At 69.6% G+C, this 56,057-nt stretch carries 55 protein-coding genes (2 of these 55 running past the window's edge); 37 read left to right on the top strand and 18 right to left on the bottom strand.

The features are described from left to right. The 3 genes from HMPREF1529_RS00525 to HMPREF1529_RS00515 all read left to right on the top strand — a co-directional run. A protein-coding gene (locus tag HMPREF1529_RS00525; RefSeq protein WP_016463285.1) for a heavy metal translocating P-type ATPase crosses the window boundary here: on the top strand, positions 1-1,025 show its 3' end. 1,276 nt of this gene lie to the left of the window's left edge; the window shows 1,025 of its 2,301 coding nt (coding positions 1,277-2,301); its start codon lies beyond the left edge, outside the window; its stop codon occupies positions 1,023-1,025. 286 nt (positions 1,026-1,311) lie between these two features. After that, complete coding sequence (locus tag HMPREF1529_RS00520) at positions 1,312-3,489, top strand: DEAD/DEAH box helicase (RefSeq protein WP_016463284.1); 2,178 nt, start codon at positions 1,312-1,314, stop codon at positions 3,487-3,489. 112 nt (positions 3,490-3,601) lie between these two features. Beyond that, positions 3,602-4,630: a 6-phosphofructokinase gene (locus tag HMPREF1529_RS00515; RefSeq protein WP_005048745.1), complete on the top strand. Its 1,029-nt coding sequence runs from the start codon at positions 3,602-3,604 to the stop codon at positions 4,628-4,630. 142 nt (positions 4,631-4,772) lie between these two features. On the opposite strand, the gene HMPREF1529_RS00510 is transcribed toward HMPREF1529_RS00515, so the two are convergent. Next, the gene (locus HMPREF1529_RS00510) at positions 4,773-5,609 is read right to left on the bottom strand and encodes a DUF559 domain-containing protein (protein WP_016463283.1); all 837 of its coding nucleotides are present in this window, start codon (positions 5,607-5,609) and stop codon (positions 4,773-4,775) included. 166 nt (positions 5,610-5,775) lie between these two features. On the opposite strand from HMPREF1529_RS00510, the gene HMPREF1529_RS00505 reads away from it, so the two are divergent. Next, complete coding sequence (locus HMPREF1529_RS00505) at positions 5,776-7,077, top strand: ISL3 family transposase (protein WP_016463282.1); 1,302 nt, start codon at positions 5,776-5,778, stop codon at positions 7,075-7,077. Between the two features lie 232 nt (positions 7,078-7,309). Here HMPREF1529_RS00505 and HMPREF1529_RS00500 read toward each other — a convergent pair whose 3' ends face one another. Next, positions 7,310-9,433, bottom strand: a complete 2,124-nt coding sequence (locus tag HMPREF1529_RS00500; protein ID WP_016463281.1) for a S9 family peptidase — start codon at positions 9,431-9,433, stop codon at positions 7,310-7,312. Positions 9,434-9,609: 176 nt separating this feature from the next. On the opposite strand from HMPREF1529_RS00500, the gene HMPREF1529_RS00495 reads away from it, so the two are divergent. The 7 genes from HMPREF1529_RS00495 (at position 9,610) to HMPREF1529_RS00465 (ending at position 15,838) form a co-directional block, all read left to right on the top strand. Continuing rightward, the gene (locus HMPREF1529_RS00495; RefSeq protein WP_016463280.1) at positions 9,610-10,962 is read left to right on the top strand and encodes an inorganic phosphate transporter; all 1,353 of its coding nucleotides are present in this window, start codon (positions 9,610-9,612) and stop codon (positions 10,960-10,962) included. Next, positions 10,962-11,294, top strand: coding sequence for a hypothetical protein (locus HMPREF1529_RS00490; RefSeq protein WP_005048753.1), 333 nt, complete (start codon positions 10,962-10,964; stop codon positions 11,292-11,294). Before HMPREF1529_RS00495 ends, HMPREF1529_RS00490 begins: the two co-directional genes overlap by 1 nt. A gap of 74 nt (positions 11,295-11,368) precedes the next feature. Then, the gene (locus HMPREF1529_RS00485) at positions 11,369-12,274 is read left to right on the top strand and encodes a phosphodiesterase (protein ID WP_016463279.1); all 906 of its coding nucleotides are present in this window, start codon (positions 11,369-11,371) and stop codon (positions 12,272-12,274) included. A 61-nt stretch (positions 12,275-12,335) separates the two neighbouring features. Further along, a complete protein-coding gene (locus HMPREF1529_RS00480; RefSeq protein WP_005048759.1) occupies positions 12,336-12,719 on the top strand; it encodes a MerR family transcriptional regulator in 384 nt (127 codons plus the stop codon). Further along, positions 12,716-13,702 carry an aldo/keto reductase gene (locus HMPREF1529_RS00475; protein ID WP_005048760.1) on the top strand — a complete coding sequence of 329 codons (987 nt, stop codon included), beginning with the start codon at positions 12,716-12,718 and terminating at the stop codon, positions 13,700-13,702. Before HMPREF1529_RS00480 ends, HMPREF1529_RS00475 begins: the two co-directional genes overlap by 4 nt. A gap of 148 nt (positions 13,703-13,850) precedes the next feature. Continuing rightward, complete coding sequence (locus tag HMPREF1529_RS00470; protein ID WP_016463278.1) at positions 13,851-15,308, top strand: aspartate ammonia-lyase; 1,458 nt, start codon at positions 13,851-13,853, stop codon at positions 15,306-15,308. A gap of 86 nt (positions 15,309-15,394) precedes the next feature. Beyond that, positions 15,395-15,838: a DUF4190 domain-containing protein gene (locus HMPREF1529_RS00465; RefSeq protein WP_016463277.1), complete on the top strand. Its 444-nt coding sequence runs from the start codon at positions 15,395-15,397 to the stop codon at positions 15,836-15,838. Between the two features lie 58 nt (positions 15,839-15,896). Here HMPREF1529_RS00465 and HMPREF1529_RS00460 read toward each other — a convergent pair whose 3' ends face one another. Continuing rightward, positions 15,897-16,763: a fumarylacetoacetate hydrolase family protein gene (locus HMPREF1529_RS00460; RefSeq protein ID WP_016463276.1), complete on the bottom strand. Its 867-nt coding sequence runs from the start codon at positions 16,761-16,763 to the stop codon at positions 15,897-15,899. A gap of 222 nt (positions 16,764-16,985) precedes the next feature. On the opposite strand from HMPREF1529_RS00460, the gene HMPREF1529_RS00455 reads away from it, so the two are divergent. Continuing rightward, positions 16,986-17,354: an FKBP-type peptidyl-prolyl cis-trans isomerase gene (locus tag HMPREF1529_RS00455; protein ID WP_016463275.1), complete on the top strand. Its 369-nt coding sequence runs from the start codon at positions 16,986-16,988 to the stop codon at positions 17,352-17,354. Positions 17,355-17,511: 157 nt separating this feature from the next. Continuing rightward, the gene (locus HMPREF1529_RS00450) at positions 17,512-18,075 is read left to right on the top strand and encodes a YceI family protein (protein WP_016463274.1); all 564 of its coding nucleotides are present in this window, start codon (positions 17,512-17,514) and stop codon (positions 18,073-18,075) included. Here the strand turns inward: HMPREF1529_RS00450 and HMPREF1529_RS00445 are convergent. From HMPREF1529_RS00445 to HMPREF1529_RS00435, 3 genes are all read right to left on the bottom strand, one after another. Continuing rightward, a complete protein-coding gene (locus HMPREF1529_RS00445) occupies positions 18,041-19,060 on the bottom strand; it encodes a DMT family transporter (RefSeq protein WP_016463273.1) in 1,020 nt (339 codons plus the stop codon). The genes HMPREF1529_RS00450 and HMPREF1529_RS00445 overlap by 35 nt on opposite strands. Before the next feature lie 114 nt (positions 19,061-19,174). Then, positions 19,175-20,473: an MFS transporter gene (locus HMPREF1529_RS00440; protein WP_016463272.1), complete on the bottom strand. Its 1,299-nt coding sequence runs from the start codon at positions 20,471-20,473 to the stop codon at positions 19,175-19,177. Continuing rightward, positions 20,470-20,691, bottom strand: coding sequence for a DUF167 domain-containing protein (locus HMPREF1529_RS00435; protein WP_016463271.1), 222 nt, complete (start codon positions 20,689-20,691; stop codon positions 20,470-20,472). The genes HMPREF1529_RS00440 and HMPREF1529_RS00435 overlap by 4 nt, the downstream gene beginning before the upstream one ends. Positions 20,692-20,851: 160 nt before the next feature. Between HMPREF1529_RS00435 and rpsO the strand changes: the two genes are divergently transcribed. Next, the gene (gene rpsO, locus HMPREF1529_RS00430) at positions 20,852-21,121 is read left to right on the top strand and encodes a 30S ribosomal protein S15 (RefSeq protein WP_005048780.1); all 270 of its coding nucleotides are present in this window, start codon (positions 20,852-20,854) and stop codon (positions 21,119-21,121) included. Between the two features lie 113 nt (positions 21,122-21,234). On the opposite strand, the gene HMPREF1529_RS00425 is transcribed toward rpsO, so the two are convergent. Continuing rightward, on the bottom strand, positions 21,235-22,245 hold the full coding sequence (locus tag HMPREF1529_RS00425) for an isopenicillin N synthase family dioxygenase (protein WP_198013016.1): 1,011 nt from the start codon (positions 22,243-22,245) through the stop codon (positions 21,235-21,237). Between the two features lie 177 nt (positions 22,246-22,422). Between HMPREF1529_RS00425 and HMPREF1529_RS00420 the strand changes: the two genes are divergently transcribed. Further along, on the top strand, positions 22,423-23,619 hold the full coding sequence (locus HMPREF1529_RS00420) for an LLM class flavin-dependent oxidoreductase (protein ID WP_187289899.1): 1,197 nt from the start codon (positions 22,423-22,425) through the stop codon (positions 23,617-23,619). Continuing rightward, entirely contained in the window at positions 23,616-24,278 is a 663-nt protein-coding gene (locus HMPREF1529_RS00415; RefSeq protein WP_016463268.1) for a CE1759 family FMN reductase, read from the top strand. Before HMPREF1529_RS00420 ends, HMPREF1529_RS00415 begins: the two co-directional genes overlap by 4 nt. Positions 24,279-24,330: 52 nt before the next feature. Here the strand turns inward: HMPREF1529_RS00415 and HMPREF1529_RS00410 are convergent, their stop codons facing one another. Then, a complete protein-coding gene (locus tag HMPREF1529_RS00410; RefSeq protein WP_016463267.1) occupies positions 24,331-26,160 on the bottom strand; it encodes a glycoside hydrolase family 15 protein in 1,830 nt (609 codons plus the stop codon). A gap of 52 nt (positions 26,161-26,212) precedes the next feature. On the opposite strand from HMPREF1529_RS00410, the gene HMPREF1529_RS00405 reads away from it, so the two are divergent. After that, the gene (locus HMPREF1529_RS00405; RefSeq protein ID WP_016463266.1) at positions 26,213-27,580 is read left to right on the top strand and encodes a glucose-6-phosphate dehydrogenase; all 1,368 of its coding nucleotides are present in this window, start codon (positions 26,213-26,215) and stop codon (positions 27,578-27,580) included. 1 nt (position 27,581) lies between these two features. Here HMPREF1529_RS00405 and HMPREF1529_RS00400 read toward each other — a convergent pair whose 3' ends face one another. Next, entirely contained in the window at positions 27,582-28,262 is a 681-nt protein-coding gene (locus HMPREF1529_RS00400; RefSeq protein WP_005048793.1) for a response regulator, read from the bottom strand. Then, positions 28,259-29,524, bottom strand: a complete 1,266-nt coding sequence (locus tag HMPREF1529_RS00395; protein WP_016463265.1) for a sensor histidine kinase — start codon at positions 29,522-29,524, stop codon at positions 28,259-28,261. Before HMPREF1529_RS00395 ends, HMPREF1529_RS00400 begins: the two co-directional genes overlap by 4 nt. A 176-nt stretch (positions 29,525-29,700) precedes the next feature. On the opposite strand from HMPREF1529_RS00395, the gene HMPREF1529_RS00390 reads away from it, so the two are divergent. After that, the gene (locus HMPREF1529_RS00390; protein WP_016463264.1) at positions 29,701-31,143 is read left to right on the top strand and encodes a C4-dicarboxylate transporter DctA; all 1,443 of its coding nucleotides are present in this window, start codon (positions 29,701-29,703) and stop codon (positions 31,141-31,143) included. Positions 31,144-31,176: 33 nt separating this feature from the next. Here the strand turns inward: HMPREF1529_RS00390 and HMPREF1529_RS00385 are convergent, their stop codons facing one another. After that, positions 31,177-31,779 (bottom strand): DedA family protein, encoded by a 603-nt coding sequence (locus tag HMPREF1529_RS00385; protein ID WP_005048809.1) that lies wholly within the window; start codon positions 31,777-31,779, stop codon positions 31,177-31,179. A gap of 151 nt (positions 31,780-31,930) precedes the next feature. Here HMPREF1529_RS00385 and HMPREF1529_RS00380 point away from each other — a divergent pair, with 151 nt between their 5' ends. Beyond that, a complete protein-coding gene (locus HMPREF1529_RS00380) occupies positions 31,931-33,889 on the top strand; it encodes a GDSL-type esterase/lipase family protein (RefSeq protein WP_016463263.1) in 1,959 nt (652 codons plus the stop codon). Positions 33,890-33,913: 24 nt separating this feature from the next. Here the strand turns inward: HMPREF1529_RS00380 and HMPREF1529_RS16005 are convergent, their stop codons facing one another. After that, on the bottom strand, positions 33,914-34,087 hold the full coding sequence (locus tag HMPREF1529_RS16005) for a DUF5302 domain-containing protein (protein WP_100226788.1): 174 nt from the start codon (positions 34,085-34,087) through the stop codon (positions 33,914-33,916). A 286-nt stretch (positions 34,088-34,373) separates the two neighbouring features. Between HMPREF1529_RS16005 and HMPREF1529_RS00375 the strand changes: the two genes are divergently transcribed. From HMPREF1529_RS00375 to HMPREF1529_RS00365, 3 genes are all read left to right on the top strand, one after another. Beyond that, positions 34,374-36,653 carry a polyribonucleotide nucleotidyltransferase gene (locus tag HMPREF1529_RS00375; protein ID WP_036282566.1) on the top strand — a complete coding sequence of 760 codons (2,280 nt, stop codon included), beginning with the start codon at positions 34,374-34,376 and terminating at the stop codon, positions 36,651-36,653. A gap of 306 nt (positions 36,654-36,959) precedes the next feature. After that, the gene (locus HMPREF1529_RS00370) at positions 36,960-37,982 is read left to right on the top strand and encodes an aldo/keto reductase (RefSeq protein ID WP_016463261.1); all 1,023 of its coding nucleotides are present in this window, start codon (positions 36,960-36,962) and stop codon (positions 37,980-37,982) included. A gap of 95 nt (positions 37,983-38,077) precedes the next feature. Further along, complete coding sequence (locus HMPREF1529_RS00365; protein WP_005048819.1) at positions 38,078-38,677, top strand: histidine phosphatase family protein; 600 nt, start codon at positions 38,078-38,080, stop codon at positions 38,675-38,677. A 283-nt stretch (positions 38,678-38,960) separates the two neighbouring features. Here the strand turns inward: HMPREF1529_RS00365 and HMPREF1529_RS00360 are convergent, their stop codons facing one another. Further along, positions 38,961-39,431, bottom strand: coding sequence for a GNAT family N-acetyltransferase (locus tag HMPREF1529_RS00360; protein ID WP_016463260.1), 471 nt, complete (start codon positions 39,429-39,431; stop codon positions 38,961-38,963). A gap of 44 nt (positions 39,432-39,475) precedes the next feature. Between HMPREF1529_RS00360 and dapB the strand changes: the two genes are divergently transcribed. Both dapB and HMPREF1529_RS00350 read left to right on the top strand, forming a co-directional pair. Continuing rightward, positions 39,476-40,294, top strand: coding sequence for a 4-hydroxy-tetrahydrodipicolinate reductase (gene dapB, locus HMPREF1529_RS00355; protein WP_016463259.1), 819 nt, complete (start codon positions 39,476-39,478; stop codon positions 40,292-40,294). Beyond that, positions 40,291-40,740: a hypothetical protein gene (locus HMPREF1529_RS00350; RefSeq protein WP_016463258.1), complete on the top strand. Its 450-nt coding sequence runs from the start codon at positions 40,291-40,293 to the stop codon at positions 40,738-40,740. The genes dapB and HMPREF1529_RS00350 overlap by 4 nt, the downstream gene beginning before the upstream one ends. On the opposite strand, the gene HMPREF1529_RS00345 is transcribed toward HMPREF1529_RS00350, so the two are convergent. The 3 genes from HMPREF1529_RS00345 to HMPREF1529_RS00335 form a co-directional block, all read right to left on the bottom strand. Further along, positions 40,741-41,664: a TIGR01777 family oxidoreductase gene (locus HMPREF1529_RS00345; protein ID WP_016463257.1), complete on the bottom strand. Its 924-nt coding sequence runs from the start codon at positions 41,662-41,664 to the stop codon at positions 40,741-40,743. It abuts the gene before it with no gap. After that, positions 41,657-42,082 carry an OsmC family peroxiredoxin gene (locus HMPREF1529_RS00340; RefSeq protein ID WP_016463256.1) on the bottom strand — a complete coding sequence of 142 codons (426 nt, stop codon included), beginning with the start codon at positions 42,080-42,082 and terminating at the stop codon, positions 41,657-41,659. Before HMPREF1529_RS00340 ends, HMPREF1529_RS00345 begins: the two co-directional genes overlap by 8 nt. Positions 42,083-42,189: 107 nt before the next feature. Further along, positions 42,190-42,627: a TlpA family protein disulfide reductase gene (locus HMPREF1529_RS00335; RefSeq protein ID WP_005048831.1), complete on the bottom strand. Its 438-nt coding sequence runs from the start codon at positions 42,625-42,627 to the stop codon at positions 42,190-42,192. An 87-nt stretch (positions 42,628-42,714) separates the two neighbouring features. Between HMPREF1529_RS00335 and HMPREF1529_RS00330 the strand changes: the two genes are divergently transcribed. The 13 genes from HMPREF1529_RS00330 to HMPREF1529_RS00270 all read left to right on the top strand — a co-directional run bounded on the left by HMPREF1529_RS00330 (position 42,715) and on the right by HMPREF1529_RS00270 (position 54,869). Next, the gene (locus tag HMPREF1529_RS00330; RefSeq protein WP_016463255.1) at positions 42,715-43,536 is read left to right on the top strand and encodes a thymidylate synthase; all 822 of its coding nucleotides are present in this window, start codon (positions 42,715-42,717) and stop codon (positions 43,534-43,536) included. Next, entirely contained in the window at positions 43,533-44,030 is a 498-nt protein-coding gene (locus tag HMPREF1529_RS00325; protein WP_016463254.1) for a dihydrofolate reductase, read from the top strand. Before HMPREF1529_RS00330 ends, HMPREF1529_RS00325 begins: the two co-directional genes overlap by 4 nt. 55 nt (positions 44,031-44,085) lie before the next feature. Next, positions 44,086-44,850 (top strand): SDR family NAD(P)-dependent oxidoreductase, encoded by a 765-nt coding sequence (locus HMPREF1529_RS00320; RefSeq protein ID WP_016463253.1) that lies wholly within the window; start codon positions 44,086-44,088, stop codon positions 44,848-44,850. Between the two features lie 66 nt (positions 44,851-44,916). Further along, complete coding sequence (gene dapA / locus HMPREF1529_RS00315; RefSeq protein ID WP_016463252.1) at positions 44,917-45,894, top strand: 4-hydroxy-tetrahydrodipicolinate synthase; 978 nt, start codon at positions 44,917-44,919, stop codon at positions 45,892-45,894. A 47-nt stretch (positions 45,895-45,941) separates the two neighbouring features. After that, on the top strand, positions 45,942-47,618 hold the full coding sequence (locus tag HMPREF1529_RS00310; RefSeq protein WP_016463251.1) for a ribonuclease J: 1,677 nt from the start codon (positions 45,942-45,944) through the stop codon (positions 47,616-47,618). Between the two features lie 31 nt (positions 47,619-47,649). After that, positions 47,650-48,144 carry a GNAT family N-acetyltransferase gene (locus HMPREF1529_RS00305; RefSeq protein ID WP_016463250.1) on the top strand — a complete coding sequence of 165 codons (495 nt, stop codon included), beginning with the start codon at positions 47,650-47,652 and terminating at the stop codon, positions 48,142-48,144. Positions 48,145-48,226: 82 nt separating this feature from the next. Next, entirely contained in the window at positions 48,227-50,911 is a 2,685-nt protein-coding gene (locus HMPREF1529_RS00300) for an FtsK/SpoIIIE family DNA translocase (protein WP_016463249.1), read from the top strand. A 47-nt stretch (positions 50,912-50,958) separates the two neighbouring features. Next, a complete protein-coding gene (pgsA, locus tag HMPREF1529_RS00295) occupies positions 50,959-51,549 on the top strand; it encodes a CDP-diacylglycerol--glycerol-3-phosphate 3-phosphatidyltransferase (protein ID WP_005048848.1) in 591 nt (196 codons plus the stop codon). After that, positions 51,546-52,115 (top strand): CinA family protein, encoded by a 570-nt coding sequence (locus HMPREF1529_RS00290; protein WP_016463248.1) that lies wholly within the window; start codon positions 51,546-51,548, stop codon positions 52,113-52,115. The genes pgsA and HMPREF1529_RS00290 overlap by 4 nt, the downstream gene beginning before the upstream one ends. A gap of 168 nt (positions 52,116-52,283) precedes the next feature. Next, positions 52,284-52,604 carry a helix-turn-helix domain-containing protein gene (locus tag HMPREF1529_RS00285; protein ID WP_005048854.1) on the top strand — a complete coding sequence of 107 codons (321 nt, stop codon included), beginning with the start codon at positions 52,284-52,286 and terminating at the stop codon, positions 52,602-52,604. A gap of 1 nt (position 52,605) precedes the next feature. Then, positions 52,606-52,830 carry a DUF3046 domain-containing protein gene (locus HMPREF1529_RS00280; protein WP_036282560.1) on the top strand — a complete coding sequence of 75 codons (225 nt, stop codon included), beginning with the start codon at positions 52,606-52,608 and terminating at the stop codon, positions 52,828-52,830. A 267-nt stretch (positions 52,831-53,097) separates the two neighbouring features. Beyond that, positions 53,098-54,153, top strand: coding sequence for a recombinase RecA (recA, locus tag HMPREF1529_RS00275; protein ID WP_005048860.1), 1,056 nt, complete (start codon positions 53,098-53,100; stop codon positions 54,151-54,153). Then, entirely contained in the window at positions 54,153-54,869 is a 717-nt protein-coding gene (locus HMPREF1529_RS00270) for a regulatory protein RecX (protein WP_005048862.1), read from the top strand. Before recA ends, HMPREF1529_RS00270 begins: the two co-directional genes overlap by 1 nt. Before the next feature lie 5 nt (positions 54,870-54,874). On the opposite strand, the gene HMPREF1529_RS00265 is transcribed toward HMPREF1529_RS00270, so the two are convergent. Together HMPREF1529_RS00265 and HMPREF1529_RS00260 are read right to left on the bottom strand one after the other, a co-directional pair. Further along, complete coding sequence (locus tag HMPREF1529_RS00265; protein ID WP_016463247.1) at positions 54,875-55,654, bottom strand: ABC transporter ATP-binding protein; 780 nt, start codon at positions 55,652-55,654, stop codon at positions 54,875-54,877. Continuing rightward, positions 55,651-56,057: the 3' portion of a FecCD family ABC transporter permease gene (locus tag HMPREF1529_RS00260; RefSeq protein ID WP_016463246.1), read on the bottom strand. The gene runs 640 nt beyond the window's last position; the window shows 407 of its 1,047 coding nt (coding positions 641-1,047); its start codon lies off the right edge, out of view; it ends in the stop codon at positions 55,651-55,653. The genes HMPREF1529_RS00265 and HMPREF1529_RS00260 overlap by 4 nt, the downstream gene beginning before the upstream one ends.

Below are 56,057 nucleotides of genomic sequence, written 5' to 3'. Positions count from 1 at the left end.
TGGCGACGCCCATCGCGATCCTCGTCGGCACCGGACGCGGTGCACAACTGGGCGTCTTGATCACAGGCCCCGAAGCGCTCGAAGCCGCCGACAGGATCGACACCGTGATCCTCGACAAGACCGGTACCGTCACCGAGGGGGCGATGACGGTCGACGCCGTCACGCCGATCGGCGGAGCCGACATCACCATGGTGCGACTTCTTGTCGGCTCGCTGGAGGGGGCGTCCGAGCATCCCGTCGCGCGCGCCGTCGCAGCGCTCGCCGAGCACCCTCGGGAGGTCAGCGACTTCGCCGGGCGTGCCGGGCTCGGCGTGACCGGTGTCGTCGACGGTCACCGCGTGTTCGCGGGTCGACCGGCGTTCGCCCTCGATCAGGCCGCCGCGTCCGACCCGGAGCGGGCCGCTGCGGTGGAGGACGCCGTCGATCTCGCTCAGCGAGGCGGTGCGACCGCGATCGTCGCCGGGTGGGACGGCCGTATCAACGCTGTCATCGCCGTCGCCGACACCGTTCGTCACGACAGCGCTCAGACGGTCACGGCGCTGCGGGAGATGGGCCTCGAGGTCGTGCTGTTGACCGGTGACAACGCGGGCGCCGCGCGGGCGGTCGCGGGCGCCGTCGGCATCCAGGAGGTCATCGCCGGCGTGCTCCCGGAAGGCAAGGTCGCCGAGGTCGAGCGGCTGCGTGCCGCCGGACACCGGGTCGCCATGGTGGGCGACGGTGTCAACGACGCGGCCGCGCTGGCGACCGCCGATCTCGGCATCGCGATGGGGTCGGGGACGGATGCCGCGATGCATGCGAGCGACATCGCGGTCACCGGCAGCGGCTTGTCGCCGGTGCTCACCGCGATCAGCCTCAGCCGGCGCACCATGCGCATCATCCGCGGCAACCTGTTCTGGGCCTTCGCGTACAACGTCGCCGCCCTGCCGTTGGCAGCGCTCGGCGTGCTCAATCCGATGATCGCCGGCGCGGCCATGGCCTTCTCGAGCGTCTTCGTCGTCCTCAACAGTCTGCGGCTGCGCCGCTGACCCGCTCGTCATTCCCGCGAGCCGCCACGTTCTTCGCGAGCCGCCACCATTCGTGCGTCCGAATCGTGGCGGCTCGTCCGAAATGTGGCGGCTCGCGGCAGTGGGGGAGGGCGCGCTAGACTGAGCGGGAGGTCCGCGCCGTTCGTCGCCGCAGCTCGCAGAAGCGAGTACCCGCAGCCGAAGGATCCGCACCTCGCGCCACCCCGCGGCGACCGCTGCGGAACGACTGACCGGTCATCCGACCGGACCCACGCCGGTCTTCCGGCGCTTCACGCTCAGGAGGAGCATGCCGACCACGGCATCCACTGCCACCGCGTCACGCCGACGCGGCTCGTCCCATCGCGGCTCGTCCGCACGGCGCGACGACGACGCCCCGCTGATCCCGATCCTCGCCCGCAAAGTGCGCGAGGTCGAGGCGAAGGCCCAGAAGGGCAAGCTCGGCCCGACCAACCGTGTCAAGTTCCAGGTCATCGCCTTCCTCGTCCGCGAGGAGCGCGCGCGCGTCAAGGCCGACGAGACCGTGCCCACCGCTGCGCGTGCCGAGCTGCTCAAGCGCCTCGACGGCGTCGCGACGATCCTCGCCAAGACCGCGGCTCGCGACACCTCGCTGATCCAGCTGCTCGAGGTCGACCAGGCCACCTCGCCGGTCGCCAAGCGCATGCGCCGCGACTGGCTCCTCGAGTCGGGGGCGGAGCTGCCCGATGACGAGCTCATCATCACCGATGCCGCGCCCGCCGCTCAGGGCTGGGGACAGACTCCCGTCGTGCCCGCGGCGCTCGCCGAGCGCCAGGTCGTGCCGCCGCAGATCGAGGCGCGCCGTGAGGCGAACCCGTTCCTGGCTCCCGACGTGGCACTGCGCGCACCGGCATCCACCGCGCGCCGCCGCCTCGACGGCTGGGAGCTGATGGGGCCGCTGTACAAGGCGTTCGAGACGGGCGCCGGAGGCGCGAGCGCGTCGATGGAGCTTCCCCCCGTGCCCGAGTTCGACCGGCTCTCGCCCAAGGGGCTCGAGATCATGCCGCACCAGTCGCGGTTCCTCGAGGCGGTCCGGGCGGGTCACCGCTCCTTCCTGCTGGCCGACGAGCCGGGCCTGGGCAAGACCGCACAGTCGGTGCTCGCCGCCTCCGTCGCCGACGCGTACCCGCTTCTGGCGGTCGTTCCCAATGTCGTCAAGATGAACTGGGCGCGCGAGGTCGAGCGCTGGACCCCGCAGCGTCGCGCGACCGTCATCCACGGCGACGGCGACACCGTCGACGCCTTCGCCGACGTCTTCATCGTCAACTACGAGGTGCTCGACCGGCACCTGTCCTGGCTCGGCTCACTCGGTGTGAAGGGCATGGTCGTCGACGAGGCCCACTTCATCAAGAACCTCACGTCGCAGCGTTCCCAGAACGTGCTGGCGCTGGGTGGGCGCATCCGCGAGCAGGTGCGAAGCCCGCTGATGCTCGCGCTCACCGGAACGCCCCTGATCAACGACGTCGAAGACTTCGACGCGATCTGGCGCTTCCTCGGCTGGACCAACGGCGAGAAGCCGGGGCCCGAGCTCATGGAGAAGCTCGACGCGACGGGATTCACGCCGGCCGACAAGGCGTTCTACCCCGAGGCGCGCGACGCCGTGATCTCGATGGGCATCGTCCGTCGAAAGAAGAAGGACGTCGCGGCCGATCTTCCCGACAAGCTCGTCGCCGACCTGCCGGTGGAACTCGACGACGAGTTCGGACGCTCCATCCGCGAAGCGGAGCGTGAGCTCGGATCGCGCCTGGCGGCCAAGTACCGCCGCATCATCGAGGCGCGCGGCGACAAGGTGCTCATCGGCGAGGTCGACGACGACATCGTCCGCCTCGTCGCGCACGGTGAACTCGAAGACGCGAAGGCGTCGGCCGCCGGCGCGGACAACGTCTTCACGATGGTCCGCAAGATCGGTCAGGCCAAGGCCCATCTCGCCGCCGACTATGCCGTGCAGCTGCAGCGCTCGGTCGGCAAGGTGGTCTTCTTCGCGAAGCACATCGACGTCATGGATGCCGCAGAGGCGCACTTCGCGGCATCCGGCCTTCGGACGATCTCCATCCGCGGCGATCAGACGACCACCGCCCGCCAGCAGGCGATCGACGCCTTCAACACCGACCCCGGTGTGGCGATCGCCGTGTGCTCGCTGACGGCGGCCGGCGTCGGACTGAACATGCAGGCGGCATCCAACGTCGTGCTCGCCGAGCTCTCGTGGACCGCCGCCGAGCAGACGCAGGCCATCGATCGGGTGCACCGCATCGGCCAGGACGAGCCCGTCACCGCGTGGCGCATCATCGCCGCACACACGATCGACACGAAGATCGCGGAGCTCATCGACTCCAAGCAGGGTCTTGCCCAGCGTGCCCTGGACGGCGCCCAGCTCGACCCCACCTCGAGCGATTCCGTGCAGCTGTCGGCGCTCATGCACCTGCTGCGCCAGGCGCTCAGCGCGGTCTGAGGCGGGCCGGGATTATCGACGGCGGATGCGGTGGCATCCGCCGTCGATACGGCGGTAGTGTCAAGGAGGCAGCGTCGCCGAATCACATCCCGAATCACCAAAGGATCTCCACATGAAGATCGGTATCCTCACCAGCGGCGGAGACTGCCCCGGACTGAACGCGGTCATCCGCGGCGTCGTCCTCAAGGGCACCACGAACTACAACATCGAGTTCGTCGGCATCCGTGACGGCTGGCGTGGCGTCGTCGACGGCGACTTCTTCCCGCTCACCCGCCACGAGGTCAAGGGCCTCTCGAAGGTCGGCGGCACCATCCTCGGCACGAGCCGCACCAACCCCTACGAGGGCCCCCGCGGCGGCGCCGAGAACATCGCGAAGACGCTCTACGGCCACCACATCGACGGGATCATCGCGATCGGCGGCGAGGGCACGCTCGCCGCGGCCAACCGGCTGTGGAACGACGGCATCAACGTCATGGGTGTGCCCAAGACCATCGACAACGACCTCCGGGCCACCGACTACTCCTTCGGCTTCGATACCGCCGTCAACATCGCCACCGACGCCATGGATCGCCTCCGCACCACCGGAGACTCGCACCAGCGCTGCATGGTCGCCGAGGTCATGGGTCGGCACGTGGGGTGGATCGCCCTGCACTCCGGCATCGCGGCCGGCGCGCACGTGATCTGCATCCCCGAGGTGCCCATGTCCATCACTGAGATCGCCGCGCAGGTGCAGAAGGCGCATGACCGGGGGCGCGCGCCCCTCGTCGTCGTGTCCGAGGGCTTCACGCTCACGGGTATGGACGAGGCCTTCAGCGACAAGGGGCTCGACGCCTTCAACCGTCCTCGCCTGGGCGGCATCAGCGAGGTTCTGGCGCCCGAGATCGAGCGTCTGACCGGTATCGAGACGCGTGCGACCGTGCTCGGTCACATCCAGCGCGGCGGCTCGCCCTCCGGCTTCGACCGGGTGCTCGCGACGCGCCTGGGTCTGCACGCCGCCGATTCCGTCTACGAGCAGGCCTGGGGTCAGATGGTCTCGCTGAAGGGCACCGACATCGTGCGGGTGCCTTTCGCCGAGGCGCTCGGCGAGCTGAACACGGTGCCGATCTACCGCTACGAAGAGGCCGCCGCGCTCTTCGGTTGAGTCCCGGTGCGGCGCCGCGCCCTGCGCCGCGCCGCCCGAGAACAGGCAATCGGCCCAGAACAGGCATCCGCGCTCCGCGCGCGCCTGTTCTGGGCCGATCGCCTCTTCTCGAAGCCTGATCGGAGCCTGAGGCGCCGTCTTCTCAACGGGCACGGTGCAGCCCTTGGGCGATCGCCAGCAGGACCGTCTCTCGGACGTAGGCGGCATCGAAAAGCACCTGCTGGTAGTCGAACCTGAGCACCGTGTAGCCGCGCAGGACCAACCGCGCATCCGCGCGCAGGTCACGGCGGCGATCTCGCCCCTGGTGGTGGGCGAAGCCGTCGAGCTGCACCGCGAGGCGTGCGCCGATCAGTCCGTCGAGCGGATGGCCGTCGATCCACACCTGCTGGCGCACCGCGATACCGCTGGAGCGCATGAGAGCGGCGAATGCCGTCTCGATACCCGAGTCCGACAAGGAACCCGACACCTCCGCCAACTCGGCCGCTCGCGTCGAACGCCACTGCACGCGGGCGAGGACCTCGGCATCCACCGCGCCGGTGCGCAGCGCCGACTCCCACACCGCGAGCGCGTCGCCCCGCGGGAGGCAGCGGGCGACGTGGAACATCACGTTCAGAACGTGCTCGTGCGGGTCGGTCCGGTGCAACGGCACCGGCGCCCGCGCGCGGTGCAGGCGGATGCCGTCATCCGCGCGGGCTGACGAGGAATGCGCGACCGCGACGTGCGGCAGGGAGGGGGCACGTGGGACCCAGAGGCCGCGGCGAGCGGCCGCGCTGACGCAGGTGAGACGGCCGCCGACCTCGGCCGCGGCGATGACCGCGGCATCCGCCTCGGGGATGGTGAGCCACGAGCGCCGCACCCGGACGACGGAGCCGGCTGCGACCGCGCCCGCGATCCGGTGCGTGGAGAAGCCGGCGTCGTGGAGCGCACTGCTGTGGGCGACGCCGCCCCGCGCCCGCAGCCAGTCGTCGATCCCCGTCACCCTCGAACTCTCACCGAACTCCGGTGCAGGCGGGACGTCAGCACGGGCTTGTGTGGCTCTTCGCAGTTGAGGGTGTAGCCCGGGACCGCCGGCTGGTTCGCGGATGGGCGTCGAGGTCTTCCAGGATGGAAGTTCTCACGCTCACCATCCGCCGGAAGACCTCGACTTGCACCACCCTACGTTCGCGACCCCTGACCTGACCACGTTCTGCCGTCTTGACGAGCTCGGCCTTCAAGCCGTCGGGCAGCTGCTCGAGCCTGATCGGGCGGTGCTGGAGTGCCGCGTCGTCGAGGACGACCCGTGGTGTCGGAAGTGCGGCGCGGAGGGCGTGCCGCGTGACACGGTGACGCGGCCGCTGGCGCATGAGCCGTTCGGGCATCGGCCGACGACGCTGCTGGTCCGGGTGCGCCGCTACCGGTGCACGCACTGCCGCCGGACCTGGCGGCAGGACACGTCGAAGGCGGCGGCGCCGAGGGCGAAGATCTCCCGCGGCGGGATCGGGTGGGCACTCACGGCGATCGTGGTCGACCACCTCACCGTCTCCCGCGCCGCAGCAGGGCTCGGGGTGTCGTGGCATACCGCGAACACCGCGATCATCGCCGAAGGCAAGCGTCGCCTGATCGACGACCCGGCGAGGTTCGACGGGGTCACCACGATCGGTGTCGACGAGCACGTCTGGCGTCACACACGGTTTGGCGAGAAGTACGTGACCGTGATCATCGACCTCACCCCCGCGAGGAACAAGACGGGCCCGGCCAGGCTGCTGGACATGGTCGAGGGCCGCTCGAAGCAGGTGTTCAAGGAGTGGCTCGCCGCCCGGCCTGCGGAGTGGTCGAGCCGGATCGAGGTGGTCGCGATGGACGGGTTCTCCGGGTTCAAGACCGCCGCGGCCGAAGAGCTCCCCGACGCGGTCCCGGTGATGGACCCGTTCCATGTCGTCCGTCTCGCGGGCGACGCGCTGGACCGCTGCCGGCAGAGGGTTCAGCAGGACACTCTCGGGCACCGCGGTCACGCCGGCGACCCGCTCTACGGGGTCCGCCGCACCCTCCACACCGGCGCGAGCTTCCTCACCGAGAAGCAGACCGCGCGGCTCGACGCGGTGTTCGCCGCCGAGGAGCACGTCGAGGTCGAAGCGACCTGGGGCATCTACCAGCGCATCGTCGCCGCCTACCGCGAACCCGACAAGAACAAGGCGAAGGAGATGATGCGGGCGGTGATTGACTCTGTCAGCAACGGCGTTCCCGCGCTGCTCAAAGAGGTCCGTCGCCTCGGCCGCACGCTGAAGCAGCGCGCCGCGGACATCCTCGCGTTCTTCGACCGCCCCGGAACGAGCAACGGCCCAACGGAGGCCATCAACGGCCGGCTCGAGCACCTTCGCGGCTCCGCCCTCGGCTTCCGCAACCTCACCCACTACATCGCGAGATCACTGCTCGAAGCCGGAGGCTTCAGACCCGCGCTACACCCCTAATTCCGAAGAGCCGCTTTTGTGTACACGTGCCGGTTGCGCGCGACGGGGGAGGAGGAGTCGCGCCGCCCCGCCGCAGGCGATCGGCCGGGCAGAGGCAGATCCAGCCGATTTCCGCCTGTTTCCGGCGATTCGCCTGTTCTCGGCGAGCCGCGGCCCGCGGCGCGCGGCCCGCGGCGCGCGGCGCGCGGCGGGTGACCGCGGTGCGGTGCGCGTGCCCGGCCGGCCGGCCGAGTCAGTCCTCGGCGAGGCCCAGCACGTCCAGCAGCCAGGCGAGCTCGAAGGCGCGCTGCTGCCAGGAGTTGTAGCGCCCCGAGACGCCGCCGTGGCCGGCGACCATCTCGCACTTGAGCAGCGCGTCGGCGCCGACCTCGCGCAGTCGCGCCACCCACTTGGCGGGTTCGACGTAGTAGACGCGGGTGTCGTTGAGGGAGGTGGTCGCGAGGATCCGCGGATACGTCACGGCCTCGCGCACGTTCTCGTACGGTGTGTACGACTTCATGTAGGCGTAGACCTCGGCGTCGTGCAGCGGATCGCCCCACTCGTCCCACTCGATCACCGTCAGCGGGAGCGAGGGGTCGAGGATGGTCGTCAGGGCATCGACGAAGGGGACGTCCGCGAGGATGCCGGCGAACAGCTCGGGGGCGAGGTTCGCGACCGCGCCCATCAGTAGGCCGCCCGCCGAGCCGCCCTCCGCGACCAGGCGATCCGGTGCGGTGACGCCGGTGTCCACCAGGTGGCGCGCGACCGCGACGAAGTCGGTGAAGGTGTTGCGCTTGTGCTGCAGCTTGCCGTCCTCGTACCACTGGCGCCCGAGTTCGCCCCCGCCGCGCACGTGCGCGACGGCGAAGACGACGCCGCGATCGAGCATGGACAGACGCGCGACGGAGAATCCCGGTTCGATGGAGTGCTCGTACGACCCGTACCCGTACAGGTGCACCGGGCGCGGGCCATCCCCCGGCTCGCCGAAGGATCGCTTCCACACGATCGAGACGGGCACGCGGGTGCCGTCGGATGCCGTGACCCACTCGCGCCGCTGACCGTAGGCCGACGGATCGTAGCCGCCGAGCACCGGCTGGCGCTTGCGCAGGTGCAGCTGTCGCGCCGCCACGTCGTAGTCGTACACGGTTCCCGGCGTGAGGAACGAGCCGTAGCCGAGCCGCACCACCGGCGGGGCCCATTCCGGATTGCCGCCGGCTCCGGCGGTGTAGAGGTCCTCCTCGAAGCCGAGCTCGTCGACGCTGCCGGTGGCGTAGTCCAGGATTCCCATTCGCGACAGGCCGTCGCGGCGGTACGACACGACCCCCCAGTCGCGGAAGGCCGACACATCGAGCACGCGGCGCCCGGGAGTGTGGGCCAGCACGACGTCGCGTTCACCCTGCGGATCGGATGCCGCGACGCGCACCAGCTCGAAATCGAGCGCGCCGTCGTTGTGCACGATGTAGAGCACGTCCTCGCCGCCGACGACGGCATGCGTGGCGGAGTACTCGACTCCCTCCCGACGCGGCCAGATCGATCGCGGCTCTGAGCGAAGATCGGTCGCCTCGACGAGGTACTCCTCGGTCGTGATCGAGGATCCCACCTCGATCACCAGGTACTTCTCGCTGCGGGTGAAGCCGGCGCCCACCCAGTACCGTTCGTCCGGCTCGTGGAACAGGCGCGCGTCGGCAGCGGCGTCGGTGCCGACCTCGTGCAGCCACACGGTGTCGGGTCGCCACGCGTCGTCGACCGTCGTATAGATCACGTACCGCCCGTCGGGGGAGAACGACGCCCCCGCGGAGGTGTTCTCGATGACGTCGGAGAGATCCTCTCCGGTGGTGAGGTCGCGCACACGCAGCGTGTAGCGCTCGTCGCCCTCCACATCGACGCCGTAGAGCAGTCGAGAGCCGTCCGTGGAGACGTCGAAGCTGCCCAGGGAGAAGAACTCATGACCGTCGGCTTCGACGTTGCTGTCGAGCAGCACGCTCTCGCCCTCCACGTCGACCCCCGGGGTCAGGACGGGCGGCGTCCAATCATCCGGGCCGGCCAGGGGCGCACGGCACTGGATGCCGTACTGCTTACCCTCGACGGTGCGCCCGTAGTACCACCACGCGCCCTGGCGCGTCGGCACGGACAGATCGGTCTCGAGGGTGCGGGCCTTGATCTCGTCGAAGATCCGCTGGCGCAGGCCTGCCAGGTGCGCCGTCCTCTGCTCGGTGAACGCGTTCTCGGCCTCGAGGTGCGCGATGACCTCGGCATCCTCCTTCGCCCGGAGCCACTCGTAATCGTCGCGCACCTCGTCGCCATGATGACGACGCAGCGTCGGACGCGCGGGGGCGACGGGGGCGGACAGCGGCGTGGAGGACGGCTCTCGGGTCACCGTTCCACGCTAATCCACGCTCGGCGTGTCGGGGTGGGCTCCCCGTTCTGTGCGGGGTCGCGGATGTGGGAGTATTTCTGTGGTCCGGTTGCCGGAGTATGAAACCACGGTGAACTCTTCGTTCGCATCGCCGATTCCGTCGGCTCCCTTCCTGTGAATCCCGACGAAAGCGAACTGTGGAAACCGCTGCCCTCATCGTCGTGCTGGTGATCGCGCTGGCGCTGTTCTTCGACTTCACGAACGGCTTCCACGACACCGCGAACGCGATGGCCACCCCGATCGCGACCGGGGCGCTCAAGCCCAAGGTCGCCGTCCTGCTCGCCGCGAGTCTCAATCTCGTCGGCGCCTTCCTGTCCACGGAGGTGTCGAAGACGATCTCGCACGGCATCATCCGCGAGGACCAGATCGAACCGCTCGCGTTCCTGCCGATCATCTTCGCCGGCCTGATCGGTGCGATCACCTGGAACATGCTGACGTGGCTGCTGGGCCTGCCCTCGAGCTCCTCGCATGCCCTGTTCGGCGGCCTCATTGGAGCGACGCTCGTCGGTGCCACCGCGTCCGCCATCGATTTCGGCATGGTGTTGAGCAAGGTCGTCCTGCCGGCCCTGATCGCTCCGTTCACGGCCGGCGTCATCGCCTTCCTGGCGACGCGGCTCGCCTACGCGATGACACGTCGCTACGACAACAAGCCCGATGGCCGCGACGGATTCCGCTGGGGTCAGATCTTCACGTCCTCCCTCGTCGCCCTCGCTCACGGCACGAACGATGCGCAGAAGACGATGGGCGTCATCACCCTCGCGCTGATCATGGCGGGCTGGCAGAGCGGTGCCCACGCCGATCCGCAGCTGTGGGTGATCCTCGCCTGTGCGCTCACGATCGCGCTCGGCACCTACATGGGCGGCTGGCGCATCATCCGTACGCTCGGCAAGGGCCTGACCGACGTGAAGCCCGCGCAGGGTTTCTCCGCAGAGACCTCCACGGCGGCGACCATTCTCGCCTCCAGCGCCCTCGGCTTCGCGCTGTCGACGACGCAGGTCGCCTCGGGGTCGGTCATCGGCTCCGGACTCGGCCGTCGCGGCTCGAAAGTGCGCTGGCGCACCGTCGGGCGCATCGCCGTGGGATGGGTGCTGACGCTGCCCGCCTCGGCCGCCGTCGGTGCCTTCGCCGCACTGCTGGTCGTCTGGTTCGGAGGCGCCGGCATCGTCATCGACGCGGTGCTCGCCGTCGCGATCATCGTGGCTCTGTTCCTGCGCTCGCGCCGCACGCACGTCGACTCGTCGAATGCGATGAGCGAGGTCGCGGACTCGGGGCTCGCGGTCAAGGTCAAGCGCAACCCGCCGCCCACGCGTCGTCAGCGGGCGCTCCTGCGCGCCGAGCGCGCGCAGCAGAAGGCGGACCGGGCGAAGGAGCGGGCGAAGAACACGGCACCCCGTGGAAAGAACTCGGCCGCCGCGAAGCCTTCGCCCGAGAAGCCGACGGACAGATCCACTGCCGAGAAGTCCGGTGCTGAGAAGACGGGGGAGCGCTGATGGGTATCAGCATCGACTGGTTCGCCTTCGTCCAAGTCTTCGCCGCCGCGTTGATCGGTGCGCTGCTCGTCGTCGGCTTCTACGCGGTCGGTCTTCGGCTGCTGGTGCGCGGCGGGCGGGCGCCCATCGTCGCTCCCGCCGAGTTCACCGACGCGATCACCGTGATCAGCGAGAAGGAGGCTCGCCGCGCGGCCAAAGCCGCGGCGAAGGCGGCGAAGAAGAGCCCCCTGACCGACGGGCAGAAGCGTCTCGCGCGGATCGGCGCGTACCTGTCGTTCGCGCTGTGTGGTCTCGCGGTGCTCGCTGGGCTCTCGCTGATCGTCCTGCGCTGATCGTCCCGCGCTGCACCCGCAACGCCCGTGTGCGCAGCCTGTGCCGCGGCGGCGGCGGCGCCTAGGCTGGCTTCATGGCCCCCGCCTCGTTCTCGTTCGGCATCCATCCGCCCGCCCAGCGCGTGATCGTCCATCTCAGCGACACGCATCTGTTGGCCGGAAACCGGCCCCTCGGCGGCCGCTACGACACCGCCGCGAACCTCACCGCGACGCTGGCGGCCCTCGAGCGCACGGGTGTCCGACCGGACGCCGTCGTCTTCACGGGAGACCTGACCGACCTGGGTGAGCCGGAGGCCTATGCCGCACTGCGTGCGCAGGTCGAGCCCGTCGCCGCGCGTCTGGGTGCACCGATCGTGTGGGTCGCGGGCAATCACGATGAGCGTCCGGCGCTCCGGGAGGGGTTGCTCGATGAGCCGCCGAGCCTCGAACCCGTCACCGGTGTGTGGGATCTCGGCGGGTTGCGACTGATCGCTCTGGACTCCTCCGTGCCGGGCTGGCACCACGGCGACCTGGATGCCGCGCAGCTCGACTGGCTCCGCGGCATCCTCGCCGAGCCGGCGCCGCGGGGCACCGTGCTGGCCCTGCATCATCCCCCGCTGCCCAGCCACATCCCGTTCTTCGACATCCTCGAACTTCGCCATCAGAGCGAGTTCGAGCAGGCGCTCGCCGGCAGCGACGTGCGCGCCATCCTCGCCGGCCACCTCCACTACGCGACGGCGGGAACCTTCGCCGGCATCCCGGTCAGCGTCGCATCGGCGACCTGCTACACGATGAATCTCCAGCGGCCGCCGCAGGAGGTCAACGGCATGGACGGCGGGCAGTCCTTCCATCTCGTGCACGTCTACGACGACACCATCACGCACAGCGTCGTGCCGGTCGGCGAGGCGGAGACCGCCGACGTCTTCAGCGAGGAGTGGACGCGCGCGATGGCCGCACTCAGCCCCGAGGAACGGCTCGAGGCGTTCTCCCGCAAGCGGTGACGCGTCCGCCGTGCCGTCGGCGGCTTGACTTCGAGTGCACTCGAAGTTCTACCGTGGGGGCATGACACTCCTCCACGAAGGCGTCTCGATCGCCGAGGCGGCCGACGCCACCGGCGTGTCCACGCACACCCTGCGCTACTACGAGCGCGAGGGCCTGATGCTGGCGCCGATCGACCGAGCATCCTCTTCGCACCGGCGGTACACCGAGACGGACATCGCCTGGGTGCGCTTTCTGACCCGGCTGCGTCTTACGGGCATGCCGATCGCCGGCATCCGCCGCTACACCGAGCTGGTGCGCGTGGGGGAGTCCACCGTGCCCGAGCGCCGGGAGCTGCTCGTCGCCCATCGCGAACGTGTGCGCGCACAGCTCGACGAGATCACCGCGAGCCTGCGGGCCATCGACCACAAGATCGACATCTACGACAAGGAGATCTCACTCTCATGAAGACCACCACTCTGGGAACCTCGACGCCCATCGAGGTCAGCCGCATCGGTCTCGGGCTGATGGGCATCAGTGCCTTCTACACGGGAGCGGGCCAGGACGACGCGGACGGTGCGCGCACGATCCTCGGTGCCCTCGACCGCGGCGTCACTTTCCTCGACACCGCGGAGATGTACGGCCCGTACACGAACGAGGAGCTCCTCGGGAAGACCCTGGCGGATGCCGGGCGTCGCGACGAGGCCGTCATTGCCACCAAGTTCGGCACGATCCGGCACACGGCGGGTGACGAGCGCGGGCTGGACGGCACGCCGGCCAACATCCGCCTGGCGGTGGAGGGATCGCTGCGCCGGCTGCGCACCGACCGCATCGACATCTACTACCAGCACCGGATGGACCCCGCGACGCCCATCGAGGACACGGTCGGCGCGCTGGCCGAGCTCGTCGCCGAAGGCAAGATCCGCGGCTACGGCCTCTCGGAGGCCTCGGTCGCGACGATCCGTCGCGCGCACGCGGTCCATCCCGTGACCGCGGTGCAGACCGAGTACTCGCTGTGGACGCGCGACCCCGAGACGGAGCTGCTGCCGGCCTTGACCGAGCTGGGCATCGGCTTCGTGCCCTACTCGCCGCTCGGCCGTGGGTTCCTCACCGGGACGATCCGCTCGCTCGACGTGCTCGACGACGACGATTTCCGCAAGAGCAACCCGCGTTTCGCCGACGGGGCGTTCCAGGCCAACCTCGCGATCGTCGACGAGGTGGAGCAGATCGCGCGGGATGCCGGGGCCACTCCGGCCCAGGTCGCGCTCGCGTGGCTGCTCGCGCAGGGCGAGCACATCGCGCCCATCCCCGGTACGCGCAAGCTTGCGCGCGTCGAGGAGAACATCGGTGCGGTCGATCTCGTGCTGACCTCGGACCAGCTCGCCGCGCTCGGCGCGGTCACGGTTCCGGTGGGGGAGCGGTACGCCGACATGTCCACGGTCAACCGCTGACGGGGCGGGTGCCCTCCCCCGCGGCTCTCGTGCCGCGGCGGAGGGCACCGGCATACCCGGTGTACGCCGTGTACACCGGAAACGCATCGACGCCGCGGGTAGGCTCGACCCCGACCACCCGAGGCGACGACCCAAAAGGACTGCACTCATGGCATTCGACGCAACGATGCGCACCGAAACCGACTCCCTGGGATCGATGGAGATCCCCGCCGATGCCTACTGGGGCATCCACACCGCACGTGCACTGGAGAACTTCCCGATCTCCATGCGGCCCATCTCCGTCTACAAGGACCTCGTGACCGCGCTCGCGATGGTCAAGCAGGCCTCCGCCCGAGCGAACCTCGAGATCGGGGTGCTGGACGCCGAGCGTGCCGACCTCATCGACCGGGCCTCGCAGCGCGTCATCGACGGCGAGTTCCACGATCAGTTCGTCGTGGGCGTCGTCCAGGGCGGCGCCGGCACCTCCACCAACATGAACGCGAACGAGGTCATCACCAACATCGCGCTCGAGCTCGCGGGACGTCCCAAGGGCGACTACGCGTACCTCTCGCCGATCGATCACACCAACCGCTCGCAGTCGACCAACGATGTCTACCCGACCGCGGTGAAGGTGGGGCTCAGCCTCGATCTGAAGACCCTGCTGGAGGAACTGGACCTGCTGCGCCAGTCGTTCCTCGCGAAGGCCGTCGAGTTCCACGACATCCTCAAGATCGGGCGGACCCAGCTCCAGGATGCCGTGCCGATGACCCTCGGCCAGGAGTTCCACGGTTTCGCGACGACCCTCGGCTACGACCACCAGCGCCTCACCGAGAACGCCTACCTCCTGTTCGAGATCAACATGGGCGCCACCGCGATCGGCACGGGTATCACGACGCACCCCGGCTATGCGCCCGCCGTCCTGCGACACCTCCGCGAGATCACGGGCTTGGACCTTGCCACCGCAGACGACCTGGTCGAAGCGACGAGCGACACCGGCTCGTTCATGTCGTTCTCCTCGACCCTGAAGCGCAACGCCATCAAGCTCTCGAAGATCGCCAACGATCTGCGGCTGCTCTCCAGCGGACCGCAGGCCGGGCTCGGCGAGATCAATCTTCCGGCCCGTCAAGCCGGATCCAGCATCATGCCCGGCAAGGTGAATCCGGTCATCCCCGAGGTCGTCAATCAGGTCGCGTTCTCCGTAGCCGGTGCCGACCTCACCGTCACGATGGCCGTCGAAGGGGGGCAGCTGCAGCTGAACGCCTTCGAGCCGATCATCGCCCACTCGATCTTCCAGTCGATCACATGGATGCGACGCGCCATGCGCACCTTCCGCATCAACTGCGTCGACGGCATCACCGCGAACCGCGAGCGTCTCGGCGCCATGGTCGGCTCCTCGGTCGGAGTCGTCACGGCCCTCACTCCGTTCATCGGCTATGCGGCGTCGGCGGCTCTCGCCAAGACCGCGCTGCTGACCCACCGCAACGTCGGCGACCTCGTCGTCGAAGCGGGGCTCATGACCCGTGATGAGGTCGACAAGCAGCTCTCCCCGGCGCGTCTGTCGGGCCTCGAAGCGATCACGCAGGCCATTCCCGTCGTGCAGCCTGCCGAGAATCTCGTCGAGAGCTGAGGGGCGCAACCCTTTGCGCGAGAAGCGTGCGGGCCGATAGCGTCGCTGTCAGCAACGCGCCGCACCGGCCGACCGAGGAGAGACGCATGACCGACCCCACCCAGCCCCCTGTGAATCCGCAGACTCCGCCGCCGGCCGCACCGCCGGTCGCACCCCCGGCGTATCAGCAGCCCGGCTACCCCGCAGCTCCCGCCTACAATGGCGGCCCTGCCGCCACCGGCACTGTTCCCGGACGCACGCTCGGCATCGTCGCCCTCGTCCTCGCCATCGTCCCTGTGGGACTGCAGCTGATCGGCCTCATCCTCGGCATCGTCGCCCTCGTGCAGTCCAAGAAGGCCGGCGCGAAGAACGGCATGGCGGTCGCCGCCATCATCGTCAGCTCCGTGCTGATCGTGATCGGCATCATCATCGGCATCGTCGTCGCGGTCGTGTTCGCCAACACGGCCGGCGACCTCATCCAGTTCTGCGCCAACAACCCGAGCGGGGTGTACGAGCTCAACGGCAAGACCATCACCTGCAACGGCGGCTGAGTCGCCCGCAGACGACGCCCCGGTGTCCGCCGACGCGGATCACCGGGGCGTCGTGCGTTCAGTCCAGAATGCGGCAGTGAGTGGTGAGCTCACCGATGCCGTCGATACCCACTGTCACGATCGAGCGGTCGCGCAGGAAGATCTGCGGATCGCGAGAATACCCCGCTCCTCCCGGGCTGCCGGTCGAGATCAGGGTCCCCGGCAGCAGTGTCGCCGACTGCGACAGATGCGTGATCAGCGTCGCCACCGAGCGAATCATCTGTCCCGTCGAGGCGTCCTGCACGGTCTGGCCGTCGACGACCGCCCAGATGTGCAGGTCCTGCGGATCGGCGATCTCGTCGGCGGTGACGACGAAGGGGCCGTTCGGGGTGAAGCCGTCGAACGACTTGCAGCGTGACCACTGCGCCTCCGAGAACTGGATGTCGCGCGCGGTGATGTCGTTGACCACCGTGTACCCCCAGACATGGGACAGCGCGTCCTCCGCGGCGACGTCCTTGGCGGGCGTACCGATCACGACCCCGAGTTCCGATTCGTAGTCGACCGACTCGCTGAGCGATCGCGGCCACGAGGTCGTGGCGTCGTGTCCGGACAGCGAGTTCGGCCAGAGGACGAAGACCGTCGGAGCGGTGTCGGCTTTGAGGCCGAGCTCGCTGGAGTGCGCCGCGTAGTTCAAACCGACGGCCAGGACGATGGGCGGCGCGTCGACGGCGGGGCCGAATGTCAGGCCGTCCAGAGGGATGCCGTCGGCACCGCGGGCAGCCTCGCGCACGCGGGCGAGGAGCTCGTCGCCCCCCTCGATCAGGGCCTGCAGCGTGCGCGGAGCCGCCTCGAACAGGGCCGCCACGGGGGCGATCCGTCCGGGTGCGACCACGACGACCAGCTGCGGATCGTCCGTTTCGGGTAGGAGGACGTGGGCGAAACGCATCCCTCCAGGGTAGTGCGGGGCGATGAACTCCGCAGGTTTTGGTGATTTCGGTCACCGCGCATCTGCCGTACAGATTCTGCCCACACACAGACTCAGCGCCCGGTGCCGCGGCGATGCCTGCGTGTCTCCCGGGCGCTGAGTTGGCCTGGACTCATTGTGTTCCGGGTGCGCGGAGGGTGTCAAGAGGGTGCCCGACTCATCCGCGCATGCTTGGATGGACGTATGACCGAAGAGCGCACCAAGCCCGAGTTCGACGCCCCCACGGGACCTGCTCCCGCCGATCTCGTCATCCGCGACCTCATCGTCGGCGACGGCGACGAGGCGAAGCCCGGCGACAACGTCACCGTGCACTACGCCGGCGTCGAGTACGAGTCCGGCGAGGAGTTCGACTCCTCGTGGGGCCGCGGCGAGTCGATCCAGTTCCCGCTGCGCGGACTCATCCAGGGATGGCAGGACGGCATCCCCGGCATGAAGGTCGGCGGACGTCGCGAGCTGATCATCCCGCCGCACCTGGCCTACGGCCCCGCCGGCGGTCACTTCCTCGGCGGCAAGACGCTGATCTTCATCATCGACCTGCTCAAGGTCGGCTGATCGGACATCTCCGTGAGAAGGGGGTGGATGCCGCGGCATCCACCCCCTCCTCGTCTCTCCCGGATTGTTCCTCGAGAGTTTTTCCATGTGTGGGAATACATACGGATTCCGCGTGTTGACTAGCCGCAGACCGTTTCCCCGATGAAGGATGGCAGACATGACCGACACCACCACCGTTCCCGAGATCCCTGGCTACAAGGCCGGCACCTGGGTGCTCGACCCTGCGCACAGCGAGGTCACCTTCAGCCTCCGCCACATGATGATCTCGAAGGTGCGCGGCGTCTTCGGTATCAAGAGCGCCACCATCGAGGCTCCGGAGAACCCGCTCGAGGCGAAGGTCAGCGCGACCGTCGACGTCGCCTCCATCAACACGAACGACGAGAACCGCGACAACCACCTGCGCAGCGCCGACTTCTTCGATGTGGCGCAGTTCCCGACGATCGAGTTCGTCTCCACCGGTGTCCGTTACCAGAACGGCGACTTCCTCGTCGACGGCGACCTCACGATCCACGGTGTCACCAAGCCGGTGACCTTCGAGCTCGAGTTCGGCGGCTTCGGCACCGACCCCTACGGCAACTACAAGGCCGGTGCCACTGCGACGGGCGTCATCAACCGCGAGGACTTCGGTCTGACGTGGAACGCGGCCCTCGAGACCGGCGGCGTGCTCGTCGGCAAGGACGTCACGATCACGCTCGACCTGCAGGGTTCGCTCCAGGCCTGAGTCCCTCCGTCCGACGGCGGTCGTTCCCGTTCCAGCGGGACGGCCGCCGTTGCGGCATTCGGAGTCGGTTCTGCGCGAGGAGGATGCCGAGGAAGACGATCCCGGCGCCGACCGGCTCGTGCCAGCCGATGCGTTCACCGAGGACGAGAAAGCCCAGCCCCACGCCCACGACCGGCGTGATGTACGTCACGGTCGACGCGGCCGTGGGCCCCCAGGCCCGCAGCGTGTTCTGGTTCCAGATGTAGGCCACGCCCGTGCCGAGGCAGCCCAGCAGCACCATGCTCACCACGATCCACGGGTCCAGCCGTACGGGCGTGAGGGCCACTGCCGGCGCCACGACCGTCATGATCACCGCGGCGATCCCGATGTTCACGAACGAGAAGGCGAGAGGGCTCATGCCCGAGTTCGCGAGGAAGCGGCGCATGTATGCGAGGCTGAAGCCGTAGCACGCGGTCGCGCCGAGAAGGGCGAGCTGAGCGAGCAGGCTCTGCGTGAGGTCGAGGCCGGTCCACGGTGCGATGATCACCACCACCCCGCCGATGCCGAGGGCGATGCCCGCGATCTGCACCGGCTTCAGACGCTCCACGCGGAACACGAGCGCCGCCATGATCGCGGTCATGATCGGCGTCGTCGCGTTGTAGATGCTTCCGAGGCCCGACGACACGTGCTGCTCGGCCCACGAGAACAGCAGGAACGGCACGACGCAGAAGCTCACCGCGAGCACCGTCATATGGCCCCACACCCGCGCGTCCTCGCGGCCCAGACCGGGCAGTCGGTCGCGACGGATGAGGACGAAGACCCCGAGCGTGGCCGCGCCCAGCACGAGACGCCCCCACGCGACCTGCGCGGGAGAGATGCCGCCGAGGGCGACCTTCATGAACAGGAAGCTCGATCCCCAGATGATCCCCATCAGGACGAACTGGACGGCGATCGCCGCCGAGGACGGCCCCGGGCGAACCGGGGTGGGAGCGGGCGAGCGGGTCACGCGCCGACTCTAGCGGCGGCCACGGACGCCGTCGGCGCCCGTGGTATGCCACGTCCGAAACCCGCCGAAGCCTGGCAGGAATCGGTCGCGGCATCGAGCGTCAGGGATCGAGCGTCAGGGGACGGGGTTCTCGGCGTCGTAGCTGCGGAACCCCGGGTACAGGCGCGCGAGGGTCGCGACGATCGCGATGATCAGGATGCCGCCCATCAACGGTGGGAACCAGAGCGTGGTGATCGTGGCGAGCGTCCCCGCGTAGAGGGCTCCGATGCGGGGGCCGCCGGCCACGACGACGATGAAGATTCCCTGCAGCCGTCCCCGCACGGCATCCGGCACCGCAGCCTGCAGCATGGTGGAGCGGTAGATCGCGCTCACGTTGTCGGCGGCGCCGCCGACGGCCAGCGCCACGCAGGCGGCGACGATCATCGCGATGTTCGCGTGGTCGGCATCCACTCCATTCGGGGCGCCGACGCCGACCGCGGCGAGCACCAACGCGAGAGCGAAGGCGCCGATGGCCGCGCCGTACACCTCGACCGCGCGCGCGATGCCTCGTCCATGCCAGCGATATCCGCCGACGCGCCCGGAGAACAGGCTCGAGAGGAAGGCGCCGGCCGCGATCGCGGCGGTGAGGATGCCGGCCGTGACCGGCCCGCCCCCGAGCAGCACCATACCGAGTGCCGGGAAGAGGGCGAGCGGCTGGCCGAAGGTCATCGCGACGATGTCCATCACGAACTGCAGGCGGATGTTCGGCGCGCGTTTCAGGAACGAGATCCCGTCCTTGAGCGACTCCAGTCCCGGGCGCACCGTCTCGCCCTCGGGGCGCATGGCGGGCAGTGTCCAGAGCCCGAGGAACAGGCTGAGCATGAGGATGACGTCGATGGAGTAGGTCCAGGCGTATCCGGTGGTCGCCACCAGGATCCCCGCCAGTGCGGGGCCAGCCATCACCATGATGCCCACAGTGACGCCCTGCAGGGCCGCTGCGGAGGGCAGCAGCTCGCGGGGGAGAAGGCGTGGGATGATCGAGGAGCGGCTCGCCATCACGATGGAGTTGGCGGCCGCGTTGACGACGCTGAGGACATAGAGCGACCAGACCGCCTCCTGCTGCGTCCAGGCCAGAACGGCCAGCAGCAGCGTGGAGGCGAAGGTGACGGTCGCGGCCGTCAGAGCCACCGTGCGACGGTCGAAGGCGTCGGCGAGCATGCCGCCGTAAATGCCCGCGAGCACCATCGGCACCAAACCCGCCACGGCGATCATCGAGACGGCGAACGTCGACGATGTCAGTGCGTACATGTGCAGCATGACGGCCATGATCGTGAGCTGGCCGCCGAGCCCCGACAGCGTCGAGCCGATCCACAGCCGCGCGAACGCAGGGCTGTGCCGGAACGGCGTCAGATCGATCAGGTGGCTGCCGCTCATGCGTCCACCTCGACGCGCTTGTGACGCGAGGCGTGTCCGCGGAGGATCGTGACGTCGCGCGGCGCCACGCCGAAGTGATCGGCGAGTACGCGCATCACCGCGTCGTTGGCTGCGCCGTCGACGGCGCGCTCGCGCACGAAGACCGTGAGGCCCTCGGCATCCTGCTCGACGAGGGGGCCCTTGCGGCTGCCGGGTTTGACGTGGACGGAGAACTGCACGCCTCGAGCCTAAGAGGATTGGCCCGGGCCGCGGCGCCGAGTTTCCGGGACGGGCTCGGCGCTGGTAGACTCCTGAGGTTGCCGTTCGATCGGCCGCGGATAAAGAGAGCCCACGCATCAGGCGTCGGGCGCCGCGCAACGAAGAGGAAGGGGATCACCTATGGCACTGGAAGCAGACGTCAAGAAGGCGATCATCGAAGAGTACGCGACGCACCCCGGTGACACCGGATCCCCCGAGGTGCAGGTCGCGATGCTGACGCAGCGCATCAAGGACCTCACCGAGCACCTCAAGGAGCACAAGCACGACCACCACTCGCGTCGTGGCCTGTTCCTGCTCGTCGGTCAGCGTCGTCGCCTGCTGGGTTACCTGCAGGACATCGACATCAACCGTTACCGCTCGCTCATCGAGCGTCTCGGTCTGCGCCGCTAAGGCTTCGCGCCCAGCGTTCAATCGCGCAAAACGTTCTTGGAGAGCCTCCCCACGGTGTGGGGAGGCTCTCGTCATTCCACGGCATCGTGAGGCGCTGACGCCCGGCGCCGGCATCAGGCGCGGGCGGCGAGCAGGTCGGCGTGCCAGCGCTCGGCGACGTCGGGATGCGCGCGCAGGCGCGACTTGAGGGCGTTCTCGCCGTAGAGGCCGTGGATTGGGTTCGTCGGGTCCTGCGTCACCCCGCGCGCCTGTGCGGCGAGCTGCGGGGGCAGTGCGATCAGCGGAAGCCGCGCGTCGAGGGCCGGGTTGAAGAAGAACGGCACGGAGATGCGGTCCTCGGGATGCCGGGGCGAGACCACGCGGTGATTCGTCGCGATCAGGTAGCCGCCGGTCGCGTACTCGAGCATCTCGCCGATGTTGACGACGAACGCGCCCGGCACCGGCGGCGCGTCCACCCACTGCCCGTCGCGTTCGACCTGCAGCCCGCCCTTGCCGGGCTCGACCCACAGCAGCGTGAGCACGCCCGAGTCCTTGTGGGCGCCGACGCCCTGGGCGGGCTCCGGCGAGGTCGAGCCCGGATAGCGCACGATCTTCAGCAGCGTCGAGGGCTCCCCGAAATGCTCGTCGAAGTAGTCCTCGGGGGCGCCGAGGGTGAGCGCCCAGGCGCGCAGCAGCGTCCGCGCCACGACGGTCAGGTGCTCCTGCCAGGCGATCGCGACATCGCGCAGTTCCGGCTGGGCCGCCGGCCACAGGTTCGGCCCGATCAGTCGCGCGAAGTCGGGAGCCTCGGGGTCCGTCACGGCATCCCGCTCGGGGCCGATGTCGATCTGCTCGCGCCAGTCGACCTCGCCCTGGGTGCGCTCGCCGCCGATGCGCGTGTAGCCGCGGAAGTGCGGGCTCGTCACGTTCTCGATCGCGAGCTTGTCGGCTTCCGGCAGGGCGAAGAAGTCCCGGGCGGCGCGGTGCAGGCGCTCCTCGAGCTCGCCGCTGATGCCGGTGCCGGTGAGGTAGAAGAAGCCCACGTCGTGGGTGGCCACCCGCAGCTGCTCGCGGAACAGCGCCGCCTGTTCCGGGCCGGCGTCGAGCAGGGCGAAGTCGAGGACGGGCAGGTTCAGGTCGCTCATGAAGGCGAGGGTAGGCCGCTGCGGCGCCATCGCGCGCCTGTGTTGCGCCGTGTGACCGCCGTCGGCGACGGGAATAGCCTGGACACGGACGCGTTGCACCAGATACATTCATTTGCATGTATTGGATGCCGAGGCATCCGGAAGGCGAAGGACACCGTGAACGAGAAGAGCCCGCAGATGCAGTTCGGCATCTTCACCGTCAGCGACATCACGCAGGACCCGACCACGGGCCACACGCCCAGCGAGGCCGAGCGCATCCGCGCGACCGTCGAGATCGCCAAGCACGCCGAGGAGGTGGGCCTGGACGTCTTCGCCCTCGGCGAGCACCACAACCCGCCGTTCTGGTCGTCGTCGCCGACCACCACGCTGGCCTACATCGCCGCCCAGACCGAGCGGCTCATCGTCTCGACCTCGACGACCCTCATCACCACGAACGACCCGGTGAAGATCGCCGAGGACTACGCCATGCTGCAGCACCTCTCCGGTGGCCGCATGGACCTCATGCTCGGCCGCGGCAACACGGGGCCCGTCTACCCCTGGTTCGGCAAGGACATCCGTCAGGGCCTTCCGCTGTCGATCGAGAACTACGCGCTGCTGCACAAGCTGTGGCGTGAGGACGTCGTGGACTGGGAGGGCAAGTTCCGCACCTCGCTGCAGGGCTTCACCGCGACCCCACGGCCCCTCGACGGCGTCGCGCCCTTCGTGTGGCACGGCTCGATCCGCACGCCCGAGATCGCGGAGCAGGCCGCGTATTACGGCGACGGCTTCTTCGCGAACAACATCTTCTGGCCGGCCGAGCACTACCAGCGCCTCATCGGTCTCTACCGCCAGCGCTGGGAGCACTACGGCCACGGCGCACCGGAGACGGCGATCGTGGGCCTGGGCGGCCAGGCGTTCATGGCGAAGAACTCGCAGGATGCCGTGAACCAGTTCCGTCCGTACTTCGACAACGCCCCGGTGTACGGCCACGGCCCGTCGATGGAGGACTTCACCGAGATGACGCCGCTGACCGTCGGCTCGCCGCAGCAGGTCATCGACCGCTACGCGGGGATGCGCGACATCTTCGGCGACTACCAGCGCCAGCTGTTCCTCATGGATCACGCCGGCCTGCCGCTGAAGACGGTGCTGGAGCAGCTCGACTTCCTCGGCGGCGAGGTCGTGCCGGTGCTGCGCAAGGAGTTCGCGAAGGACCGTCCCGAGAACGTGCCGGACGCCCCGACGCACGCCTCTCTGGTCCGCGCCGCCTACGGCGACGGACCCTCACGCCAGGCGACGCCGCGCGCCAACCGCGGTGACAACCTGAGCGGGCCCTCGCCCTACCAGGACGCCCCCGCCCCCGCCGGTGCCGCGTTCGGAGTGGGGGCGACCCGATGAGCGCGCGTCGCGTCGCCGTGGTCTCGGCCGGCCTGTCGAATCCCTCGTCCACGCGCATGCTCGCCGACCGCCTGGCGGCGGCGACGGTCGCGGCGCTGGCTGAGCTGACGGGTCCTGACGGCGCGCCCATCCAGGCCACCGTCGACACGATCGAACTGCGCGATCTCGCACACGACATCACGAACAACCTCCTGACCGGCTTCGCTCCACCCGCGCTGGAGTCGGCCATCAACACGGTCGTGTCGGCTGACGCCCTCATCGTGGTCACCCCGATCTTCTCCACGAGCTACTCGGGGCTGTTCAAGTCGTTCATCGACGTGCTCGACCCCGACGCGCTCACGGGCAAGCCCGTGCTGATCGGCGCCAACGCCGGCACGGCGCGGCATTCGCTCGCGATCGACTACGCCATCCGCCCGCTGTTCGCCTACCTGCACGCCGAAGCCGTCTCGACGGGTGTGTTCGCGGCATCCAGCGACTGGGGCGCCGCGGCCGATCAGGTCGCGCCGCTGAGCTCGCGCGTCGAGCGCGGTGCCCGCGAACTGGCCGAGGCCGTCGCGCGCCGTCAGCCCGCCGGCAGCGACGACCCGTTCGACCCCGCGAACTACCTCGGAGAGGGACGTTCCTTCGGTCACCTGCTCGGCGGTCTCGCCGGGGAGTGACTCCTGACGACGCCCCCGATCACGCTCCGGCGCGGTCGGGGGCATCGCCGTCTCAGCCGGCTGCGGCCTCGGCGCGGGCGAGGGCGGATGCCGCGCGCACGAGAGCCAGGTGCGAGAGCGCTTGCGGGGTGTTGCCGGCCTGCCGCTTCTCGGCCACGTCGTACTCCTCGGACAGCAGGCCGACGTCGTTCGCGCGGGCACAGGCGCGGTCCATGAGCGCCCGCGCGTCGGCGAGACGGCCGCTCGCCGCGTACTGCTCGACGAGCCAGAACGAACACGCCAGGAACGGGTTCTCCGTGCCTTCCAGCCCGTCCACCCCCGACTCCGTGCGATAGCGCAGCACGAGACCGTCGACCATGAGGGTGCGCTCGATCTCGGCCACGGTGGCCAGCATGCGCGGGTCGTCCGCGGCGCAGAATCCGACCGTCGGAAGCAACAGGAGCGAGGCATCTACCGCGTCCGTCGCGGTGTGCTGCACGAAATGGCCTCGTGGGGAGACTCCGTGAGCGTCGATGTCGGCGCGCACCCGGTCGCGCAGCTGCTCCCAGTGCGCGTCGGGGCCGTGCAGACCGTGTTCGCGCACCGAGCGCACGCCGCGATCGAATGCCGCCCACACCATGGCCCGGGAGTGCACGAAAACCTGCGGCGCACCGCGGATCTCCCAGATGCCCTGATCGGGTTCGTCGATGCGCTCCTCGACACGGCGCAGCAGCGCGCGCTCCAGCGGCCACGAGATCGCCGACTGCTCGATGCCGGCCGCACGCGCGGCGAACAGGCACGTCATGACCTCACCGGTCACGTCGGCCTGGTACTGCTGCGCCGCGCCGTTGCCGATCCGCACGGGCGCGGCACCCCCGTAACCGGGCAGGTCGCCGAGCTCCCGTTCCATGAGGTCGCGCTCGCCGGCGATGCCGTAGACGATCTGCAGGTCGGCCGGGTCGCCCGCGATCGCCCGCAGCAGCCAGCGCTGCCAGTGCGCCACGACGTGCGCGAAGCCCTGGCCGAGCAGCACCTCGATCGTCAGCGAAGCGTCTCGCAACCAGACGAAGCGGTAGTCCCAGTTGCGCTCGCCGCCGAACTGTTCGGGCAGCGACGTGGTGGGTGCGGCGATGATGCCGCCCGTGTCGCGGTGCGTGAGCGCGCGCAAGGTCAACAGCGAACGCACGACGACGTCGCGGTGCGGTCCGTGCACGTCGATGCGTTCGGCCCACGCGCTCCACCATTCGCGCGTGCACTGCAGGGCATCCTCGACGTCGAGCGGGGCGGGAACAGGGCGGTGCGAGGCATGCCAGGTGAGCGTGAGGTCGCGGTGCTCGCCGGCGGCGACGCTCAGCGTGCCGCGGTGCACGTGGTCGGTGGCGGTGAGCGGCGCACCGCGCAGAGCCACGGCATCCGGCCCGGCGATCGCGGTCACCTCGGGGGCATCGGCGGTGCCGGTCTGGCGCACCCACGGCAGCGCGCGGGCGTAGTCGAAGCGCAGGCGTACCTGCTGCTCGAAGTCGACCCGGCCGCTGATGCCGACGACGCGGCGCACCAGATCCACGCGGTGCGAGACGTCGAGGTGTCGGGGATCGACAGGCAGGCAGTCGTGCACCTCGGCCACCCCATCGGCGCTCTCCCAGCGGGTGATGAGGGTGAAGCTGTCGCCGTCGTAACGTCGCGTCGCCCGCGCGTCGGGATCGGTGGGCCGCAGCGCCCATCGCCCCTGATGGTCGTCACCGAGAAGGGCCGCGAACACGGATGGCGAATCGAAGCGCGGCAGGCACAGCCAGTCGATCGATCCGTCCCGCGAGACCAGCGCCGCCGTGCGGCAGCTGCTCAGCAACGCGTAGTCCTCGATGGGCGTGGGGGACAGGGCCACGCCCCTGTATGCATCTGCCACGGATCGATTCTGCCTCCTCGCCCACCTGGATCGGGCGACATAGGGTGAGCACATGGGCGACGTGTCGACACTGGTGATCATCGGGGGAAGCGGCGATCTGACGCAGCGACTGCTGTTGCCGGCGCTCGCCGACCTGTTGCGACAGCAACCGGCGCGACAGCTGCACCTCGTCGGCGTCGGGCGTACCGAGATCAGCGAGGCGCAGTGGCGGCGACGCGTGCGGACCGCCTTCCGCGAGGCCGGGGCGGAGGATGCCTTCTCCGCTGTCGCTTCGACACCGTTCATCACGGCTGACGCAACCACGGCGGCCGGCCTGCGTGCGGTGATCGGCGCCGTGCCGGAGGGGCGTCTCGTGCTCTACTTCGCCGTGCCGCCGGCCGCGGCCGCTGCCGCCTGTGCGGCTTTGTCTGCGTCCGATCTGCCCGAGGGGACGGTCCTCGCACTGGAGAAGCCGTTCGGCGAGGACGAAGCCAGCGCGCGTGAGCTCAACGCGGTGCTGCTGAAGCTGCTGCCCGAACAGCAGGTGTTCCGTGTCGATCACTTCCTCGGCCGCTCCACCGTCCTGGACGTTCTCGGCGCGCGGTTCGCGAACCGGCTGCTGGAGCCCATCTGGTCGGCGGAGCACATCGAGCGCGTCGAGATCCGCTTCGATGAGACCCTCGGGCTGGAGGGCCGCGCGGGTTTCTACGATCACGCCGGAGCACTCGTCGACATGATTCAGAGCCATCTGCTGCAGGTCATGGCCGTCGTCGCGATGGAGCCGCCCGCGGCCCTCACTGCGACGGATCTCCGTGACGCCACCGCGGCGGTGCTGCGGGCGACGCACGTGTGGGACGACAACGCCGTGCGGTTCTCTCACCGGGCCCGCTACACCGCCGGCACGGCGGGCGAGGAACGGATGCCGTCGTACGTCGACGAGCCGGGCGTCGATCCCGCACGGGAGACCGAGACGCTCGCGCAGGTGCGCGTCGAGGTGCGAAACGCCCGGTGGGCCGGCGTGCCGTTCACCCTGCGATCCGGTAAGGCGCTGGCAGCCAAGCGCGCGGAAGTCGACGTGGTCCTGCGACCCGTGCGCCACCTGCCCGTCGGTTTCACCGGCGATGCGAGCGGAGCCGTCATCCGCTTCGGCCTCGGGCCCGACAAGCTCACGATGCAGATCTCGGTCAACGGCGGCGAGGAGCCGTTCGCCCTGCACCGCGCCACTCTCGAGGCCGACCTCGGTCTGGGCACGCATGCCGCCTACACGGAGGTGCTCGCCGCGATCCTCGACGGCGACGCCATGCTGGCCGTCCGCGGAGACGCCGCCGAGGAGTGCTGGCGCATCGTCCAACCCGTCCGTGATGCGTGGCGACGCGGCGATGTGCCCATGGAGGACTACCCGGCCGGATCGGATGGTCCCGACGGGTGGGCCGCTTGCTGACTCATCTCCAGCGGTACTCGGTCTCCGGCCGTCCGCGCGTGCCGTAGCGGGGCGCGCGATCCACGCGACCGGCATCCGCGAGGTGCTCGAGGTAGCGCCGGGCCGCGACACGCGACATGCCCAGCGCATCGGCTGCTTCGGTCGCCGACAGTCCTCCTCCGTCGCGGACGGCCCGCGATACGCGTTCCAGCGACGCGGGGGACAGCCCCTTCGGCAACGCGATCGTCCCCGTCGGGCGCAGCGCCCCCAGCATCGCATCGATTTCGGATTGGGTCGCCGCCCCGGATGCCGCGCGTGCGCGCTCGCGGTATGCGCGGTACTGCTCCAGCCGGTCGTGGAAGGTCGCGAAGGTGAACGGCTTGACGAGGTACTGCGCCGCGCCGAGGGCGACCACCTGGCGGACGACGTCGGCGTCGCGCACCGAGGTGATGGCGATGACGTCGACGTCTGCGGCACGTGCGCGGACGTGCCGCAGGACGTCGAGGCCGGAGCCGTCGGGCATGGTCATGTCCAGCAGCACGAGATCGATGCGGTCGCGATCGGATGCGTCCAGAATCGCCGTGACCGCGGCCCGCGCGCCCGCGCACTCGGCGACCACCTCGAAACCGTCGACCCGGTCGATGTACGAGCGGTGCAGTTCGAGCGTCAGTGCCTCGTCATCGACGAGCAGCACGCCGATCATGACCGCACCGTCGGCAGGACGACGCGGAACGTCGTCGGAGAGAGATCGACGGCGATCGTCCCGCCGATCTCGTCGATGACGGCGCGCACCAGTGCCAGCCCGACGCCGCGGCCGTCGCTGCCGGCCGGCTTCGTCGAGAACCCGCGCTCGAACATTCGTGCACGCACCTCCTCGTCGGGACCGTCGCCGGAGTCGGAGACGGTGAGCAGCAGTTCGTCCTCCACCGTGCGTGACATGTGCACGCGCACCCACCTCGGCGTCGGACCGGAGGCCGCGGCATCCAGGGCGTTGTCGATGAGATTGCCGACGAGCGCGACGGCGTCGATCGGGCTCAGAAGCGAGCGGGGGGCATCCGCGGCGATGTCGGTCGACCATTCGATGCCTCGTTCCATCGCCTGCGAGGCCTTGCCCAGCAGCAGCGCCCCCACCGTGGGATCGCCGTCTGTGCGGGCAGCGACCTGGTCGACGAGTGCCTGGCTCTGCCGCGCCGAATCCGTCAGGATGCCGATCGCGTCGTCCGTGCGCCCCAGTTCGATGAGGGCGACGGCGGCGTGCATGCGATTGCCATGCTCGTGGGTCTGCGCGCGCAGGGCCTCGCCGAGTGTGCGCATCGACTCGGCGGAGGCCAGGGTGTCGCGGATGGCACCGGCGGGAAGGTCGCCGGCGACCAGACGGGTCGCACGGCGGGCGAGCACCGCACCGGCAAGCCCGGCGCCGACGAGCACGAGGCCGACGGCCGCGACGACGAGCAGGCGTGGCACCACTTGCGCGGTCACCGTCCGGATCGTCACGCCGACCGAGACCCAGCCGACGAGGCGCCCGTCGACCTCGACGGGCACGATCGTGCGCAGCGACGGCCCGAGCGTTCCGCTGAACTCCTCGGTGAGAGGCGCCGGCGAGGCCGGGATGGTGCCGATGTAGTGCTTTCCGATCTGTGCCGGGTCACGATGCGTCACGCGGATGCCGTCGGCATCCATGATCGTGACGAAGTCGACGCCAGCGCCCGACATGACCGCCGTCGCCACCGGCTGCAGCGTGCGGCTGGCGGCGGCGTCGTCGCTCTGCGCGAGGGCCGTAGAGACCTCTCGCAGGTCGGCGAGGGTCGCCGCCACCGCCTGCGTGACACGCTCTGCCTCGGCCCGCGCGGTGCGCTGCGCCTCCAGCACCAGCAGCCCGGCAGTTGCCAGAGCCAGCACGAGAGCGGCGCCGGCCAGCCACAGGAAGATCCGGGACGCGGCGCTGCGTCCGATCCTTCGGGTCATGGCGTCCTCGGCGGTCGATGGCGGGTCGTCGGGTCGTCCCAGCCGCGTATCGGAGCGGCCGCCGGGACCAATACGACCACAAGTGAACCACGAGGGGGCCCGCACTGCACTCTGTGCGTGTGGCCGCCAGCGTCGGCAGCCCCCGAACAACGACCCGTTCACACCTGGAGGCGGACATGGCCCTCACATCATCTTTCAAGCTCCCCGGCTACAACTGGCGCCGCGGCAAGAGCTCCTGGGACAAGCACACCTGGCTCTATGTGGCGGTGATCATCGCGGTGGTCCTGGGAGCCGTCGTCGGTCTCGCCTGGCCGGACTTCGCGAAGGGGCTCGAGCCGGTCGGCAAGGCCTTCGTCAACCTCATCAAGATGATGATCGCGCCGATCATCTTCTGCACCATCGTGGTCGGCGTCGGATCGATCGCGAAGGCCGCCACGGTCGGAAAGATCGGCGGACTCGCCCTGCTCTACTTCCTCGTGATGTCGACGTTCGCGCTGGCGATCGGCCTCGTCGTCGGCAACATCATCCACCCGGGCGAAGGCCTGAACATGGCCGGCGCCACCTACGACGCCGGCAAGTCCACCGAGGCCACAGACACCGTGAGCTTCCTCCTCGGGATCATTCCCACGACGTTCTTCAGCGCCTTCACCGGCCCGAGTGTCCTGCAGGTGCTGTTCATCGCGCTGCTGGTGGGCTTCGCGCTGCAGCAGCTCGGGAAGAAGGGCGAGCCGATCATGTTCGCCGTCAAGCAGCTGCAGGTGCTCGTTTTCCGCATCCTCGGCATGATCCTGTGGCTCGCCCCGATCGGGGCGTTCGGCGCGATCGCGGCGGTCGTCGGCAAGACCGGCGTCTCGGCCATCGTGAGCCTCGGCATCCTGATGATCGCCTTCTACATCACGTGTGCGGTCTTCATCATCGGAGTGCTCGGGTCGCTGCTGTACGTCGTCACCCGCGTCAACATCTTCAGCCTGATCAAATACCTGGCTCGCGAGTACCTCCTCATCATCGGCACGAGCTCCTCCGAGTCGGCGCTGCCGCGTCTGATCGGCAAGATGGAGCACATCGGCGTATCCAAGCCGGTCGTCGGCATCACGGTGCCCACCGGGTACTCGTTCAACCTGGACGGCACCGCGATCTATCTGACGATGGCGTCGCTGTTCATCGCCACCGGGATGGGGATGCCGATGTCGATCCCCGAGCAGATCGGCCTGCTGGTGTTCATGATCATCGCCTCCAAGGGTGCTGCGGGCGTGACCGGTGCGGGCCTGGCGACTCTCGCCGGCGGTCTGCAGGCGTTCCGTCCCGATCTGGTCAACGGCGTCGGCGTCATCGTCGGCATCGACCGCTTCATGTCCGAGGGCCGTGCGGTCACCAACTTCACCGGCAACGCCGTGGCCACCCTCCTCATCGGCACCTGGACGAAGCAGATCGACCGCGACCGCGTGCGCGAGGTGCTCTCCGGACGCATCCCGTTCGACGAGGCCACCCTCACCGGCGACGGGCACGACGGCATGTCCACCGACACGTCCGCTGTCGGCACTCAGGGCCTGGAGGAGGCTGCGATCGCCGAGGCCGAGGCGAAGCAGGAGCGCGCACGTCAGCGCGCCGGGGTGCGCTGACCCGATCTGCACGCACCGGTGCCGCGCTCCCGATCATGTGTCGGGGGCGCGGCGCCGTTGTGCGCGGGTGACGATGGCGTCCGTCGCCGCGCCGAGCGCGATCGCCACCACGATCGAGGCGATCACGGCGGCGACGGTGCCGCCCGGGATGATGGCCGCGACGGCCGCGCCGAGCAACGCCTGGTAGAGCGCCCACGCGCTCGCCGCAGGCGCTGCCAGCAGCAGGTAGCGCCGCAGCGGCATCCGTGAGGCACCCGCGACGAGGTTCACGGCGAGGCGGGCGAACGGGATGAAGCGGGCCGTGAACATCATCGTGGCACCGCGGCGGTCCAGCGCGGTTCGCGCCGTACCGAAGGCCGCCGCCACTCTGGGCCCGCGCATCCAGCGCCACCGCTCGAGCCCCGCCGTGCGGCCGACGAGATAGCAGCCGAGGTCTCCGGTCAGCGCGGCCGCCGCCGCGACGACGATGACGGCGGTGAGCGGGGGAGAGCCTTCCGCGACGGCGAGGGCGCCGAGCGTCGTGACGGCAGCCTCGCCCGGGATGACGACGAGGAAGGCGTCACCGACGACGAGGAGCGCCATCGCGGGGAGGGCCCACGGGCTCTGGGCGAGGGCCTGCAACCACGCGTCGCTCACTCTCTCGGAGTATCACGCCGTCATGAACGCGCGGGGAACGGCGTGTGCGGCGGTGACGTCGGGGTGGCCGCCACGGGACCGTTCGGCGAACACTGCGTTCCGGCGCCCGATTCGGCCCCGTCACCGGCCCCGCAGCCGCGACGCTGGACCCATGAGAGTCGCGTTCGTCGCCGAGTCGTTCCTGCCTCACATGAACGGGGTCACCGGTTCGGTGCTGCAGTCCGTCCGCCACCTCACCGCGAGCGGACACGAGGCTCTCGTCGTCGCCCCCGGCGCACCGGGGGCACGCTCCGACGCGCAGACGCGCGTGCTGCCCTCGATGCCACTGCCGGGCTACCCCCAGGTGCGTGTGGCGTTCGGGCGCACCGGTACCCTGGCCGGCATCCTGCGGGACTACCAGCCCGACGTCGTCCACCTCGCCTCACCGTTCGTGTTGGGCTGGCGCGCTGTCGCGGCGGCGGCGAGCCTGGATCTGCCGACCGTGGCCGTCTACCAGACCGATGTCATCGCCTATGCCAGAAAGTACGGTCTGCCGCGGGCGACGGCCCTCACCGCGGCGCACGTCGCCCGCCTGCACGCCCGCGCGACGCTCACCCTCGCCCCGTCCTCGGCGGTGCTCTCGCAACTCGATGAGCTCGGCGTCGATCGCACCCGCCTCTGGGGCCGCGGTGTCGACACCGAACGCTTCCACCCCGGCCGTCGCAGTGACGCGTGGCGCCAGTGGATCGCTCCGGGCGAGGTCATCGTCGGCTACGTGGGGCGACTCGCTCCCGAGAAGCAGGTGGAGGATCTGGCCGTGATCGCCGGGATGCCGGGTGTGCGGCTGGTCATCGTCGGCGACGGCCCCGCGCGTGCCCGGCTGGAGCGTGCGCTGCCGGGCGCGGTGTTCCTCGGACACCTCTCCGGGATCGAGCTCGCCCAGGCGGTCGCCGGCTTCGACGTCTTCGTGCACCCGGGCGAGAGCGAGACGTTCGGTCAGACGATCCAGGAAGCACACGCCAGTGGGGTGCCCGTGGTGGCGACGGGACGCGGCGGCCCCGTCGACCTCGTCCGCTCCAGCGTGGACGGCTGGCTCTATCGCCCCGGCGACCTCGACGATCTGCACGACCGTGTGCGCGATCTCGTCGGCGACGCGACCAAGCGGCAGGCGTTCGGGACGGCGGCACGCGCGGGCGTCGAAGAGCGCACCTGGCCCGCGCTCGTCGACACTCTTCACGGCTACTACCTCGAGGCGCAGCAGCTGCACGGGGCCGGTCTTTCGACGGCGCGCGCAGCGCGGGTGCGCCCGGCATCCATCGCTCCTGCCCGCCCGCCGCGGTCGTGGAGCCGCGTCGTGGCACTCGGCGATTCGCTCACCGAAGGTTTGTGCGACACGTCCCGCATGCCCGAGGGTCAGTACCGGGGATGGGCCGACCGTCTGGCGACGCTCCTCGCGCAGCGCTCGTCGTCGACGGTGCGCTACGCGAACCTCGCCGTCCGCAGTCGACGGGTGCGCGATCTGCTCGACGAGCAGCTGCCGCGGGCGCTCGAGCTCGCTCCGGATCTGACCACCGTGCTGATCGGCGCGAACGACCTCGTGTCGCATCGCGCCGATCCGGACGTGCTCGCCGATCGGCTGGACTACGCCGTCGGTGTGTTGCGGGCCGCCGGCAGCGATGTGCTGCTGGTGACGCCGTTTCTTCCCGCTCGTCGTGCGTCGGGGCTGTTCGCGCGGCGCTTCGCCCGGTTCGCCGAGCGCCTGCGCGAGACGGCGACGGTACACGGGGCATTCCTCCTCGACCTCGACATCGACCCGGACGTCGGGGAACTCGAGAAGTGGTCGCACGACAAGGTGCACCTGAGCTCACGAGGCCACCGCTTCGTCTCCTACCGCGCCGCGGAGGTGCTCGGGGTGCCGGATGTCGAAGCGCTCGGGGCGCTCGATGCCGCTCTGCACGCGGAAGAGGATCGTCCGGTCTCGGGGACCTGGCTCACGCGCGACGCCTTGCCCTGGGTGTGGCGGCGCCTGCGCGGCCGCACGGCAGGTGACCAGATCACCGCGAAGCACACCGATTACATCGAGCTTCCGGCCGGAGGATCGAGCGCGCGGACCCCCGCGCCACAGTCCTGAGGCGAGCGAGCGGCTGCGGCGGAGTCAGCCGCTCTTGCGGCGGAACTCCCGCTTGGCGACTGCGCCGTGGCTGGCGTGCACCGACGAGTCTCCGTCGAGGTGCGCCTCACCCGAGCGGTGCTGCGCGTTCTTCTTGTCGAGCGCCTCCTTGAACTTGCGCTTCATCTCATCGGATGCCGAGGTGTCGTGGGTGCTCATACCGTCAACCATACGCACGCCGAGGTGCGACTGATAGGGTTGAGCAGGTTGCCGTGGATCTTCCGCGGCATCCGGAGCAGGCCGGCAGGAAGCTGGTCCCCTGTGGTGGGTTCCCGTTCGATGAGATCCGATGCGAACGGTGGCTTTCTACTGGTGGCCAGCGCTGATCGTCCCGGCGGCGCCGCACGCGGAGCCGCCGCGCGTCTGGATCTGCCTGTTCCTGCTCCTTCGCACGATCTCGTGCGCGAAACGCGCGCGCGAGTCTAAACAAAGAAGGAGAGACCTCTTGGAAGGTCCAGAAATCACCGCCGCCGAAGCCGTTCTCGACAACGGCCGATTCGGCACCCGCACGATCCGGTTCGAGACCGGACGACTGGCGCAGCAGGCACAGGGTGCCGTTGCCGCCTACCTCGACGAAGAGACCATGCTGCTGTCGGCCACGAGCGCGGGCAAGCACCCGCGTGAGGGCTTCGACTTCTTCCCGCTGACCGTCGACGTCGAAGAGCGTTCGTACGCCGCTGGCAAGATCCCCGGTTCGTTCTTCCGTCGCGAGGGTCGGCCCTCCACCGAGGCGATCCTCGTCTGCCGCCTGATCGACCGCCCGCTGCGTCCGTCGTTCGTCGACGGCCTGCGCAACGAGGTCCAGATCGTCGTGACCGTCCTGAGCATCGCCCCGGGCGAGTTCTACGACGCGCTGGCGATCAACGCGGCATCCCTGTCGACGCAGATCTCCGGTCTGCCCTTCTCCGGCCCCATCGCCGGTGTCCGCCTCGCGCTCATCCCGGGCCACGGCGAGCACGCCGACCAGTGGGTCGCGTTCCCGACGGCCGCGCAGGTCGAGGAGGCCGTGTTCGACCTGATGGTCGCCGGTCGCGTCCTGGAGGACGGCGACGTCGCGATCATGATGGTCGAGGCCGAGGCCACCGAGAACAGCTGGAACCTCATCAAGGCCGGCGCCGTCAAGCCCAGCGAGGAGATCGTCGCGCAGGGACTGGAGGCCTCCAAGCCCTTCATCAAGGAGCTCGTCGCGGCGCAGAACGTCGTCGCGAACACGGCGGCCAAGGAGATCCAGCCCTACCCGGTCTTCCCGGCCTACGCGAAGGAGACCTACGACTTCGTCGCCGGTCGCGCGTACGACCGCCTCGTGCCGGTGTACCAGATCGCCGACAAGATCGAGCGTCAGAACGCCGACGACGCCGTCAAGGACGACGTCAAGGCGCAGCTGGTCGCCGCCGTCGAGGCGGGCGAGCTGCCCGAGAGCGCGCTGGCCGAGTTCGGTGGCGCGTACAAGTCGGTCACGAAGCTGATCGTGCGCAGCCGCATCCTCACCGAGGGTGTGCGCATCGACGGCCGCGGTCTGGCGGACATCCGTCCGCTGGATGCCGAGGTCCAGGTCATCCCGCGCGTGCACGGCTCCGCGATCTTCCAGCGCGGCGAGACCCAGATCCTGGGTGTCACGACGCTGAACATGCTGAAGATGGAGCAGCAGATCGACTCGCTGTCGCCCACGACCAGCAAGCGCTACATGCACCACTACAACTTCCCGCCGTACTCGACCGGTGAGACCGGTCGTGTGGGCTCGCCGAAGCGTCGCGAGATCGGGCACGGCTTCCTCGCCGAGCGCGCCCTCGTGCCGGTGCTGCCCAGCCGCGAGGAGTTCCCGTACGCGATCCGTCAGGTCTCCGAGGCCCTCGGCTCCAACGGCTCGACCTCGATGGGTTCGGTCTGCGCATCGACCCTGTCGCTGCTGAACGCGGGTGTGCCGCTGCGCGCCCCCGTCGCCGGTATCGCGATGGGCCTCGTGTCCGACCAGGTCGATGGCCAGACGCGCTACGCCGCGCTGACCGACATCCTGGGCGCGGAAGACGCGCTCGGCGACATGGACTTCAAGGTTGCGGGCACGAGCGAGTTCGTCACGGCGATCCAGCTCGACACGAAGCTCGACGGCATCCCGTCGTCGGTGCTGACCGCCGCGCTGACGCAGGCCAAGGACGCGCGCATGACGATCCTGAACGTCCTCAACGCCGCGATCGACGGCCCGGACGAGATGGCGCCGACGGCCCCGCGTGTCATCAGCGTGCAGATCCCCGTCGACAAGATCGGTGAGCTGATCGGCCCGAAGGGCAAGACGATCAACGCGATCCAGGACGAGACGGGTGCGCAGATCTCCATCGAGGAGGACGGCACCGTCTACATCGGTGCGACCGACGGCCCCGCGGCGGAAGCCGCTCGCGCCCAGGTCAACGCGATCGCCAACCCGACCAACCCCGAGGTGGGCGAGCAGTTCCTCGGAACCGTCGTCAAGCTCGCGGCGTTCGGCGCGTTCATCTCGCTGCTGCCCGGCAAGGACGGCCTGCTGCACATCAGCGAGGTGCGCAAGCTCGCCGGTGGCAAGCGTGTCGAGAACGTCGAAGACGTCCTCGGCGTCGGTCAGAAGCTGCTCGTCAAGATCACCAAGATCGACGACCGCGGCAAGCTGTCGCTCGAGCCCGTGCTCGAAGAGGCTGCCGACCAGGAGGGCCGTGCGGCCGCCAGCGAGGGCCCGGAGGCTCCCGCCGAAGGTTGAGTGCTTCGTCGCCCGGCGCTGAGGGTTTCACCCTGACAGTGCTGCGGCGGCGACCAGGACACGGATGCCCGCTTCCTCCCGTCTCGGAGGGGCGGGCATCCGTTCGTTCACGCGATGTCCACCGGATGGGGGACACGCACCCACGCGGAACGGCGTCGTGACGCAAGCGTTATGGAATGTTTACCGTTCGTTGGGCTCAATGCGCGGCCCGTACCCGCGTCTGCCTTACCCTCGGAACTACACATCGGGGGGTGGGTAGACAAGAAGGGCGACACCGCATCCGCGGTTCGTGAAGGGGGTGAACGGATGGGCTACTTCGGCATCGGAGCGACGCCGACGGCCGTACGCGCCGCGCCGCCCGTGCACCCGTCCGCTCCCATTCCCGTTCAGGGGGCACCCGTGGGAGCCGGCATCCGCGTTGCGCTCGGCGAGTCCGGGCTCCAGGTCTTCCCGTTCATCCTCGGCGCGGCCGAATTCGGTTGGCACGTCGACCTCACGGCCTCGCACGGCATCCTCGACGCGTACCGTGCGCGGGGCGGGAACGCCGTGCACACGTCCGACGGTTACGCGGCGGGGCGCAGCGAGCACATCGTCGGGCAATGGATGCAGCGTCGCGGCATCCGCGACGACATCGTCGTCGCCGTTCGCGTCGGCGCCAACCCCGACCACCCCGGGCTCGGTCCGGTGAACCTCATCCGGGCTGTCGAAGCGTCGTTGACGCGGTTGCACACGGACCGGATCGATCTGCTGTACCTCGACGCACTGTCCGATGACGCGACCACTCTCGAGGACACTCTGGCCACGGTGGAATGGCTGATCGAGTCGGGAAAGGTGCGCGCCGTCGGCGCCTACGGTCATACGGCCGCCCAGCTGGTCGAAGCCCGGATTCTCGCCTCGGCGGGCTACCCCCGCTTCACGGTGCTCGATGTCCCGTACAACATCCTGCGGCAGTCGGAGTTCGAGGGCGACCTGCGTCTCGTGACCAGCGCCCAGGGCATCGCCGTGACGCCGTCGCAGGCGCTCGAGCACGGTTACCTCGCCGGCGTACATCGCGACCGTGCTCAGGTGGCATATTCGGTGCGCGGCATCCAGTTGGCGGCGGCCATGAACCGGCGCGGATCGCGAACGCTCCGTGCGCTGGACCGCATCGGTGACGAACTCGCGGTGCCGCCGTCGGCCGTCGCCATCGCCTGGCTGCTGGCGCAGCGCGCCGTCGTCGCCCCGATCGTGAACGTCTTCGCGGTGAGCCACGTCGACGAGCTGGTGCAGGGCGTGGGGGCGCGGCTCAGCCGCTCTCACCTGGGCGAGATCGCACGCGCCACGCAGTAGAGGGTGGCGTGTCGCCCGGTGTCAAGACCCGGGGCGATGGCGACGGCCTGACGTAGGCTGGGAGCTGCCCCACCCCCAGGCGAGACGAGTATGACGTGACGCATTACCTGTACCTCGTGCGACACGGAGAGCATCTCGACGCGGAGCACGGACTCGAAGACGGCCCGCTGTCGCCGCGGGGTCGACGCCAGGCGGAGCTTCTCGCCGACCGGCTGTCCGGCGTGCCGCTGGATGCCGTGTGGCACTCGCCTCTGGAGCGCGCGGCCGAGACGGCCCGCGCGGTGGCAGGTCGCCTCCCCTCGGTGACTCCGAAGCCCTCGGCGCTGCTGTTCGACTGCATTCCCACCGGGATGCTGCCCGAGACGCCGTCGATCTACGAGCCGTTCTTCGGCTCCTACACCGAGGCCGAGATGGACGCCGGGCGCGCACAGATGGGGGATGCGGTCGCCGAGTTCCTCGTTCGCAAACCCGCCGCCCATGAGCTGCTCATCACCCACAACTCCGTCATCGCCTGGTTCGTCCGTGAGGTGCTCGACGCCCCGGACTGGCGATGGATGACGATCAATCAGGCGCACTGCGGTCTCACGGTGCTCGCCCAGCGCAAGGGCCGGCCGTGGGCTCTTGTGACCCACAACGACCTCGCCCATCTGCCGATGGAGCTGCGTACGGGCCTGCCCGAGGTTCCTCCGGTCTGAGCGAACGCGGGATGAGCGGCGACCGCTTCAGGCGCGCGGCATCCGCCGCTGCGCGATCGGTCGTCGGCGTTCACAACTCCGGAGGTTCTCGCCGGGCCGTCGGGACGCCTGCGCCCCCGCACGGAAACCCGGGCGCGAGTCGACGAAACTCCGGAGTTGCGAACAGGCCGCGTGCGCGCCACCAGGCCACGGCCTCCACGAGTTCCGTGACGTCGTGTTCCGCAGCGGGCATGTCGACATCTTCCACGCGCCTCGGCCGGTCAGCCGACGCAGACGCCCGAGCTCAGAGCACCTTGCCGTACCAGCGGGTCGCGTTCGGGTTGTCGTTGTAGGGCTCGATGGCGGTGAAACCCGAGCGCGCGTAGAGCGCGCCGGCGGCCTCCAGCGTGTGGTGGGTGTCGAGCACGAGCTCTGCCGCGCCGAACGCGCGGGCCCGCCCCTCGAGCGCGTCCAGCAGGATCCGACCCCAGCCGCGACCGCGGGTGCGCGGCTGCAGGTACAGATGCTTGACCTCGTACCGCACGCCCGCCGGTCCCTCCTCGACCCTGCGGATGCCGCCGCACCCGGCATCCGCCCCGTCGTCGTCGACCAGGACGAGAAAGACGCCGGCCGGGGGCGTGAAGACGGATGCCGCGGGGAAGACGGGACGGTACGCCTGTCCCTGAGGGAACGCGTCGGCACGCATCTGGAAGTACTCCTCCAGCAGGGCATGTGCGCGCGGGTCGTCGGCGGCGAGGGGGGCGAGCAGCACCATCCCTCGAGCGTAACCGTGTCGGCCGCACGGCCTAGGCTGGAACCATGACGACGAGAGTGGCCCTCGTGGGCGGCACCGGCAAGCTCGGTGCGATCATCGCCGGCGTGATCGACGAGCTCGACGACTTCGAGACGGTGGCCGTTCTCGGGTCGGCGAGCGATCTCGCCGAGATCGACGCGGCCGATCTCGTCGTCGATGCGTCGACGCCCGGTGTGTCGATCGACGTCGTCCGCGCAGCGATCGAACGCGGGAAGAACGTGCTCGTCGGCACCTCGGGCTGGTCGACCGAACGGATCGCGCTGGTGCGCCCCCTCGTCGAAGCGGCGGGTACGGGCGCGGTCTTCATTCCCAACTTCTCCCTGGGCTCGGTCGTCGCGACGGCACTGGCGGCGGCGGCGGCACCTCTGTTCCCCTCGATCGAGATCGTCGAGACGCATCGCGAGACGAAAGTCGACTCGCCGAGTGGCACGGCGGTGCGCACCGCCGAACTCATCGCCGACGCTCGCGTCGGGGTCGGGCCGGTCGAGTCCCCGCATGTCGATCAGCGGGCGCGCGGCCAGCAGGTCGCGAGTGTTCCCATCCATTCGTTGCGCCGGCCGGGCGTCATCGCGAAGCAGGAGACGATCCTGTCGGGGCCGGGGGAGTCGCTGACCATCGTCCACGACACGATCGAGCCGGCCCGCGCGTACGCGCCCGGCATCCGCATCGCCCTTGCGGCGGCGCGGGACGCGCGCGGGGTGACGATCGGCCTCGACGCGCTCATCGATCTCGGTCTCGGCGCGCCGCGCCCCGCAGCGCCGGTCATCGAGGTCGTCGACGAGGGCTCCGTTCCCGGGCAAGTCGCCCGCGTCACCGGGGCATGAAGGCCCGCGCGGGCGTCGCCGTCATGGCGGCGCTGCTCGTCCTCTACATCGTTCTCGTCGCGCAGCGCGCGTGGCTGTTGCTGATCTCGGGGCAGATCATCGGCGTCGCCATGGGCGTGGCGCTGATCGTCCTGCCCGTCATCGCGGGGTGGGCGCTCTGGCGGGAGCTTGCTTTCGGGCGCAGCGCCGAGCGCCTCGCCAGGCGGCTGGAGGCCGAAGGCGCGCTCCCGAGCGAGGAGATGGATGTCCGCGTCAGCGGCCGTCCCGACCGTGCGCAGGCCGATGCGGTGTTCCCGCACTACCGGCACGACGTCGAGGCGCACCCCACCGATTGGCGCGCCTGGTTCCGGCTGGGGCTGGCCTACGACGGCGCCGGCGATCGACGCCGCGCCCGCGAAGCCATCCGACGGGCGATCACGCTCGAGAAGAACCCGCCGACGCGCTGATCAGGCCGGCACCGCGGCGGCCACGGCATCCTCGACCGTCGGATGCGAGAAGACGAAGCCGGATGCCGTGAGCGCCTCGGGGACCACATTCATGTCGCACGTGAGCAGTCCCTCTGCCGCGTCGCGCCCGAGGACCAGCTTCAGCGCCCACTCCGGTACGCGCAGCAGGTAGGGGCGATTCATCCGCCTCGCGAGAGCGAACCCGAGATCGTTGGCGCTCGTGCGCTCGGGCCCTGCGAGGTTGACCGGGCCGGCGAGGCCGTTGTCGATGACATGGCGGATCGCGCGGACCTCGTCGTCGAGAGAGATCAGCGGCCAGACCTGGGTTCCGCGACCGATCGGGCCCGACAGGCCGAGCTTGGTGAGCAGCAGAAGCGGCTTGAGAACACCGTCGGCGTGCACGACCGGCGCGGTGCGCAGCAGCGATACGCGGGCGCGATCCCCGGCGCCGCGGGTCGCGGCCGTCTCCCACTCGCCGCACAGGTCCGCCAAGAAGGTGTCTCCGCGCGGAGACGACTCGGTGAAACTCGCCCCCGGCGCCGACGGGTAGTAGCCGACCGCTGACGAGGACACGAAATGGGGGGCGTCCTCGCCGAGCGCGCGCACCGCTGCCGCGAGCGCCTGCGTCGGAGCGATCCGCGACCACACGAGATCGTGCTTGTACCGTCGCGTCCACGGAAAGTGCCCGAGCGTTGCGCCGTTGAGCCCGACGACGGCCCGCGCACCTTCGAGTGCCGCCGCGGGCAGCGGCTGGGCGGCCGGATCCCAGGAGATCTCGTCGGGCGCGGCGCTCGCGCGGCGCACGAGGCGCGTCACGGCGATGCCGTCGGCGCGCAGGCTCGCCACGAGAGCGCGGCCGATGAGACCGGAGGCTCCCGCGACGACGACGCGCCCCTCGGCGCGCGATGGGTCGTTCTCAGGCAAGCGTCGCCTCGAGCGTGATCTCGATGCCGGCCAGGGCGGCCGAGACGGGGCAGCCCGTCTTCGCCTCGCCCGCGATGCGGGCGAAGTCCTCGGCCGACAGTCCCGGGACCACCGCGTTGACGTTCAAGTGCGAGCCGGTGATGCCGGTGCCCGGGATGAAGGTGACGGATGCCGTGGTCTCGATGCTCTCCGGGGGCGTTCCGTTGCCGGCGAGCGCGTGCGAGAGGGCCATGCTGAAGCACGAGGAGTGCGCCGCGGCGAGCAGCTCCTCCGGCGTCGTCACCGATGAGGAGCCTTCGCTGCGGGCCTTCCAGTTGACGGCGAACGGACCCTGGTTCGAACTCTCCAGGGCGATCTCGCCGGATCCGTCGGTGAGGGAGCCCTTCCAGCTCGTGGACGCTTCGCTCGTGACGCTCATGTGTGCTCCTCGTGTCGGATGCGGGCCGCGTGGCGGCGGTGTGCATCCGAGCCTAGACGGGCCCGTCCCCCCACGGAACCGGTCGGGCTGGCGGCAGGAGCGAACCCTCAGACGCTGGCGGGGGCGCCGGTGACGCGTCCGAGCTCCAGCTCGATCGCGCTGCGGCTGGGAGTGCCTCCGAAGCGGGTCTGGATGACCCCGTCGCGGTCGAGGATCAACGTCGTCGGCGTCTGGAGCACGTGGAAGTGCTTCGCGATGTCGGGACGGTCGGTGAGGTCGACGTCCAGGTGCATCACGCCGTCATGGGTGTCGGCGATCGATCCGAGCACGCGGTGCACGCCGGGGCAGCGGGCGCACATCTGGGTGCTGAACTGCAGCAGGGTGGCGCGCTCACCGAGGGCGTCCGCTCCGAGCCGACGCGGCTCCACGACTTCATCGGTCGAGGCGCGGCGGGGACGGTTCTGCGTCCACCGCAGGAAGAGTCCGACGGCGAGGGTCACGGCGAGCAGTGCGGTCAGCACGAGCACGGCATCGACGATGTTCACGGTCTGCCACGATACCGCCTCTCGAGGGGACCCGGCTCCGATGACGGGCCGTTCGTAACCGTCCCGGTGTCGGCGGGCGAGGGTAGGGTGGCTGGCGTGAGCGCGGCATCCATCCCCACCCCGTATGAAGACCTCCTCCGCGACGTGCTCGCCGACGGCGTGCACAAGGACGATCGCACCGGCACCGGCACGACGAGCGTGTTCGGACGCCAGATCCGTTTCGACCTGTCGCAGGGCTTCCCGTTGATCACGACCAAGCGCGTGCACATGAAATCGATCGCCTACGAACTGCTCTGGTTCCTGCGCGGCGAGTCGAACGTCTCGTGGCTGCAGGAGCACGGTGTGAGCATCTGGGACGAATGGGCGGATGCCGAGGGCGAGCTCGGACCGGTCTATGGTGTGCAGTGGCGCTCGTGGCCGACGCCGTCGGGCGGACAGATCGACCAGATCTCCCAGGTCATCGATCAGATCCGCACCAGCCCCGACTCGCGTCGCCTCATCGTGTCGGCGTGGAATCCGGCCGACATTCCGCAGATGGCGCTCGCTCCCTGCCACGCCTTGTTCCAGTTCTATGTCGCCGACGGCAAGCTGTCGTGCCAGCTGTATCAGCGCAGCGCCGACATGTTTCTCGGCGTGCCGTTCAACATCGCTTCGTACTCGTTGCTGACGATGATGATCGCCCAGCAGACGGGGCTCGAGCCCGGCGATTTCGTGTGGACCGGTGGCGACTGCCACATCTATGACAACCACCTCGAGCAGGTCCGCGAGCAGCTCACGCGGGAGCCGTATCCGTATCCCCGCCTCGCGTTCGCTCGGACGCCCGAGTCGATCTTCGACTACACGTACGAGGACATCCTCGTTGAGGACTATCAGCACCACCCCACGATCCGAGCCGCGGTCGCGGTATGACCCGACTCGGGCTGATCTGGGCCGAGGCGCGCGGTGGCGTCATCGGCAAGGACGGCGGCATGCCGTGGCACGTGCCGGAAGACCTCGCCCATTTCCGCGCCGCGACGATGGGGGATCCGGTCATCATGGGGCGGCGGACGTGGGAGTCCTTCCCGCCCCGGTTCCGACCCCTCCCGGGTCGCCGGAACATCGTCGTCACGCGCAATGACTCCTGGCAGGGTGACGGCGCGGAGCGGGCCGTCTCGCTCGATCAGGCGCTGAAGCTCGTTGACGGCGAGGAATCAGCCTGGGTCATCGGGGGAGCGGGGCTGTTCGCGGAGGTGATCGCGCGCGCCGACGTGCTGGAGGTCACCGAGCTCGATCTCGAGGTCGACGGTGACACGTTCGCCCCCGAGCGGCACGGCTGGAGCGTGGCGCGGGTGGAACCGGCGGACGGATGGTCGGTCTCGCGCACAGGCATCCCCTACCGGTTCCTGACGCTGATCCGACCCTGATCGGTTCGCACAGCGAGCCGCAGCGACCAGCCGCAACGACAAGAGGGAGCGCGCGATGAGCAGGACAGCGTTGGTGACGGGTGCCAGCTCGGGCCTCGGCGCGGAGTTCGCCCGTCAGCTTGCGGCCCGCGGAGCCGACCTCGTCCTGGTCGCCCGTGACCGCGCCGCACTCCGGGACATCTCCGAGCGCCTGCGTGCCGACTACCGTGTTCAGGTCGAGGTGCTGGCCGCGGATCTCGTCGCCGATGACGGTCTCGCGTCGGTCGTCGCTCGCGTCGCCGACCGCCAGCGGCCGATCGGCATCCTGGTCAACAACGCCGGATTCGGACTCGATCTCGACTTCGCGGCGGGCGACATCACCGACGAGCAGCGTCATCTCGATCTGCACGTGCGGGCGACGATGCACCTGACGCACGCTGCGCTGGGCGCCATGCTCGAGCGGGGACACGGGCGCATCGTCAACGTCGCCTCGGTCGCCGGATTCATGCCCCGCGGAACGTACGGCGCGGTCAAGGCGTGGGTGATCTCCTTCAGCCGGTGGGCCAACGCGGTCTACGCACCGCGCGGCGTCACCGTGACGGCGCTCTGCCCCGGCTTCACGCACACGAATTTTCACGAGCGCCTGGGGCTGCCGCCGGGGCGGGAGGGTATTCCGTCGGTGATGTGGCTCGACGCCGCGGACGTCGTCCGCGAAGGGCTGCGCGACGCCGCTCGGGGTAAGGCCGTCTCTATCCCCTCGGTGCGCTACAAGCTGCTCGTGGCGGCGATGCGCCTGCTGCCGAGCCCCCTGGCTGCGCGTCTGGCCCGCACCGGACGGTGACGGGTCGGGGATGACGCGCTCGTGGTCTGCTCCGACGGGGTCGCCGCGAGCCGGTAGCCTGGAGGCATGACGCACTCGGGCAATCCCTTCGGACAGGTCCTCGTCGCGCTCGTCACTCCGATGACGGCCGACGGTGAAGTCGACTGGCCCGCCGTCGAGAAGCACATCGACGACGTCATCACCGCCGGAGCCGACGGCATCGTCGTCACCGGCACCACCGGCGAGACGAGCACCCTCACCGATCCTGAGAAGCTGAAGCTCGTCGAGGTCGGAAAGTCCGTCTCCAGCGGCCGGGCGAAGATCATCACCGGCGGCGGTTCGAACGAGACCGCGCACGCGATCGAGCTCTACAAGGCCAGCGAGAAGGCCGGCGCCGACGGCATCATGATCGTCACGCCGTACTACAACAAGCCGACCCAGGCCGGCATCCTGACGCACTTCCGCCTCGTCGCCGATGCGACCGACCTCCCGGTCATCCTCTACGACATCCCCGGTCGCACCGGCGTGCCGATCAAGTACGAGACCATCCTGCGGCTGGCCAACCACCCGAACATCCTCGCCGTGAAGGACGCCAAGGGCGACTTCAGCGAGGTCAGCCGGGTGCTCAACCAGACCGATCTCATGTACTTCTCCGGCGACGATGCGAACGTCCTGCCGCACCTGTCCATCGGCGCGTCGGGTCTCATCGGCGTCACCGCCAACATCACCGCGACGCCCTACCGTGTCATCGTGGATGCCGTCAACCGCGGCGACCTGGCCACCGCCACCGCCGCGCACCAGCAGCTCGAACCGCTCGTCCGCGCCGTCATGACCCATGTGCCCGGCACGGTGAGCGCGAAGTACATCCTGCACGGCCTGGGCCGCATCTCCAGCCCGCGCGTGCGCCTGCCGCTCGTCGGCCCCGAAGAGTGGGAGGCCGCCCTCATCGAGGACGAGCTCGTACTCGTCAAGGGCGTCGACGGAGCCGACTTCTCCAACTTCCGACCCGACCGCAACGCCGCCGCCGGCGGCGCGCTCCCCAAGGTCCACGGCACCACCCGCTGAGCGACCGCGATACCGGTGGATGCCGCGGCATCCACGAAAGGCAGACGATGCCCACGACGTTCTCCGAGCCCCCCGCGCTCGCCCCGCAGACCCTTCGCGTCATCCCGCTCGGCGGGCTGGGCGAGATCGGTCGCAACATGACGGTCTTCGAATACGAGGGCAAGCTCCTCGTCGTCGACTGCGGTGTGCTCTTCCCCGAGGAGCACCAGCCCGGTGTCGACCTCATCCTCCCCGACTTCGAGCCGATCAAGGACCGGCTCGACGACGTCGTGGGCGTCGTGCTCACGCACGGCCACGAGGACCACATCGGCGCGGTGCCCTACCTGCTGCGGTTGAAGAGCGACATTCCCCTCATCGGTTCGAAGCTCACCCTCGCGCTCGTCGAAGCGAAGCTCAAGGAGCACCGCATCAAGGCCTACACGCTGACCGTGCAGGAGGGGCAGGAGGAGCAGGTCGGTCCGTTCGACCTCGAGTTCGTCGCCGTCAACCACTCGATCCCCGACGCGCTCGCTGTCGCGATCCACACCGACGCCGGTACGGTGCTGGCCACCGGCGACTTCAAGATGGACCAGCTGCCCCTGGACGGCCGCCTCACGGACCTCCGCGCGTTCGCGAGTCTCGGCGAGGACGGCGTGGATCTCTTCCTGGTCGACTCCACGAACGCCGACGTGCCCGGCTTCACCCCCCTCGAGCGCGACATCGGTCCGGTGCTGGACCAGGTGATCGCCAAGGCTCCCCGGCGCGTCATCGTGGCGAGCTTCTCCAGCCACGTCCACCGCGTCCAGCAGGTGATCGACGCGGCCGCGGCGAACGGGCGCCGTCTCGCGTTCCTCGGGCGCTCGATGGTGCGCAACATGACGATCGCCGAGGATCTCGGCTATCTGCGCGTTCCCGACGGCGTGCTGATCGACTACAAGAAGGCGCAGGATCTTCCCGACGACAAGATCGTCTACATGTCGACCGGGTCGCAGGGCGAGCCGATGGCCGTGCTCAGCCGCATGGCGAACCTGGACCACGCGATCGAGCCCGGTCCGGGTGACACCGTCATCCTCGCGTCGAGCCTGATTCCGGGCAATGAGAACGCGGTCTACCGCGTGATCGACGGCCTCACCAAGCTCGGTGCCAACGTCGTGCACAAGGGCAACGCCAAGGTGCACGTGTCGGGTCACGCGGCGGCGGGCGAGCTGCTGTACTGCTACAACATCCTGCAGCCGCGCAACGTCATGCCGGTGCACGGCGAGTACCGCCACCTCATCGCGAACGCGAAGCTCGCGCAGGACACCGGCATCCCCGCGGAGAACACGATCATCGCCGAGAACGGCACCGTCGTCGACCTCAAGGACGGCGTCGCCCGCGTTGTCGGCCAGCTCGATCTCGGCTTCGTCTACGTCGACGGATCGACCGTGGGCGAGATCACCGATGCCGACCTCAAGGATCGCCGCATCCTCGGCGAGGAGGGCTTCATCTCGGTGATCGTCGTCGTCGACGCCGCGACGGGACGGATCATCACCGGCCCCGAGATCCACGCGCGTGGTTTCGCGGAGGACGACAAGGTGTTCGACGACGTCAAGCCGAAGATCGCTGCCGCCCTCACCGAGGCGGCGCAGTCGGGTGTGCGTGACACGCACGCGCTGTCGCAGGTGGTCCGACGCACGATCGGACGCTGGGTCAATCAGCGGCTGCGTCGCCGGCCCATGATCGTCCCCCTCGTCATCGAAGCCTGACCGGTCGCGGCGGAGCGCTACCATCGGCTCCATGCCCGTCAGCTTTCGCGTGCGCCCCGCGACACAGGCCGATGGGGCGTTCCTGGGCGACATGGTCGTCGAAGCGGCGAACTGGCGGCAGGGGGGCGTGCGCCCGCGGCACGAGGTGCTGACGCATCCCGACCACAACCGCTACATTTCGGGGTGGATGCGTCCCGGCGACGCCGGCTTCGTCGCGGTCGACGCGCAGGACAGCCCGGTCGGTGCGGCGTGGTACCGGATGCTGCCGCGCAGCGACCCCGGCTTCGGCTACATCGGCACGGGCGTGCCGGAGCTCATCATCGGTGTGAGGCCCCTCTGGCGCGCGCACGGCGTTGGGCGCGCACTCCTTCAGCGACTGTGCGAGCATGCGCGAGCCGAGGGTTACGGTCGCATCAGCCTGTCGGTCGAACGCGGCAACTACGCCCAGACGCTGTACCGCAGCGAGGGCTTCGCGCTCACCCAGGCCGGTCACGGTCGCGACACCATGGTCAAGCGACTGCGCTGACGCGCCGGCGCAGCGGATGCCGAGCCCGGCTCGGGCCGCGTCAATCCGCGGATCCGGGGGCCCCTGCGCCTACCGTGGAGTAATGGCACGATCCACGAGCACGCCCACGAACGCCCGCGCGTCCGCGAAGGGCTCCTCGAGCCGTGCCCGCAAGCCCGCCCCGGCCCCCGCGAAGTACGTCGATGATCTCGAGCGTCCGCCGGTCGCCGTCCGTGCCTGGCTCGGCTTGGCCCACGCCGTCGGGGGGATGTTCCGCGCGTTCGGCCTGGAGACCCTCGAGAAGGACCAGCGCCGCGACGGCTTTCCGTTCCTGTTGGTAGTGCTGGCCGCACTCGGTGCCGTCAACGAGTGGTTCTTCATCGGCAACGACGCGGCGACGCAGATCAGCGCCTACACCGTGGGGTTGTTCGTCGGTCGCGTCGCTTTCATCATGCCGGTGCTGCTGCTCCTGATGGCGGGCTGGCTGTTCCGCCACCCGCCGTCCATCCACGACAACGGACGCATCGGCATCGGGTTCGGGCTGTTCGTGCTGTCGATCGCGGGCTTCTGCCACGTGGCGGGTGGTCGCCCGCAGCCGCCGCAGGGCATGCCGGCGCTGAGCGCCGCGGGAGGGCTGTTCGGGTGGACGATCGGCGAGCCGCTGTCGCTGCTGACGACGATCGGCGCCTACGTGCTGCTGGGCGCGCTGACGCTGTTGAGCATCCTCATCCTCACCAAGACCCCGCCCAACCGCATCGGGCGGCGTCTGGGTGACCTGTACGCCTGGATGTTCGGTGCCGAGCGTCCCGACGCGCCGTCGACGGACACGCCGACGGTCGCCTTCAGCGAGGCGACGGATGCCGCGGACAAGGAGTTGCCGTGGTGGCGCCGCAACAAGTCCGGACGTGAGGAGGACGTCGACGGCCACCTCGGCTCCGACGACCTGACGGCGCTGTTGGACACCAGCGGCGACGGCGGCTTCGAGCAGGCCGTCGCGATGCCGGCCGCTGTTCCGCCGGTCCCGCCACTGCCGGACGCGCCGACCGAGATCATCGATCCGGCCGTGATCGCGCACGCCAAGAAGGCCGCGCGTCGCGCCGACACCGGCATCCGCGAGGACAGCGGCGAGATCATCCTCGACGACGGCATCCTCCCGGGCATCTCCGCCCTGGGCGACGACCACGACGGTCAGCCGCCGCAGGCGCCGTATCGCCTTCCGTCCGTGGCCGCGCTGGCGCAGGGCGACCCGCCGAAGGCGCGCTCGGAGGCGAACGACCGTGTGGTCGCCGCCATCATGGGCGTCTTCGAGCAGTTCGGCGTCGACGCGCGGGTGACGGGGTTCTCGCGCGGCCCGACAGTGACGCAGTACGAGATCTCGCTCGGCCCCGGCGTGAAGGTCGAGCGCATCACCGCGCTCACGAACAACATCGCCTATGCGGTCGCCTCCAACGAGGTGCGCATCCTCGCGCCGATCCCCGGCAAGAGCGCGATCGGTGTCGAGATCCCCAACACCGACCGCGAGATCGTCACGCTCGGCGATGTGCTGCGCTCCCCGGCATCGACCGGCCAGAGACACCCCATGACGATCGGCGTCGGCAAGGACGTCGGCGGCGGCTATGTCGTCGCGAACCTGGCGAAGATGCCCCACCTGCTGGTCGCCGGATCGACCGGCTCGGGAAAGTCGAGCTTCGTCAACTCGATGATCACGAGCCTGCTCATGCGTGCCAAGCCCTCCGAGGTGCGGATGGTGCTCATCGACCCGAAGCGGGTGGAGCTCACAAGCTACGCCGGGGTGCCGCACCTCATCACGCCCATCATCACGAACCCCAAGAAGGCCGCCGAGGCGCTGCAGTGGGTCGTGAAGGAGATGGACATGCGCTACGACGACCTCGCGTCGTTCGGCTTCCGTCACATCGACGACTTCAACCGCGCCGTGGTGGCGGGAGAGATCAACCTGCCCGTCGGCAGCGAGCGGGTGCTCAAGCCCTACCCCTACCTGCTGGTCGTCGTCGACGAGCTCGCCGACCTCATGATGGTCGCCCCGCGCGATGTCGAGGACTCGATCGTGCGCATCACGCAGCTCGCGCGCGCGAGCGGCATCCACCTCGTCCTCGCGACGCAGCGGCCCTCCGTCGACGTCGTGACCGGTCTCATCAAGGCGAACGTGCCGTCCCGCCTCGCGTTCGCGGTGACCAGCGTCACCGACTCGCGCGTCATCCTCGACCAGCCCGGTGCCGACCGCCTCATCGGCCAGGGCGACGGACTTTTCCTGCCGATGGGGGCGTCGAAGGCGATCCGCGTGCAGGGCGCGTGGGTCGCCGAGAGTGAGATCGAGAAGGTGGTCACGCACGTCAAGAACCAGGCGCGGCCCGACTATCGCGCCGACGTTCAGGCCGTCGCCGAGAAGAAGGAGATCGACGCCGACATCGGTGACGACCTCGAACTGCTCCTCGCCGCCGCCGAGCAGATCATCTCCACACAGTTCGGCTCGACGTCGATGCTGCAGCGCAAGCTCCGCGTCGGGTTCGCCAAGGCCGGGCGCCTGATGGACCTGCTGGAGTCGCGCGAGATCGTCGGCCCGTCCGAGGGCTCGAAGGCCCGCGACGTGCTCGTGACGCCCGATCAGCTGCCCGAGGTGCTCGCGCGCCTGCGCGGCGACGACCCGCCGGCCGCGCCGGTGAGCGACCCCTACGGGCCGGATGCGGTGAGCGCCCAGTTCGACGGGCTGGCGGTGGTCGATGGCGACGACGGATCCGAAGACGCCTGGAGCCTCACCGGCCGAGACTGAGCTGACGCGCGGCGGTGCAGCGCACGGGCCGCGAGTAGGCTCGCCTCGTGGCGATTCCCCGGCAGCTCCCCAACGCGATCACGATCGTCCGCATCCTGTGCGCGCCGGTCTTCCTCTGGATGCTCCTGGCCGATCAGGGTGGGGATGGTCCGCTGCGGTGGGGTGCCGGTGTGCTCTTCATCGTCGCCATCGCGACAGACGGCATCGACGGCTATCTCGCCCGCAAGTACGAGATCGTCACCGACCTCGGCAAGCTCCTCGACCCGATCGCCGACAAGGCGCTGACCGGCTGTGCCTTCGTCGGCCTGTCCATCCTGGGTGAGCTTCCCTGGGCGGTCACGATTCTGGTCCTCATCCGCGAGATCGGCATCACGGTGCATCGCCTGGTCGTCGCGAGCAGCCACGTCGTCGCGGCGGCCTGGATGGGCAAGCTGAAGACCGTCGCGCAGGCGGTCGCGCTGTCGCTCGCGCTGCTGCCGCTGTGGAACGTGGTGGGGGAGGGCATCCATGTCGTGAACACCGTGACGATGTGGATCGCCGTCCTCCTCACGGTTGCCAGCGGCCTCGACTACGTGGTCACCGAGATCCGAGGGGCACGGGCTGCCCGCGGCGGTGCCGGCACCGGGACCCGTCGATGAGCCCCTCGTCCCGGCGCGGCGGTGCGCACGACGAACACCAGGATGCCGAGGGTGACGATCTCGAGAGCACCCTCGTCTCCGCGGGACGCCGGAGCGACCCGGAACGCCTCGTCGCCCGACTCGCCGACCTCGGCTGGAGCATCGCGGCGGCCGAGTCGTTGACCGGGGGACTGCTCGCCGCCTCCATCGTCTCCATATCGGGGGCCTCGCGCGTCTTCCGCGGCGGCATCGTCGCCTACGCGACGGACGTGAAGGCGAGCCTGCTGGGCGTCGAGCAGCATCTGCTCGACGCGCACGGACCGGTCCATCCCCGGGTCGCCAGCCAGATGGCGGAGGGGGTGCGCCGTGCGCTCGGACACGGCGGCGTGCCCGTCGATGTCGGCGTGGCGACCACCGGCATCGCCGGTCCGCTGTCGCCGGACGGGCAGCCGGTCGGCACGGTTCACATCGCCGTCGCCACGCCGCTGGGCTCGCGGGTCGAGTCCGTGCTGATCGACGGCGATCGCGCCGCCATCCGCGCCGAGACGGCAGCCCGCGCCATCCGGCTGGTGCTGGACGCGCTCTGAGTCCTCAGATGACCGGGGGAATACCGCTCGTGTCGACGCCGTTACAGGACAGCGATTCCCATTCATTACCCAGCACGAGGGGGCTATCGTGGCCAGCACGTGGGGTACTGTTATCCACCCGGGCACCGAAACCCGGTGGGAATCTCGAGTAGAGGAGGGGGCCCGAACATGATCCTGGTTCGTCAGGAGATCGGCGAAGTGCTTCGCGACTTCCGCCTGCAGAAGGGGCGTACCCTCCGCCAGGTCGCCGGCCGTGCGAGTGTCGCCCTCGGATATCTCAGCGAGGTCGAGCGCGGTCAGAAGGAGGCCTCGAGCGAGATCCTCGCCGCGGTCGCCGAGGCGCTGGACGTCCCGATCTCGACCATCATGCGCGAGGTCGGAGACCGTCTGTCGGTGCTGGAGGGCCTGCAGGTCTTCCCCGACGTGGTTCCCGACGACCTCGCCGGGCTCGAGGACGGCCTCGTCCAGCCCGAACTGTCGCTGCGCTGACGTGCGGCGAAGCGAGTTCACGCGAGCTGTCGAGGACGAGTTCGGCAATCGCGCAGCGATGTTGGTCGCCGACCTCGCCCTTCCCGGCGTCGGCCATCGCACCGCCGCCGAAGCCCTCGCCGACGGCGTCGAGCCGCGCGAGATCTGGTTTGCTCTGTGCGACGAGACCGACGTGCCCGCCTCGCGCCGTCACGGCGTCGGCCTGATGGAGCCGCGTCGGCGCTGATCGACCGATGCCTGCGCGGCGTGTCGCGTGATCGAAACTCTGTTCGAGGGGCATAGGCTCCTACACATGAGGTGAACCGGGACGTTTGTCCACATTCGAGGCCCGTCGCCGACCGATGTCGGAGGCCGTCTCTAGCGTGGACATCGTCATCACGACACCTCCGCCTTGTCGCAGCATCCTTCCCGCCGGGAGGGGGCGTGACAGCCTACAGGCGACGGAATCCCGAGGCCGGCAGCGCCGTCCACGGCAGAGCACAAGGAGCACGTCATGCCCTCACCCGCTGACCGCGAGAAGGCCCTCGAGTCGGCCCTCGCCCAGATCGACCGGCAGTTCGGAAAGGGCTCGGTCATGCGACTGGGCAGCGACGACCGCGCCCCCGTCGAGGTCATCCCCACCGGTTCGATCGCCCTCGATGTCGCTCTCGGCGTGGGTGGTCTTCCCCGCGGGCGCATCATCGAGATCTATGGTCCCGAGTCCTCGGGTAAGACGACGCTCACGCTCCATGCGATCGCCAATGTGCAGCGCGCGGGCGGCATCGCCGCCTTCATCGACGCCGAGCACGCGCTCGACCCCGACTATGCGCAGAAGCTCGGTGTCGACATCGACCAGCTGCTCGTGTCGCAGCCCGACACGGGGGAGCAGGCGCTGGAGATCGCCGACATGCTGGTGCGTTCGGGAGCCATCGACCTCGTCGTCATCGACTCGGTCGCCGCGCTCGTGCCCAAGGCCGAGATCGAAGGCGAGATGGGTGACTCCCACGTCGGCCTGCAGGCTCGCCTCATGTCCCAGGCGCTGCGAAAGCTCACCGGTGGCCTCAACCAGACCAACACGACGATGATCTTCATCAACCAGCTGCGCGAGAAGATCGGCGTGTTCTTCGGCTCTCCCGAAACCACCGCCGGCGGGAAGGCGCTCAAGTTCTACGCCTCGGTGCGTCTGGACATCCGTCGCATCGAGACGCTGAAGGACGGCACCGACGCGGTCGGCAACCGTACGCGCGTCAAGGTCGTCAAGAACAAGATGGCGCCGCCGTTCAAGCAGGCCGAGTTCGACATCCTCTACGGCACCGGCATCTCCCGCGAGGGCTCGCTCATCGACTTCGGCGTGGAGCACGCCTTGGTGAAGAAGTCCGGCGCCTGGTACACCTACGACGGTGAGCAGCTCGGTCAGGGCAAGGAGAACGCCCGTAACTTCCTGCTGAAGAACCCCGACATCGCGGCCGAGATCGAGACCAAGATCAAGCAGAAGCTGGGCATCGGCCAGCCTCGCGTCGCGGCTGAGACGGCCCCCGCCGACGACCTGGCTGCACGCCGCCCGGCCTGATGACAACCTCGCGACACGGGGGCGAGTCCGAGCGCCTCGCTCCCGTGATCCCGTTGTTCGGGGAGGCGGATGCCGCTGTCACCGCACCCGCGGTGAGCGAGGTAGACGCTGACATCGCCGCGGCGTGGCATCCGACCTGGACCGATGACCGTGCCGAGACGACCTGGGACGACGAGACCGCCGCCGTGCTCGCCGACGCAGAGGCCGCGTTGATGAAGCGGCTGCGCACGCGCTCGCTGTCCGAACGCGAGGCATCGACGTTTCTGCGGGAGAGAGAGCTCGTCGACGGAGCGATCGAGGAGGTGCTCGACCGCCTGCGCGGTCTCGGCTACCTCGACGATGCCGCGCTGGCGGAGCAACTCGTCCACAGCGGGGTCGAGCGCAAGGGACAGGGTCGCGCGCTGCTCGCGCAGTCGCTGGCCAAGCGGGGGATCCCGCGCGACGTGATCGACGCCGCGCTCGACGAGCTCCCCGACGACGAGGCCGATCGCGCCCTGGAGTTCGCTCGGCAGAAGGCTCGGACGATGCGAGATCTCGACCGCGATACGGCGCTTCGGCGCCTATCCGGACAACTGGCGCGGCGCGGCTACGGGTCCACGGCGCTGTCCGCCGCGCGTCAGGCGCTCGATGAGCTCGGACGGCCGGTGCGCCGCGCACCGGCCGGGGCCGTTCGCTTCGAGGAGGAGCCCGCGACCGGGGCGTTTCCGCGGGGGTGACGTGCTCAGGCCGATGGGGGCCGTTCCCAGACGTAGGTGATGGCGAGTCGGCCGGTCACGGGGTCGACCTCCGTGCGCGCGTCGACCTCGTACACGTCGGCGATGAGCGCGGTCGTCAACACCTCGATGGGCGTCCCCGCGGCAACCACCGCGCCGCGGCGCAGCACGACCACCTCGTCGCAGAACGTCGCGGCGAGATTGAGATCATGCAGGGCCACCACCGTCGTGACCGGGAGGGCGCTGACGAGCGCCAGAAGCTCCAGCTGGTGGCGGATGTCGAGATGGTTGGTCGGCTCGTCGAGCAGCAGCTCCCGCGGTTGCTGGGCGAGCGCACGCGCGATCTGCGCCCGCTGGCGCTCCCCGCCCGACAGCGTGTGCCAGCCATGCTCGGCCTTCTCGGTCAGCAGCACCTGAGCGAGTGCGGACTCGACCGCCTCCGCGTCGGCCGCGGTGTCGCCGCCGAACACCGACCGGTGCGGCGTGCGACCGAGCCGGACGACGTCGCGGACGGTCAGGTCGACGTCCGTGTCGGCCTGCTGTGCCACTGTCGCCACGGCGCGGGCGACGTCCCGCCGCCGCAGGCCGGTCAGATCGTCGTCGTCGAGACGGACGATCCCGCTGTCCGGGCGTGACACACCCTGGAGCAGGCGCAGGAGCGAGGACTTGCCCGAGCCGTTAGGGCCGAGGAGGCCGACGGTCGATCCGGGCCGCGGGTGCAGCGAGACCCCGTCCACGACGAGCGCGCCGCCACGGTGCCACGACACCCGGTCGGCAGACAGCGTCATGCGCGCACCTTCTTCCGTCGCACGAGCAGGGCCACGAACACCGGGACGCCCACCAGTGCCGTCCCGACGCCGACGGGCAGAGGAGACGGTGCGAACACCGTGCGCGATGCGGCATCCACCCACACCATGAACAGGGCTCCGAGGACGATCGTCGTGGGGACCACACGCGCATGCCGGGGGCCGACGAGCAGCCGCGCGGCGTGGGGGAGGACGAGGCCGACGAAACCGATCGCGCCGGCAATGCTCACCAGCGTCGCAGTCATCAGCGCGGTGAGGATGAACAGCAGCGTCCGCACGCGCGACACGTGGATGCCGAGAGACGCCGCGACATCGTCACCGAACGCGAACGCGTCCAGTGTCGGCGCGGAGGCAGCGACCGCCAGGGCTCCGACCGTGACCACGA

The sequence above is a fragment of the Microbacterium sp. oral taxon 186 str. F0373 genome, from assembly GCF_000411455.1.
Classification (GTDB): Bacteria; Actinomycetota; Actinomycetes; order Actinomycetales; family Microbacteriaceae; genus Microbacterium.
This window is presented reverse-complemented; position numbering and strand designations above follow the sequence as displayed.

Excerpts from the sequence above, each read along its gene's own strand:
- HMPREF1529_RS00520 (WP_016463284.1), top strand. The coding sequence starts at position 1,312 with ATGCCGACCACGGCATCCACTGCCACCGCGTCACGCCGACGCGGCTCG.
- HMPREF1529_RS00515 (WP_005048745.1), top strand. The coding sequence starts at position 3,602 with ATGAAGATCGGTATCCTCACCAGCGGCGGAGACTGCCCCGGACTGAAC.
- HMPREF1529_RS00490 (WP_005048753.1), top strand. The coding sequence starts at position 10,962 with ATGGGTATCAGCATCGACTGGTTCGCCTTCGTCCAAGTCTTCGCCGCC.
- HMPREF1529_RS00485 (WP_016463279.1), top strand. The coding sequence starts at position 11,369 with ATGGCCCCCGCCTCGTTCTCGTTCGGCATCCATCCGCCCGCCCAGCGC.
- HMPREF1529_RS00480 (WP_005048759.1), top strand. The coding sequence starts at position 12,336 with ATGACACTCCTCCACGAAGGCGTCTCGATCGCCGAGGCGGCCGACGCC.
- HMPREF1529_RS00475 (WP_005048760.1), top strand. The coding sequence starts at position 12,716 with ATGAAGACCACCACTCTGGGAACCTCGACGCCCATCGAGGTCAGCCGC.
- HMPREF1529_RS00470 (WP_016463278.1), top strand. The coding sequence starts at position 13,851 with ATGGCATTCGACGCAACGATGCGCACCGAAACCGACTCCCTGGGATCG.
- HMPREF1529_RS00465 (WP_016463277.1), top strand. The coding sequence starts at position 15,395 with ATGACCGACCCCACCCAGCCCCCTGTGAATCCGCAGACTCCGCCGCCG.
- HMPREF1529_RS00460 (WP_016463276.1), bottom strand. The coding sequence starts at position 16,763 with ATGCGTTTCGCCCACGTCCTCCTACCCGAAACGGACGATCCGCAGCTG.
- HMPREF1529_RS00455 (WP_016463275.1), top strand. The coding sequence starts at position 16,986 with ATGACCGAAGAGCGCACCAAGCCCGAGTTCGACGCCCCCACGGGACCT.
- HMPREF1529_RS00450 (WP_016463274.1), top strand. The coding sequence starts at position 17,512 with ATGACCGACACCACCACCGTTCCCGAGATCCCTGGCTACAAGGCCGGC.
- HMPREF1529_RS00440 (WP_016463272.1), bottom strand. The coding sequence starts at position 20,473 with ATGAGCGGCAGCCACCTGATCGATCTGACGCCGTTCCGGCACAGCCCT.
- rpsO (WP_005048780.1), top strand. The coding sequence starts at position 20,852 with ATGGCACTGGAAGCAGACGTCAAGAAGGCGATCATCGAAGAGTACGCG.
- HMPREF1529_RS00425 (WP_198013016.1), bottom strand. The coding sequence starts at position 22,245 with ATGAGCGACCTGAACCTGCCCGTCCTCGACTTCGCCCTGCTCGACGCC.
- HMPREF1529_RS00420 (WP_187289899.1), top strand. The coding sequence starts at position 22,423 with ATGCAGTTCGGCATCTTCACCGTCAGCGACATCACGCAGGACCCGACC.
- HMPREF1529_RS00415 (WP_016463268.1), top strand. The coding sequence starts at position 23,616 with ATGAGCGCGCGTCGCGTCGCCGTGGTCTCGGCCGGCCTGTCGAATCCC.
- HMPREF1529_RS00405 (WP_016463266.1), top strand. The coding sequence starts at position 26,213 with ATGGGCGACGTGTCGACACTGGTGATCATCGGGGGAAGCGGCGATCTG.
- HMPREF1529_RS00400 (WP_005048793.1), bottom strand. The coding sequence starts at position 28,262 with ATGATCGGCGTGCTGCTCGTCGATGACGAGGCACTGACGCTCGAACTG.
- HMPREF1529_RS00395 (WP_016463265.1), bottom strand. The coding sequence starts at position 29,524 with ATGACCCGAAGGATCGGACGCAGCGCCGCGTCCCGGATCTTCCTGTGG.
- HMPREF1529_RS00390 (WP_016463264.1), top strand. The coding sequence starts at position 29,701 with ATGGCCCTCACATCATCTTTCAAGCTCCCCGGCTACAACTGGCGCCGC.
- HMPREF1529_RS00380 (WP_016463263.1), top strand. The coding sequence starts at position 31,931 with ATGAGAGTCGCGTTCGTCGCCGAGTCGTTCCTGCCTCACATGAACGGG.
- HMPREF1529_RS16005 (WP_100226788.1), bottom strand. The coding sequence starts at position 34,087 with ATGAGCACCCACGACACCTCGGCATCCGATGAGATGAAGCGCAAGTTC.
- HMPREF1529_RS00370 (WP_016463261.1), top strand. The coding sequence starts at position 36,960 with ATGGGCTACTTCGGCATCGGAGCGACGCCGACGGCCGTACGCGCCGCG.
- HMPREF1529_RS00360 (WP_016463260.1), bottom strand. The coding sequence starts at position 39,431 with ATGGTGCTGCTCGCCCCCCTCGCCGCCGACGACCCGCGCGCACATGCC.
- dapB (WP_016463259.1), top strand. The coding sequence starts at position 39,476 with ATGACGACGAGAGTGGCCCTCGTGGGCGGCACCGGCAAGCTCGGTGCG.
- HMPREF1529_RS00350 (WP_016463258.1), top strand. The coding sequence starts at position 40,291 with ATGAAGGCCCGCGCGGGCGTCGCCGTCATGGCGGCGCTGCTCGTCCTC.
- HMPREF1529_RS00340 (WP_016463256.1), bottom strand. The coding sequence starts at position 42,082 with ATGAGCGTCACGAGCGAAGCGTCCACGAGCTGGAAGGGCTCCCTCACC.
- HMPREF1529_RS00325 (WP_016463254.1), top strand. The coding sequence starts at position 43,533 with ATGACCCGACTCGGGCTGATCTGGGCCGAGGCGCGCGGTGGCGTCATC.
- HMPREF1529_RS00320 (WP_016463253.1), top strand. The coding sequence starts at position 44,086 with ATGAGCAGGACAGCGTTGGTGACGGGTGCCAGCTCGGGCCTCGGCGCG.
- dapA (WP_016463252.1), top strand. The coding sequence starts at position 44,917 with ATGACGCACTCGGGCAATCCCTTCGGACAGGTCCTCGTCGCGCTCGTC.
- HMPREF1529_RS00310 (WP_016463251.1), top strand. The coding sequence starts at position 45,942 with ATGCCCACGACGTTCTCCGAGCCCCCCGCGCTCGCCCCGCAGACCCTT.
- HMPREF1529_RS00305 (WP_016463250.1), top strand. The coding sequence starts at position 47,650 with ATGCCCGTCAGCTTTCGCGTGCGCCCCGCGACACAGGCCGATGGGGCG.
- HMPREF1529_RS00300 (WP_016463249.1), top strand. The coding sequence starts at position 48,227 with ATGGCACGATCCACGAGCACGCCCACGAACGCCCGCGCGTCCGCGAAG.
- HMPREF1529_RS00290 (WP_016463248.1), top strand. The coding sequence starts at position 51,546 with ATGAGCCCCTCGTCCCGGCGCGGCGGTGCGCACGACGAACACCAGGAT.
- HMPREF1529_RS00285 (WP_005048854.1), top strand. The coding sequence starts at position 52,284 with ATGATCCTGGTTCGTCAGGAGATCGGCGAAGTGCTTCGCGACTTCCGC.
- recA (WP_005048860.1), top strand. The coding sequence starts at position 53,098 with ATGCCCTCACCCGCTGACCGCGAGAAGGCCCTCGAGTCGGCCCTCGCC.
- HMPREF1529_RS00270 (WP_005048862.1), top strand. The coding sequence starts at position 54,153 with ATGACAACCTCGCGACACGGGGGCGAGTCCGAGCGCCTCGCTCCCGTG.
- HMPREF1529_RS00265 (WP_016463247.1), bottom strand. The coding sequence starts at position 55,654 with ATGACGCTGTCTGCCGACCGGGTGTCGTGGCACCGTGGCGGCGCGCTC.